The organism is Salinibacterium sp., assembly GCF_031364185.1.
Lineage (GTDB): Bacteria > Actinomycetota > Actinomycetes > Actinomycetales > Microbacteriaceae > Rhodoglobus.
In genome coordinates this window covers 1-40386 of record NZ_JANLVV010000001.1, presented here as the reverse complement: position 1 = coordinate 40386, position 40386 = coordinate 1, and the positions used below count along the sequence as shown (strand labels likewise).

The window sequence follows — 40386 nt, the reverse complement described above, 5'->3', positions numbered from 1 at the left end:
GGGCCGCTTCCGGCGGCGTCACCCTACGGGCGGCGCCGCTGCCAGACCCAGCCTGCGGCCCGGAATCGAAATCCCTCCCCGCCGTACGCTGGTGTTAGTACCCGCTCGTGAAGTAGACGCAGAGAAGCAGGGAAGCAGGGGCATTCATGGTCGACGCAGCTCGAGCCGCCAAGATGGCGGACCGTATCAAAGTCATTGTGGCCAAGACGCTCGAGCGTGGAATTAAAGATCCCCGCATGGGGTTCGTCACCATCACCGACGTGAAGGTCACGGGCGATCTTCAGCACGCCTCCGTGTTCTACACGGTGTACGGGACCGACGAGGAGCGCATCGACAGCGCGGCGGCCCTCAAATCGGCCACTGGGATGCTCCGTAGCGAGCTCGGCAAGAACCTGACGGCCCGACTCACTCCGAGCCTGGAGTTCATCGCAGATGGGATCCCCGAGAACGCTGCCCTCATTGAGTCACTTCTGACCGAGGCTGCGGCGCGTGATGCCGAGGTCGAGAACCTCAAGAAGACGGCCACATACGCCGGGGATGAAGATCCCTACGTCAAGCCGCGCGTCATCGCCGACGAGGACGACGACGTGGACGAGAGCCGCTGATCGTGTCACCCGCGGCGCTTCACCACGTCGAGCTGTGGGTGGCCGACCTTGGCGCGGCCAGATCCCAGTGGGGCTGGGGCTTTGTGGCAGGCTCGGCTAGGTCGTGAGGGAGCACTGGCCCGATGGCTCATTCTGGCGGCGGCTGGACCGCCCTGTGTCCCGATCGGTTTCCCCATGCCGGGGTGCCGCGCACTAGCTGCCTATCTTGAGAATGACGCAGGCCTCAAGGTGGAGGTCGTCGCTCGCTAACGATCAGTGTCACTTCAGCAATCGCGACAACACTCGGTCAGCGAGCGGCTTACCGTTGGTCTGGCAGGTCGCGCAGTACTCCAGGCTCGAGTCGGCGAAGCGCACCTGGCGCACCACATCACCGCAGACCGGGCATGTTTCGCCCGCCCGACCATGCACCTGCAGGTTCGACTTCTTTTCCCGCTTGAGCTCGGAGGCGGCCAGCCCATCCGCACGGGCGATGGCAGCGCGAAGCGTGGACTGCACGGCGGCGTAGAGACGCGAGACATCATCCGGGGTCATGGATGCCGGAGCATACGGTGACATCTTCGCCGCATGCAGGATCTCGTCGGAGTACGCGTTGCCGATCCCCGCGATCACGGCCTGGTTGCGCAACAGCCCCTTGATGTGGGAGCGGCCGGCGCGCGTGAGGATACCCGCGAGCACGCCCTCGGTGAAGTCGGGGTCGAGCGGATCCGGGCCGAGCGTTGCGACGCGGGGGACCTCGGCCGCATCCCGAACCAGGTGGATCGCCAACGACTTTTTGGTGCCTGCCTCGGTGATGTCACAGCCCGAGCCGTCGTCGAGCACGAGCCTGGCCGCGAGAGGGCCGCGCCCGGGAGCGCCCGACGGCTTCGGGGCGGCATCCCGCCAGCGGATCCACCCGGCGCGCGCCAGGTGTACGAGCAGGTGGAGGCGATCCTCTTCGCCCTCGCTGTCGGCATCGTCGAAGGCAAAGTCGAGATACTTGCCGTGACGAGTGATCGGGCCCACGATGCGCCCGCTCAGTTGTGTGAGCGGCGGGTCAAACGTCTTCAGCGCCGCAAACGAGATCAGGTCGAACCGGTCGACGCGCCGACCGGTTAGCCGCGCGCCGAGATCGGTGACGAGGGCGTGGACTTCGGGAAGTTCGGGCACGAACCCAGTGTGCGACGCACAGCCGTGATTCGTCCACCCCTGCGCCCTCGACGACGCTCCCTTTCGGAAATTCAGGAGATTGCAACTCAGGTGCTTCGAAAACTCAGGAAATGGTGACTCCGCGGCCGGTTTCCCGCCCCGAACGCCCCCGTTACGACCTGGTTTCCTGAATTTCCGAAGCATGCCGGGAGCGCGGGCTCGCGGGCGAGACCGCACGCCATCACGGCAGTGCGTAACCACCCGGCACGGCGACGGCCAGGCCGTCGTCCAGGAGTCCGGCCAGCGCGCGATCTCGTTGGGTCGCGTCCGGCCAGAGCGATTCGATCTCGGTGGCGGTCACCGGGATGTCGCTGGCCCGAAGCTCGGCCAGGACGAGGCCGCGCACCTGGCGGTCGGAACCCTCGTACTTCGCCTGCACCACGGCGCGGGGCCCGAGGTATGCGGGGTATCCGTCGGATCGCCAGGCGCAGTTCTCGGCAAGAGGGCATGCGCCGCACTGCGGTGAGCGGGCCGTGCAGACGAGTGCTCCGAGCTCCATCATGCCTGCGTTGAACAGTCTTGCCTCGGCGAGCTCCACCGGAAGCTGTGACTCCATGGCGGCCAAATCCCGGCGAGTGGACGGCGGGCCGGCCTCACCCTGGCCGAGAACGGCGCGGGCGATAACCCGGCGCACGTTAGTGTCGACGACCGGATGCCGCAGTCCGAACGCAAACGCAGCGACGGCCCGCGCGGTGTAGTCACCGATGCCGGGCAGCGCCAGCAACTGGTCGATATCGGAGGGCACGATACCGTCGTGGCGCTCGGTGATGGCGACGGCCGCGGCGTGAAGGCGGAGTGCTCGTCGCGGATAGCCCAGTCGCTCCCAGGCGCGCACGGCGTCTCCGACAGGAGAGGCGGCAAGTGCGGCAGGCGTGGGCCAGCGGTCGAGCCATTGCTCTAGCCGGGGAATCACGCGGGCCACCGGAGTTTGCTGCAGCATGATCTCGCTGACCAGGATGCCCCACGCGCCGAATCCCTTGCGTCTCCAGGGAAGATCGCGTTGGTTGGCGAGGAACCACTGATTCACGGCCGGGGCAATACTCACCCGGCAAACCTAGACTGGATGTCATGGCCGAGCCAACACCGCAGCCCCCAGCAGTATTACCGGCACTGTCGATCTTTGCGGCTGCTCCGATCATGGCCGATCCGTTCACCACCGCTCGCCGGGACCTGCTCGATTCCCTGTCTGATGAGTTCCTCCATAATTCCGGCAAGGGGCGCACCCTGCTGGCCATCGACGGTATCGACGGCGTGGGCAAGTCCACCTTCGCCGATGCGCTTGCGACGCGACTGGGCCGCGGTGGCCACTCGGTTTTTCGCGCATCCATCGACAATTTTCATCGCCCGCGCGAAGACCGTCACCTCCGCGGCGTGGACTCCGCCGAGGGTTTCTACCGTGATTCTTTTGACTACGCCCTTTTTCGGAGGGTTCTTATCGAGCCGTTCAAAATGGGCGGAAGCGCCGGGTTCGTGACCTCCGCGTTCGATGTCGAACGTGACACCCCGGTGTCAATGGAATGGGAGACCGGCCCGAGGGATGCGACGCTCATCGTTGACGGAATCTTCCTGAACAGGCCCGAACTGCGGGGCCTGTGGAACTTCTCGGTGTGGCTCGAGGTGAGCGGTCAGGCGGCGGATGCCCTCATCACGGCCCGCGCCAGGCGCACCGAAAACCAACGCTACGAGAGCGGCCAGAAACTGTATCTCGCCGAGTCCGGACCCCGAGCGCGCGCCTCGGCGATCGTGGATAACTCCACTCCACAACTGCCCCGGCGGGTGTTCGCCGATAGCTGCTAGCGCTGGCTCACGCGGGCGGTGACCTGCGCGGGGGTATAGAACTCACCGCTCGCCTCGACTTCATGCACGAGGGCGACGAGAGCCGCGTTCACGGCGGCAATGCGACCGAGAGCGGTTGCGGCATCCACGACGGCGCCGTTGAGGTGGACGATCTCGGTGAGTTGGCCTCGGCGCACACTCTGCAGGGTCGAGCCCGGATTCGGGGTTGCCCCGATGCGCGCACTCATCAGCAGGGGAAGAAGCTGCCCTATCCAAAGGGGTAACGCGGAGAAGAGTCGGAGCCCGCGCCGAGACAGCCCCTGCACCTTCTCGAAGCGGATTCCGCTCGCGAGCCCGATGCGCACATTTTCACGCATGCTTGCCGTCATGATCAGGCGCAGGCGACGATGGGCGATGACCTCCTGCACGCTGAGCCCGGTGATGGCGGGCAGCGCGTTCACCTGGTTGATGACGAGTTTGGTCCACTGGGCACCGACGAAGTTGGCGACGACCACGGTCGGCATCACACTGGCCAACAACTGGGCGGCATAGCGTGCGGGGACATCACTGTCACCGGACGCGACTCCGACGTAGAGGGGCCCGGCCGTGGTGACGGTGACCTCACCCGGCGATAGGAACGAGGCGGCGAAGATGGCAAGCCCGCCCACAATATCGGAGCGAGGCGATGCCACGGCGGCGGCAGACATCCCCTCCAGGCCGTTCTGGATCACGACGACAGGAATGCCTCGCATCATCGACGCATTCTCGACGACCGCGGCAGGAGCATCCCGCGCCTTCGTGGCGACGATGACCAACTCAGCACCGCGGGTGAGCTGTTCGCTTGCCAGCACCGCTGCGGTGTACTCACCCCACGCGCCAGTGAGGTGGATGCCGTTCTCCCGCATCGCGGTGAGGTGCGCACCGCGAGCGGTCACCTCGACCTCGTGGTCGGCTCGCACGAGCAGTGCTGCGATTGCGCCGCCGACAGCCCCGGCTCCGATGACGGCTATTCGCATGCTCAGATCCTAAGCGGGCCAATGGTCGGTACCCGGTAGCCTGAGGGGGTGATCTGTGTTGCGGTGGCCCGTTCGTGAAGCCGCCCAGCAACCCGAGAAGTGGCATCCTGCTTGTCGATAAACCCCAGGGCATCACGAGTCACGATGTTGTCGCCAGAGCGCGCAAGTCGATCGGCACTCGCAAGGTCGGCCATGCGGGCACTCTCGACCCGATGGCGACCGGTTTGCTCGTGCTGGGTGTCAACAACTCGACGAGGTTGCTGACCTGGATCGTCGGACTCGACAAGGAATACACCGCCACCATTCGCCTCGGTGCTGCGTCGAACACAGACGATGCCGACGGGGATCTGGGGCAGAGGGTGGATGCCGCGGCGCTGGCCGCCGTCAGCGCAGAGGCCATCGCGACCGAAGTCGCCGCCCTGACCGGACCTATCTCGCAACGCCCGAGTTCCGTGAGCGCCATCAAGGTCGACGGAACACGGGCGTACACCCTGGTGCGCGCCGGTGAGGAGATTGTGCTGGCCGAGCGCCCCGTGACCGTCCGCGCGTTTGACGTGCTCGACACGCGTCGTGCTGACTGGATCGACCTCGACGTTCGGGTGGAGTGCTCGACCGGCACGTACATCCGCGCCCTCGCCCGCGACCTCGGGGCTGCGCTCGGCGTTGGTGGGCATCTCACGGCCCTGCGGAGAACCCGCATCGGCCCCTTTACGGTGGATGCGGCATCCGGTCTCGACGCTGACCTTGCCCCGGCCATGCTGGAGCCCGCCGAGGTCGCGACCACACTGTTCGCGCAGGTGCGCCTCGACGCTCAGCACTCGGCCGACCTTGCCCACGGCAAGCGCATTCCGCTCAGCGTCGAGTCGGATCGGCCCATCGCCGCGATCGACCCCGACGGCAGACTCATCGGGCTGGTCGAGAACATCGCAGGGCGGGCACACGTGCTCGTCAACTTCCCGCCCGATACCCGGCACGAAGAGGGGACAGCATGATCGAGTGGTTTGAATACGTCCAGGTCGGTATTGCCGTCATCGCTGGCCTGCTGTGTCTGGTTCTGGGTCTCGCCGGCCGAACGCCCAACGACTACACCCTCGGGGCTACGGCCCTGGTCGAGGTGCTATTGATCGCCCAGCTGGTCGTTTCGCTTATTGCACCCGCAACCGGTAATGTCCCCACCGGAAGTGGGCTCGAGTTTTGGGTGTACCTCGTGTCGGCCGCGCTGATCCCGCCGGCGGCCATCGTGTGGGCGCTGGTCGAGCGAAACCGCTGGAGTACCGCCATTCTCGGGGTTGCCTGCCTTGCGGTGGCCGTGATGCTCTATCGGATGGGGCAGATCTGGTTCGTGCAGGTCGCCTAAAGTTGTGTCGACATGGCAAATAACAGATCTTCACGCGCCGTGGGCGTTGGGCGCCTTCTCATCGCGGTGTACGCAATTTTGGCACTGGCTGCAACCGCTCGATCTTTCGTGCAGATCGTAGGAAAGTTCGAGAACGCGCCGATCGCCTATCTGCTCAGCGGGTTGGCCGGTGTGGTCTACCTGCTGGCCACCGTTGCGCTGCTGCGACAGGGTAATACCTGGTATCGCATAGCCTGGATCACGATTATTTTTGAACTGGTGGGGGTTGTCACAGTGGGAACCCTGAGCCTGGTCGATCCGATCCTGTTCCCGGCCGACACGGTGTGGTCGGTCTACGGTCGCGGGTACCTGTTCATTCCCCTCGTGCTCCCGATCCTCGGGATGCTGTGGCTTTACCACCGGCGACCTCGTGCAATACCAACGGATGTGTCGATTTAGGATGCAGACCTTTTTCTCTCCGGCAGAGGTTCCGGCGGCGTTCGGTCCCAGCGCCGTGACGGTCGGTAAGTTCGACGGGATGCACACTGGCCATCGGGCCGTCGTCGCGCGATTGCTCGAGATCGCCCGTGAGCGCGGACTCTCGAGCGTGGTGATGACATTCGATCGCAACCCGCTCAGCCTGCTGAAGCCCGAACGGTGCCCGCCGGCTCTGGTCAGCAACGACCAGAAGCTCGAACTACTTGCATCGACCGGGCTGGATGCTGCGCTGATGGTGAGATTCGACGACGAATTCAGCGCGATTCCTCCGTCAGAATTCCTGCAGGGGATACTCGTGGACGCACTCCACGCGAGGGTGCTGATGGTGGGTGCAGACTTCCGGTTCGGCGCGGGCGGTGCCGGCACCGTCGAGACTCTCCGGACTTTTGGGCGATCCCACGGAATCGACGTGATCGTCCTCGATGATGTGCTGCAGGACAACTCTCAGCGGGTATCGTCCACGTCGGTTCGGACGTTGCTCGCCGCCGGCAGGGTGGCCGAGGCGACCGTTCTCCTCGGTGCGCCCCACACCATCCGGGGCGTCGTTGTTCACGGAGCCCGGCGTGGTCGCACCCTGGGCTACCCGACCGCGAACCTGTCCGCGCTGATCGAGGGACTGGTGCCCGCTGACGGTGTCTATGCCGGCTGGCTCACCACCGAGGGTGTGCGGTACCCCGCGGCCATATCGGTGGGTAATAATCCGACCTTCGCTGATGTGCCCGAGAAGCAGGTTGAGGCCCACGTGCTCGACCAGGACCTTGACCTGTACGACAGAACTGTAGAAGTGTCGTTCGTTGATTTCGTCCGGGGAATGGTCACATTCGACGATGTCGGGTCGCTCGTCCATCAGATGGCCGTCGACGAGCACCACGTCAGGACAGTGCTCGAAGCGGTACCGAAGCGCTGAGGATGGGCGCGACCTCGTCAGGCGACGAGGTCGGCCCGGTGAATCAGCGCGGCCGCCCCGATGAGCGGCCCGTCGCCGGATAGTCCCGAGGGGATCACGCGAACCTTTGTGACGAACGGGAACGGCCTGCGAAGGGCAATGGCCTCCCTGATGAACTCGAACAGGTCGGGCGTGACACGCGAGAACCCGCCGCCGATAGCGACGACATCGAGGTCGACGAGCGCGGTGGATGACGCGATGGCCTGGCCGATCGCACGCCCCGCCCGCGCTACCGCGGCGGTGGCGATCGGGTCGCCCGCAGCGTAGCTTGCCGCAAGCTCTTCACCAGAGGAGCCATCCCAGCCCTGTCGCCGCGCCCACGCCGTGGTCTTCGGCCCGGACGCCACGGCCTCGACGCAGCCCGTGCCGCCGCAGAGGCACGGGTCGTCGAAGCCGCCCACTTCAACGTGACCGATGTGACCGGCATTGCCCGAGGGCCCGGCGATAGCCCTGCCGCCGAGAATAAGTCCGCCCCCGATGCCGGTCGAGATCACCATTCCCATGAGGTTTGACTCACCCTGGCCGGCCCCTACCCAGTGTTCGGCAAGAGTGATGCACTCGCCGTCCAGGCGCAGTGACACCGGCAGGCCGGGCACGAGCGCGGCGATCTGATCGCGCAGCGGATATTCGCGCCAGTGGGGGAGGTTCAGGGGCGACACGAGACCCTCGGCCACGGTGATCGGCCCCGCACTGCCGATGCCGACGCCGACGATGGTGGCGTCATCCGGAAGCATGCCGACCGAGCGCAGCACCACCTCCGCGGCGCTCGCGGCTAGTTCCTCGCTCGTGGAGCTGCCGCCCGTGGGCGCACGGAAGCGGCTCGCGGGCAGCACAACTCCCCTCGAATCGACGAGGGCAGCCTCGACCTTGGTTCCACCGAGGTCGACTCCGAGCGCGAACCCCTGCGCGATCACGACGACACTCCCGCCGGTGCCACCATTCCAGCGACCCAGGCGGCCGCGTAGAAAGCGACAATGATCAGGATGACCGCGCCCAGCGGCCACCAGAATGTGAGCCGCTTGCGAATCACCGACACGATAACCATGCCGACAGCAAGGAAATAGCCGAGCACCGTCACCCCGATCAGCCCATACACGGCGATGGAGAGTGCAATCGAGCTGCATTCCAGACCATCGAAGGGGCCGGCCCCGCAGTCGGCGGTGACGGTGCCGAATTGTGCGGCATAGCCGACCACGGTCAGCGCCAACACCGCGCCGAACACCAAAAAAATTACCGAAGCAAGGATGTCGGCGACAACGATCACGACATGTCGTCGGGGGGCAGCGGGGGTGGCTTTCACGGTGACAGTGTAGGGGCTTCCGGACGCGCGGCGACCCGCTCGAGACGGCTCATCACAGGGCCTCACCCTCTGTCTGCAGTCCGACGTACAGTTAAGGCGTGATCACGCCGAGCCTACATTTCGAGAGGCAATACGAGTTTGGTTCCAGCATCGTCTGGGACGCGCTCGTGGATGCCGAACTCGTTTCGGGCTGGCTTGCTGAGGCGACGATAACTCCGGGCCTGGGCGGGCAATACTCACTGCGCTGGCTCAACCGCGATACCCAGCCCTGCAGTGATGGGCACATCACGCGATTCGATCCAGAGCAGGTGCTGGAGGTTGAGAGTGAGGTCAACGGTACGCTCGTGTTCACCCTGTCGGAGGTGGTGGGCGGCAGCCGAGGCATGAGCACGATACTGGCCGTCGACATTCTTGCCCCGATCGAGCCGGTATTTGCGGCGCGAGTGAAAGCCGACTGGCTGACCAACCTCGATCAGCTCGCCGATCTGCTGCGGGGTCATCCCGTCGATTGGGAAAATTGGGAACGAGACCGCGCGGAAGCATGGGCGGAGTACCTTTTCGAGATCGACAGCGACCCCGCCCGGCATCAACCCAGATAGTCGTCGCAGTTCCAGCGGAGCATCGCCGGGGATCGTGGGCATCGGCGCGGATAGACTGCATTGGTGAACGCGACACCGCACGTCCTTCCTCGCCAGGTGACTCAACCCCGAGCGTTGGCACCCGCGGAACGGGCGCTGAGCCTGATCGGCGGCGACCTCACCGAGAAGAGTCTGAAACTGCATCTCGACGGGCTCACCGGCGTCGACGCCGTGGGGCTTGAGCAACGGGCCGCCGCACTCGGTACCCGCTCCATCAAGACGACATCGAAAGCATGGGCACTCGACGCCATCATTTCCTTGATCGACCTGACCACCCTTGAGGGAGCCGACACCCCCGGCAAGGTGCGGTCCCTGGTGGCGAAGGCGGTGAATCCTGATCCCTCAGATTCGGCTACCCCGCGGGTTGCTGCCGTGTGCGTCTACGGCGATATGGTGCCCCACGCGATTGAGTCGCTCGGGGCATCCTGGTCGGCTGGCGAGGATAACGGTATCAACGTCGCCGCCGTGGCGACGGCGTTCCCCAGCGGTCGCGCATCACTCGCCGTGAAGATAGCCGACACGTCCGAGGCAGTGGTCGCGGGAGCAGACGAGATCGACATGGTCATTGACCGAGGGGCATTCCTCGCCGGATCTGTGGGAGTCGTTTTTGATCAGATCGTGGCCGTCAAAGAGGCGTGCCGGCGCACAAACGGCACCTACGCCCACCTCAAGGTGATCCTCGAGACCGGCGAGCTGAGTACCTACGACAACGTGCGCCGGGCATCCTGGCTCGCCATTCTTGCCGGGGGAGATTTTATTAAAACCTCAACAGGCAAGGTTTCTCCGGCGGCGACGCTCCCGGTGACGCTGCTCATGCTGGAGGTCGTGCGCGACTGGTACAGGTTGACCGGCGAACGGATCGGCGTGAAACCCGCCGGAGGCATCCGAACGGCGAAAGACGCGATCAAGTACCTCGTCACGGTCGCCGAAACCGCGGGTGAGGAGTGGCTGACCCCTCAGCTCTTCCGCTTTGGCGCGTCAAGCCTGCTCAATGACGTCTTGCTGCAGCGCCAAAAACTCACCACCGGCCGCTATTCGGGCCCCGACTACGTGACGATGGACTGATCATGACTGACGCTGTGAAGACCAACACTGTGACGACCGGCACCGGGAAGACCGTCGCAACTCGCTTCCTGGACTACGCGCCCGCCCCCGAGTCCACGAGCATCCTGCATCTGAAGCCCAGCTACGGACTCTTCATCAACGGCCAGTTCGTGGACGGGCACGGGCCATCGTTCCAGACCATTTCGCCGGCTACCGAGAAGACGATCGCCGAGATATCCAACGCAGATGCCTCCGACGTGGATGCCGCGGTCAGGGCCGCGCGAAAGGCATACACGAGCACCTGGAGCCGACTCTCGGGCTCAGACCGCGGCAAGTACCTGTTCCGCATCGCGCGACTCGTGCAGGAGCGTGCGCGGGAGTTGGCGGTCGCGGAAAGCCTCGATAACGGTAAGCCGATCAAGGAGTCTCGCGACGTCGACGTGCCTTTGGTCGCCGCGTGGTTCTTCTACTACGCAGGTTGGGCAGACAAGCTCGATTACGCCGGCCTTGGCCCGAATCCACGCTCGCTCGGAGTGGCTGCGCAGGTGATTCCGTGGAACTTCCCGCTGCTCATGCTGGCTTGGAAGGTGGCTCCGGCTCTCGCCGCGGGTAACACGGTGGTAATAAAGCCGGCCGAGACCACCCCGCTCTCCGCTTTGATCTTCGCGGAAATCCTGCAGCAGGCAGAGTTGCCCGATGGTGTCGTGAACATCATCACCGGTGCGGGCGATACCGGTGAGGCACTTGTCAATCACCCCGACGTCAATAAGGTAGCGTTCACCGGCTCAACCGCCGTCGGCCGCGCGATTGCCAAGTCCGTGGCGGGCACGGGCAAGAAGGTCACACTCGAGCTGGGTGGGAAGGCGGCGAACATCGTCTTCGACGATGCTCCCCTCGACCAGGCAATTGAGGGCATCGTCAACGGGATCTTTTTCAACCAGGGCCATGTGTGCTGTGCCGGGTCCCGCTTGCTCGTGCAGGAGAACATCCACGATGAGATAGTCGAGCGGCTGAAGTCGCGCCTGATGACGCTGCGCATGGGAGACCCACTCGATAAGAACACCGACATCGGCGCGATCAACTCGCGTGAGCAGCTCGATCGCGTGCGCGAGCTCAGCGATGTCGGCGAGGCGGAGGGCGCGGTTCGCTGGAACGCGCCGTGCGTCATCCCCGATAAGGGTTTCTGGTTCGCGCCCACGATCTTCACCAACGTGTCGACCTCGAGCCGCATTGCCCGCGACGAGATTTTCGGGCCGGTGCTCGCGGTGCTGACCTTCCGCACCCCCGCCGAGGCAATCGCCAAGGCGAATAACACCCAGTACGGGCTCTCCGCCGGAATCTGGAGCGATAAGGGCTCGAAGATCCTGGCCGTGGCCGATGGGCTTCGCGCCGGGGTGATCTGGGCCAATACGTTCAACCGGTTTGACCCCGCCAGCCCGTTCGGGGGTTATAAAGAGAGCGGCTACGGCCGTGAGGGGGGCAGGCACGGCCTGGCCGCCTACCTCGAGAGTGCGGGCTGGGGCACCCCTGCCGTGGCATCCCCACCCAGAAAGCAGGCCAGCTCATGACCCGGCTCGCCATTCCCAAGACCTACAAGCTCTACATCGGGGGCAAATTTCCCCGAAGCGAGAGTGGACGCACGTATGACGTGGCGTCGAAAAATGGCGCGTTTCTGGCCAATGCTTCGCTGGCAAGCCGCAAAGACGCTCGGGATGCCGTTGTCGCGGCCCGCGCAGCGTTCGCGAGCTGGTCGGCTGCCACTGGGTACAACCGCGGCCAGGTGCTCTACCGCGTGGCCGAACTTCTTGAGGGTCGTCGCGACCAGTTCGTGGACGAACTCATGGCGACCGAGGCCCTCACCAAGGCGGGGGCGAACGCACAGGTCGACAATGCCATCGACGCCTGGGTCTGGTACGCCGGGTGGGCAGATAAATATGTGCAGGTGGCAGGCAACGGCAACCCCGTCAGCGGACCGTACTTCAACCTCTCCACCCCTGAGCCAACCGGTGTGGTCGCCATTATTGCGCCCCAGTCAGGGCATTCCCTTCTCGGCTTGGCCTGTGTTATCGCCCCGGCAATCCTCACGGGCAACACCGTGGTGGTTGTGGCCAACGAGGTGGCCCCGCTCGCCGCGATTAGCCTGGCGGAAGTGCTGGCTACGAGTGACGTCCCCGGCGGTGTCGTGAACATCCTTACGGGCTCTCCGGCGGAGATCGCGCCGTGGCTGGCTGGCCACGCCGACGTCAACGCGATCGACCTGGCCGGGGCGGGACTCCTGGATTGGGTCGACCTGCAGGTGATGGCTGCCGATACCTTGAAGAGGGTGCAAAGCCCGGTGGAGGGATTCCCCATCCCGTCCCTTGAACGAATTGTGGCGTTGACGGAGACTAAAACGGTCTGGCACACCAAGTCGCTCGCGTGAGTCGGCCGTGCATCGGCAGTCGAATCAAGGCCACATGAAAACGCCAGCATCGCAGGTAAACTTGGGCGCATGCGAATCCTCGTTACCGGATCAACGGGTTACATTGGCGGCCGTCTCGCGCCACGACTAGCCGAGGCAGGGCACCACGTCCGCGTACTGGTTCGAGACCCCCTGAAGCTCAGGGATGCGCCGTGGGCCGACGATGTCGACGTCATGACAGGTGACCTGGCAGACGCCGCCGCGGTGGCCCGCGCTGTGGAGGGCATCGACGTCGTCTACTATCTCGTGCACGCGATGGGCGCTCGTGGTGACTTCGAGAACATGGAGCTCACGGTCGCCCATAACGTGGCAGATGCCGCGGCAGCCGCCGGTGTGAAGCGCATCGTCTACCTCGGTGGGTTGCATCCCGCTGTCCCCGTTGACGAACTCAGCCGCCATCTGCGCAGCAGGGCAAAAGTGGGGGAGGTTCTTCTGGGCTCCGGTGTGCCCACTATCGCATTCCAGGCCGGCGTAGTGATCGGGTCTGGTTCGGCATCATTCGAGATGATCAGGCACCTCACAGAGGTTCTTCCGTACATGCCGGCGCCGAAGTGGGTGCGTAACTTCATCCAACCGATCGCCGTTCGGGACGTGTTGTATTACCTCACGGCAGCCGCGTCGGTGCCACCGGAGGTCAGCCGCACGTTTGACATCGGCGGGCCAGACGTATTGCGGTACGGGCAGATGATGAACGGCTACGCAGTGGAAGCGGGCCTGCGACAGCGTCCCATCGCAAGCCTGCCGGTGCTGACACCGTGGCTGGCGTCGCAATGGGTGAACCTGGTTACCCCGATCCCGCGGGCGCTGGCGGTTCCCATTATCGAGTCGCTGCAGTTCGATTGTGTGGTGAGTGAGGATGACATCCGCGCACTCATCCCCGACCCCGAGGGTGGCCTGACCGGCTACCGGGCCGCGGTGAGGCTTGCCCTGGCGAGAATGAATGATGGCGAGGTCGAAACCAGTTGGCAGAATTCGACGGTAGCGGGAGCGCCGAGCAACCTGATTCCGAGCGACCCAGACTGGTCAGGGCACACCGTGTTTACCGATCTTCGCGAGCAGCACTCGTCTGCGCCGGTGGAGAAGCTGTGGGACGTCGTGGAAGGTATTGGCGGCGAGAACGGGTGGTACTCGTTCCCACTGGGCTGGGCGTTGCGCGGCTGGGCCGATAAACTCGTCGGTGGCGTGGGCTTGCGGCGTGGCCGCCGCAACGCGTCGAAGCTGGCGGTGGGAGAAGCGCTCGACTTCTGGCGGGTTGAGACGCTTGAACGTGGACGGTTCCTGCGACTGCGCGCCGAGATGAAGGTTCCCGGGTTGGCATGGTTAGAGATGACCACAACTTCAGATGGTGCCGGTGGCAGCCACTATCGACAGCGGGCGGTGTTTTTCCCCACGGGCCTCGGCGGCAGGCTGTACTGGTACGCGATTCTGCCCTTCCACGGAGTCATCTTCAGTGGAATGGCGAACCGGATCACCGCGGTCGCGGCCGTGAGGAGCATCATGGCACGCAATGATCAGGGTGCTGGCCCCGAGTCGCTGCAGTCGAAAGCCGACCAGGCCAGCTGAGCGCCGACGAAACGTCAACGACGCTGCCGTGGGCTCGAGGCCCCATCGCGCTATCGTGGGGCCGTGAGCGAAACCACCGTGTGCCCAAAGCCGCCGAAAGTGGTGGTTGTCGGGAGTGCGAACGTCGACCAGGTGTTCCGTGTGGTTTCCATTCCTGCGCCCGGCGAAACCGTGATGTCTATGGGTACAACCACGGCCAGGGGAGGGAAGGGCCAAAACCAGGCTGTCGCCGCGGCCAGAGCCGGGGCATCCACGACCCTCATCTGCGCGGTCGGCGACGATGAATTCGGCAGGCTCACTCGGGACGGGCTCAGCCGGGACGGAATCGACACTGCCCTGGTGCGAACAGTGGATGCCCCTACCGGCACGGCCCTGATTGCCGTCGATGATTCCGGTGAGAACACCATCATCGTCGACGCCGGAGCCAACGCGACTCTGATCGGGCTTACCAAAGCCGATACGACAGCGCTTCGCGCGGCCGATGTTCTCGTCATTCAGTTGGAGATTCCGCTTGATACGGTGTCGGCCGCCGCACGAATTGGTCGAGCGGGCAACACCACGGTCATCCTGAATGCCGCGCCGATTCAGGATCTGCCAGCGGGGCTTCTCGCAGATGTGGATATCCTCGTCGTCAATGAACACGAAGCTGCCCACCTTTCGCGCGGCAGTAGCGGACGCTTAGATGATTCTGACGGCGCCGCAGGAAACGTCGACGCGCTGGCCCCGGTCGTGATTGTGACCCAGGGAAAGCAGGGCGCGGTGCTGCACGAGAGGGGCTCGAATAGCATCCAGGTGGCAGCGCCTCGGGTGACATCGGCAGATGCGACCGGGGCAGGCGACACTTTTTGTGGGGCACTCGCGGCCGCGCTGGCCGAGGGAATGAGGGTCGAAACGGCGGTACGGTTCGCCGTTGTCGCGGCGTCACTCTCCGTTCAGCGCGCGGGTGCGGTGCCGTCGATCCCACAGAGAGTCACTATCGACGAAGCTCTCTCAACTGGAAACCTCGGGCCAGACAGCGCATGATTGAGGCGGGGCGCACGATCACGCCCCTGATCGGAAAGCATCTCATGACCGAGGAGACGTCGATGGAATCCCGCCCCAGTATTGCCTTCGTGGGTGACAGCATCACCGAGGGTGGACAGTGGGCCGCGTGGTTTCCCGACCGCATCACGCACAACCTCGGCATCGGCGGCAATACTACCGACGACCTCGTCGCGCGCCTCGAAACCGTGATCGAACTCAAGCCGGAGGCGGTAGCCCTGCTGATCGGAACGAACGACCTCGGTGTGCGCAAATCGGTCGAACACCTCGTGCGCAATATCGAATTTGCGCTCGTCACACTGCGTCGAAGCCTTCCCGGCACCCGGATGCTGGTGCAGTCCATCATGCCGAGAGGTCGAGAGTTCGCGGCCCAGATCCACGATGCCAACCGTCACCTCCGACAGTTTGCCCCCACGGTCAATGCGCAGTACCTCGACCTGTGGCCAGCCTTTGGCGCAGAGGATGGTGAGCTAAACGAGGAGCTCTCTGACGATCGACTTCACCTCACCGAAGCCGGATACGAGTGTTGGCTCAGTGAATTGCGGCCCGCGCTCGAGCGCCTGGACGACTCGCCTCCGATGAGTCGCCCGATCACGATCATCCGCGACTAGCCGTTGGGGCAGAGCACCCGAAAGCACGGCTCAGAGCGATGCGATCATCGCTTTGTAAAAGTCGATTCCGCGCAGGTAGGTCGCGACGTGGATCCGCTCGTTCTTCGCGTGCAGTGTCTCTCGCTCCTCGGTGGTGAGTTCGAATGGTGAAAATCGGTACACTCCGCGGCTGATCCCCGTGAAATGTCTGCTGTCTGTGGCGCCATTTTGCACGTAGGGCGTGACAATCGTGCCCGGGTACACCTTCTCGATGGTGGTACGAACGAGTTCCCACGAGATTCCGGACACCAGCGACACCGGTGACGGCTCCCCGGCGTGGGTCACCTCGACTCGCACCTTCTCATCGGCGATCGCCTTCGTGACGTGCCTGACAGCGTCCTTGGTTGTGGACCCAACCGCCACGCGCACATTAACGGTTGCCGTCGCTCGCTCCGCGAGGGCGTTAACGGCCTGGCCGGCCTCCAACATGGTGACCGCCTGGGTCGTGCGGATCATGGCGTTCAGCTCGTCACCACGCCTACCGAAGATCGGCAGCAGGAGTAACCGCGTGAACCCCACATTTCTGAACAGGACGCCAATCAGGCCCGTGGCGTGGACACCCAACGTACGCACCATCTCAAGCGTCACCGGGTTGAACGATGCAGGAAACGGGCGATCATTGAGTCTCACTATGGCCCTGGCGAGCCTGGCGGTGGCGCTTAGCCTCGGGGGAGTGGACGCGTGACCGCCCTGTTGGTCCACCACCAGACGCAGTATCGTGCTGCCCTTCTCGGTGACTCCAACCACAGCGACAGGTGCCGCGACACCGGGGAACGCCCCCTCCACAATGGCGCCCCCCTCATCAAGCACGAGTGCCGGCCGGATTCCCCGATGTTCGAAAAGATCGGCGATTGCTTTGGCCCCGGTTCCGCTGGTTTCCTCATCATGGCCAAAGCACAGGTAGATATCCTGAGCAGGCTGCAACCCGGACTCGAGTTGGTACTCCACCGCCTCAAGAATCGCGACGACAGCTCCCTTATCGTCCAGGGTTCCGCGACCCCAGAGGAGTTGCTCATCAGCCTTCCCGCTCAACTCTGCAGCGAAGGGTGGATGCTTCCATCCCACGTCCGTCGCCGCGACAACGTCGTAGTGACCCATGAGCACGCTCGGCTCGGCCGAGGATCGGCCAGGCCAACGAAAGAGCAACGAATACCCCGAAATGACCTCGCGATCCAGCCTGCGGTGCACGAGCGGAAATAACTCCTGCAATTGGCTGAGGAAAAGGTCAAACTGCTCCCACTCCACCTCGCTTTCATCCTGCCGGGAGATCGTCGGAATGCGCAGTAGGGCCTGGAACCGAGCTAGCGCCGCATCAGTGGACATGCTCCGACTCTAGCCAGCGGAAAGTGCGAACCGTTACGAACCACTCGACATGACCATGTAGCCGACGAACAGCACCACAGTCATGAGGATCGCGCCGAGAAACGGTCCACGCCAACTGGCGTGACCCGTCGCGACACGCACCAGGTAGACCAGCAGGGTGATCACCGCGATGATCGCGGAGCCGAACAGGGCAATCGCGAAACCGACCGAAACCGAGTCCGAGCTGGACGGGTTAGACGCGACCTCGGCGGAACCCGCGACAAAAAGTGCCGAGACCGCCAGGAATCCAATCAAAATCTGTGACACCAGGATGACCAGTCCGATGAGAGCATCCAACCCCCGGTCTGACCCGGTCAGCTTCTCTCGCCCGGTGAGCACGACTGCGCCAGCGAAGTTCGTGTTGAGGGTCATGGGGTCAGCTTACGGTGCGGCAGGATGACCGGAGCGGGGATCGTTAGAATCGTCAGGTGAGCGCCACCTACCCGTCACCATCGCGTCGCTCTGCGCTCGCCCCGGCACTGCTGGCGACGGTCGCACTGCTCATCGGGAGTGCGCTGATTACGAGTGACACCTTCACGGTCATCCGGTTCGTTGTCAGTATTTTCGCGCTGATCGTCGCAGTATTTGCCTGGCAGTCCGGGCAGTGGTGGTGGATTATCGGCCTCGCACCGATCGCGGTGCTGTGGAACCCAGTGTTGCCTATCGATCTCGAGCCGCCCGAGCTCTGGCTGGCTGTGCAGTTCATTGCGGCGGGTGTCTTCATCGGTGCGGGTGTCAGGATCACGGTTTCCGACAAATCAGCATAGAATGTGACTAACGCTCGCCGGAGCCACCAATCGCATCGCGAATGGGTCTGGATCACCTGGTAGGCGCCGTCGCCGGATCGGACGGTCCGTGGCACCACACGTAGTCAGCTTTCACGCAGTCAGATTCATGCAGTCAGCACCAACCAAGTCAGTATCCAGACCCGGGGATACCCACCCCGGGCATGGCCTGCACAGGAGAAGAATTGACACCTTCGGGACAGTCCGAGCCGAGCCAGCGCCAGAAGCGCCAGCGACCCGCGAAGCAGGGCTCCGGCCAGCGCCAGCCGGGCGGGCAACAGCGCCGCCGGGTGCGACCGGGAGACGACATCGGTGTCATCCCGGTACTTGCTCGGGCAGCACGCGAGGTCGAGACCGCTGTGCAGAAAGGTCCACTAAAGCCGGCAAATCGCGCGCGGTTCCAGGTTGCGACGCTGTTGCTGAGGGAGGAGCGAGCCAGGGTCAAGGTTGATAGGTCGCTGACTGACTCCGAGCGCGCCAACGAGCAAAAGCGGCTCGACGGCCTCGCTGGAATACTCGCGAAGACCGCGGCGCGCGACACAAGTCTGATCGTGATGCTGGGCGATGACGCCCCCGTCACCTCAGCCGCCAAGGCGCTTCGACGTGACCTCCTCATTGCGGCCGGGGTTGAACTGAGCGCCGACGAACTGGTCATCGCGACAGAGCCGAAGCCCGTGGATAAACAGGTTGAAAAGCAGGTTGTGCCGGCATCCGTGCGCCAGATGCAGATGTCAAACCCCTTCCTCGCACCCGATTTCAGTAACATGAGCGCTGCACCGGAACGAGTCAACCGGCTGGGCAACTGGGAACTCATCGAACCGTTGTTCCGCTCATTCGAATACGGGGCGGGCGGTGGGGCGGCCACGATGGACCTACCCGAAGCCACATCGCTTCGCACCCGCGGCAACCTCGAGATGATGCGTCACCAGGCGCGGTTCATCGAAGAGGTCAAAACCGGCCACCGCACCTTCCTGCTGGCGGATGAACCGGGACTGGGCAAGACGGCGGAGGCTTTGCTCGCAGCAGAGGCATCACTGTCGTACCCTCTCCTGGTCGTGGTGCCGAATGTCGTCAAGACGAACTGGGCACGCGAGGTCGAACTGTGGACGCCGGGCCGAACGGCCACGGTCGTGCACGGCGATGGCAAAGATGTCGATGCTTTCAGTGACGTGGTCATCGTCAACTACGAGATTCTCGACCGCCACGTGGGCTGGCTGGGTCGTTTCGGCTTCAAGGGCATGGTCGTCGACGAGGCGCACTTCATCAAGAACCTCAAGTCAGAGCGCTCAAAGCATGTTCTCGCCCTGTCGAAGAACATCAGGGCGAGCTTCCCGAAGGCGTTGCTGATGGCGCTCACGGGTACCCCCTTGATCAATTCGATCGAGGATTTCCGGGCGATCTGGCAGTTCCTCGGCTGGATTGATGAGAAGAAGCCGCTCGCCAGGCTCATGGACAAACTCGAAGACACGGGCTTGACGCCGGCAGATCTGGGATTCTTTTCCGAAGCGCGCCACGCCGTGGTCGAGATGGGTATCGTGCGTCGCAAGAAGGTGGATGTCGCGGCCGACATCCCTGCGCGCCGCATCGCCGACATTCCGGTCGAGCTCGATGACGACCTTGGTCGCTCGATCCGTGCGGCCGAGGCGGCCCTGACGGCGCGACTCGTGGAACGTTTCCGGCGGGTGCGCGGCCTGAAGCCGGACGCGACTGACGCTGACCTCATCCGGGTCGTGGCCCATGCGGAGCTCGACGAGTCCAAAGGCGCCAGTACCGGCGAGAACGTCTTTACGATGGTGCGGCGCATCGGCCAGGCGAAGGCCACTCTTGCCGCCGACTACACGGCCCAGCTGGCCAGGTCCGTCGGTAAGGTGGTGTTCTTCGCGAAGCACATCGATGTGATGGATACTGCAGAGGCGCACTTTGCGAAGGTTGGACTCACGTCGGTGTCGATTCGCGGGGACCAGAGCCCGAAGGCGCGCCAAGCCGCTATTGACTCCTTCGCCGATGATCCGGGCGTCTCGGTGGTGGTTGCCTCGCTGACCGCCGCCGGTGTGGGGCTCAACCTGCAGGCGGCGTCGAACGTCGTGCTCGCTGAGCTCAGCTGGACCAGCGCGGAGCAGACCCAGGCGATTGATCGGGTGCATCGGATTGGCCAGGATCTTCCGGTGACAGCGTGGCGCATCATCGCCGCGCACACCATCGACGCCAGGATCGCAGAACTCATCGACAGCAAGGCCGGCCTTGCCGCTCGCGCCCTCGACGGATCAGACGACGAGGTCACCGCCGAGTCCAATATCCAACTCGAAGCGCTGTCCAGCCTACTTCGAGATGCCATCAGCGCTGGCGCCGCATCCACTCCACAGCGCCGCGTGCGCCCTACTGTCGACGTCAGCACGTGAAGACCCCGCTGAGCGTCATCGGGTCCGCGACGCACTCACGTCTCCTCGGTCGGGAAGACGTGGTTTTTCGGAAGGGTCGCTTCACGCTGCTCAATGAGTCGCTTTCGCCGCGGGATGCCACGGCGGCGGACCTCGTCGCCATTCACGATGCGCTCGATGAGGCCGGCATCCAGCACCTCCTCGTCCGTCGGGATGACGACCGCGCGGTAATTGCCGTCGACAAGGCCAGGAGCGCCGAGACCGCAGCGGCTCTGGCCACGGCATTCGCGGCCGAACCGTTCTACGCTCGTGTCGGGTCAGACCCGGCGTCCCTCGTGGGCGAGGGAGTGCTCTCCCGTGCCAGCGAACCCACCGTGATCAGGCTGTACCGCCCCAGGATGAGCAGCAGGGGTCGACTGCGCTACGGGGCGTCGACCGGGGTCAGGCTGGAGTTCTGGGAGTTCGCACCGGACGTCATTCACGCGCCGGCAGAAAACGCCCTGATGCGTCGCAGCCTGCCGCGCAGTGAGGCGATCGACGCAACCGTCGAATTGCACGATCGAACCTGGTCAACCCTCGGGGGCATGTTCGACATGCTGGCCAGCGACGTCACCTTCGACATTGACATGGTGTTCTCCTGGGTCGATGGCTCTTCGTCCGAGTTTCAACGGGCTCGGGCCCAGCGCATGGAGGCATATGTCGTCGGTGATGGAGACGATTCGGATGCCCGTTTTCGCCAGATTGACGAACTCAGGTTCGCCCTGCGCAGCGTCTATCTCTACGCGCCGTGGGTTCGTCGGATCTTCATCGCGACCGACTCTCCGACTCCGGCCTGGCTGGCAGACCACCCTCGCGTCACGATCGTGCGCAGCGAAGAATTCTTTACGGACCTTGATGCGCTGCCGACTCACAATTCGCATGCCGTCGAAAGCCAATTGCATCGGATTGAGGGGTTGAGCGAACATTTCCTGTATTCCAATGACGACATGTTTTTCGGGCGCCCGGTTCGGCCCGATATGTTTTTCTCGCCGGGAGGGATCACTAGATTCATCGAGGCGACCACCCGAATTGGACTGGGCGAACCCAATCCCGAGCGAAGCGGGTTCGAGAACGCGGCGCGCGTGAACAGGGCGTTGCTGCAGCGTAGGTTCGGTCGCATCACGACACGACACCTCGAGCATGCTGCGACGCCCCTGCGACGGAGTGTCATGGCGGAGCTTGAGCGCGAGTTTCCGGAGGATTTCGCGCGCACGGCGGCGAGCGCCTTCCGCTCGAGCTCAGACATCTCGGTCACGAATTCTCTGTACCACTACTACGCCCTGATGACGGGTCGAGCGGTGGTGCAGACCGAGGCACACGTTCGCTACATCGAGACCACTCTCGCCACCGCGGCCTCGGAAATGGACGACATTCTCAAACATCGCGATTACGACTTCTTCTGCCTTAATGACGGCAGTAAGCCCGAGATCTCGGTGGCGAAACGCACCAGGAACGTGCGTGTGTTCCTCGAGCGATACTTCAGCATTCCCGCCGTGTGGGAGAAGCCGACCGAGCCGACCCCCGCGCGCGCTAGACCTGTACGCGGATCGGCATCGTCATCGGTGGCTCGGGAGCTACCGGCGGGTTGAGCCGGTGTGAGATGTGGATGCCGGATGCCTCGAGCCGGCGTGTCGACTCCGCGGCGTCGATGTACTCGAGCGCGGCGTGCTCGCCGACCGGCACCACGGAGTGCAGGACGGTGTTCTCGTACACATGCACGAGGTTGAAAGCACGAGCGCCGTCCCGACCGCGAGTGCCACCGACGGGCACGCTGAGATCCTGGGTGTAACAGGTTGCCGATGCCACCGAGACGGGAATGCCTGCGAAGGTGCCGGTCGAGCTGTAATGAAGGTGGCCGGCCAGGATGGCGCGGACGTCGGAACCGAACAGCACCTCTGCGAGCCCGGCCTGGTCGCGTAATTCGACCGCGACCGCCAGGTCGAGCACACTCGGCAGGGGCGGGTGGTGCATGGCCAATATTGTGCCGTGGGCGGCCGAGGTCGAAAGTTCTTCGGCAAGCCAGTCGAGCTGTGCGCCCGTCACCTCGCCGTGATGGTGGCCGGGAACGCTGGAGTCGAGAGTGATGATCCGTAGGCCATTGACGTCATACACGCGATCGACGGGGCGGGTGCTGGGTGGCTCGGCGAACAGCCGCTCACGGAATGAGGTGCGATCGTCGTGGTTTCCCATCACCCAGATGACCTGGGCACCCAGTCTCGCCGCGACGGGCTCGACCAGTGCTCGCAGCCGGTCGTAGGCATCCGGTTCGCCCTTATCGGCAAGGTCGCCGGTGAAGATGATCGCCTCGGGACGACCCCCGGACGCTTCGAGCTGGTCGAGGAGCTGGCGCAGGTGGAGTTCGCTATTGACGGTGCCGTAGAGGCTGTTTCCCCCTCCCAGCAGATGGGTGTCGCTGAGATGGAGCAGGAAATGGTCCGGCCGAGGATACTCGGAAGTTCGGATGATCACGGTGCATCCATTCGGGTCACGGTGCGTTCGGCGCGAGCGCACTTGCTGTACTGAAGTGCATCAGCACACCGTTAGTTCGGAGCGGACGTCACCGGCGATTCCCAGAATTGTTCATCTCGCGTTCAGTTCTCTACGCCGAGGTGCTCAGAAGGTCCCGGTTCACAACCTCCGTCATCAGCGGGCGACCCTCGTGCACAGCCGTTCAATGGCGTCGACCGGTATCGACAGCCATCCAGGCCGGTTTCGTGCCTCGTACACCGTTTCATACAGCGCCTTATCGAGCTCGAACGCATCAATAAGAGCCCGGTGGTGCCGGATGTCGCAGCCTGATGCGGCGCCGTAACCCTCCTCGAAAGCTGCCCTCGCTGTCGTGCTCCACTCGGGTGCCGGCGCGGCACCGCCCACGGCCAGCGAACCACACACGTAGTCAAAGGATCGCAGCATGCTTGCGATGTCACGCATCGGGCTGTCAAGCCTGCTGCGCTCGCGCATCGGGCGCATCGGTTCACCCTCGAAGTCAATAATGACCCAGCCGTGGTGCGGTACCGCCAACACCTGCCCGAGGTGGAAGTCGCCATGAATGCGCTGCAAAACGGGCCATGAGACGCTGGCGGCCTGCGCAAAGACCTGACGGATGGCAGGGCCGAAGCGTTCAAGCTCGGGGACCTCGGCGATGGCGGCAGCCAGGCGACCGTTCATGCTCTCAATCACCGCCTCGACATCGGCCGGCGTGACCTCGCTGGTAGGCATACTCGCCGCGAGCGTGGCGTGCACCCCGGCAGTGGCAATTCCGAGCGATCTCGCCTCGACTGAGAAGCCAGTCCCTTCGGCCGCTGCGGCCAGGGCGACGCGCCACGCATCCTGCACCCCCGGCAGGAACTCCTGGGCAAACGCGAGATGACCCGTGGCACGCCCGCTACTCTCGCCGCGATCACTCCATTCCGCCACGATGTGACCGACGGGTTGCGGAACCGTCGGCGAGCCGGCCTGGGCAAGGGCGGTCTGCAACACCACATCCGGATTATCTCCATCGTGGAGCGACCGAAACACTTTGCAGATCACGGGAGTTTCGCCCTCATGCTCGAAAATGATCGAAGTGTTGGATTGCTCTCCCGTCAGTACCCGAGAAACCAGGCCGCGGCCGACCCGGGGAGCCGTGCGCTTTCCCAGTGCCCACATTTGGTCGCCGGTTGACTCGGAACCGAGCGAAATGAAGTCAAGCAGTCCGGTCGTATAGGCAGGGTCGAACGGTCCGTCGTATACCGAGAATCCGTCGAACTCGCCGATCAGGGCGGTCGGGTTGGCGAGCGGTACCGATCGGTAGGTGAGGGGCACCTGGTACAGCGCCGGCGTGCCGACGGTGTGGTCGAGAAGCAGATGGGTGGTGACCCGGATGCCGGGCTCTGACTGTTCGAGATCCCAGGTGCCTATCTGCTCAAGAGCGGGCGCGGCACCCCGATTGGCGAACCAGCGCTGCCGGGTCATCCATGGGGCGAGAAATGCCAGGAAGGGGGCCGGATCGGGTGTGATCGCCGGGGTCGAAGTCATATTCCAGACTAGCCACGCGAACGTCGAGATGGTCAAGGGCTTGTAGCGTTAGGTCGGTCGTGGCACGACCATAGTCACGACACTCAGGAGCCGGCGGACGGGCCACAAACCGCGATTCACGCCGGCCAGCGCCCCGTAGACTTACGGGATCGCCAGTCAAGGGAGATTAGTCGATGGATCACACGCCACAAGCGTCAATACCCACACGTGCAGAACCCACACGTACAGAACCCACACGTACAGTACCCACACGCACAGCAGCATCAGCCGATCACAACCAGGGTAATCACAGCCAGAGTTATCACGGCCAGAGCTACCACAGCCAGCACGATCGCAGCACGGATTCGGCACAGAGCATCGCCGGGGATGAGAACTCTCCCCGCAGGGCATATGAGACCGCACTCGAGCTGACAGACGGAACCCGCGACGAGAGCGACTCTCTCGGGAGCATGGCGATTCCGTCTTCGGCCTATTGGGGCATCCACACCGCCCGCGCCCTGGAAAACTTCCCGATCACGCGGCGCGCCATCTACAACTATCCCGACCTGATCAGAGCGCTGGCGAGGGTGAAGCAGGCCGCGGCCAGGGCGAACGCCGAAATCGGCGTGCTGGATGCGCGCAAGGCCGGCGTCATCGACCAGGTCTGCCAGGAGATCATCGATGGCGAACTTCACGCGGAATTCAGGGTTGGGGTGATCCAGGGGGGTGCGGGAACATCCACGAACATGAATGCGAACGAGGTCATAGCCAACCGCGGACTCGAGTTGATGGGGTTTGAGAAGGGTGATTACGCGCAACTCAGCCCGATCGACGACGTCAACCGCAGCCAGAGCACCAACGACGTATATCCGACTGCGATAAAGCTGGCAATGGTCTTCGGGCTGCAACGACTTCTCGCCGAGCATAAGTTGCTCACCGGCGCATTCGCGGCAAAGGGCCGCGAATTTAACCAGATTCTCAAAATCGGTCGAACGCAGCTTCAGGATGCAGTGCCGATGACGCTCGGCCAGGAGTTCACGGGCTTCTCGCATACCCTCGCGGAGGACTACGACCGCCTCAGTGAGACTATTCCGTGGCTCAACGAGATCAACATGGGTGCCACCGCGATCGGCACCGGAATCACGGCAGACTCGCGCTATGCGGCCGCCGTGTGCCGTCACCTGATCGAGGTCACGGGAATCCATATGGAGACGGCGCCTGACCTCATTGAGGCGACCAGCGACGCGGGCATTTTCATGACCGTCAGCGGGGTGTTGAAGCGCGCCGCGGTCAAATTGTCGAAGATCTGCAACGACCTTAGGCTGTTGTCGAGCGGGCCGCAGGCAGGCATTGGTGAGATCAACCTTCCCCCACGCCAGGCCGGTTCGTCGATCATGCCCGGCAAGGTGAACCCCGTGATTCCCGAGGTGGTCAACCAGGTCGCCTTCAGCGTCATCGGAGCGGACGCGACGGTCACGGCCGCGGCGGAGGGGGGCCAACTGCAACTGAATGCCTTCGAGCCCGTGATTGCGCACAGCATCCTGCAATCACTGTCATGGATGACGAACGCCTGCTACACCCTGCGCGTCAACTGTGTTGATGGAATCACCGCCAATATTGAGCGGCTCGCGATGCAGGTCGAGACGAGTGTCGGCGTCGTGACCGCTCTGACGCCCTACATCGGATACGCCGCAGCGGCAACGCTCGCCCACAGCGCGCTCACCACTCAGGCATCGATCGCAGATCTCGTGGTCTCGTCCGGGCTGATGACCGCCGAGAAGGTTGCGCAGGTGCTGTCTCCAGAACGACTCAGCGGGATGGTGCCGATCACCGCCGCGATTACGCTACCGGTGTTGCCACACCAGGATTAGACCTTCGGGTCGTCATCCTCGTCGTCGACGATGTCGAGTGCTTTCTCGCGAATTTCACCCGCGCTGGCAACGGCATTGTCTACGGCGGCCTCCCCGCGTACGCGAAGATCTGCGGCAACCTTGCCAGCCTGGTCGCGTACATCGCTAGCAACGTCGGTGACCCTGTCCGCCACATCTCTGGCGGTCGTGGTGGTTCTGGCGGCGACATCCCGCGCGGTGTCTACGACCCTGTCCCTGACATCCTTCGCGACTCCGGGCGCTGCCTTCGCCGCGGCGTCGGCGCGCTCTCGGATCAGCGGAGTCTGCTGCCTCGCGTAGGCCTCGACATCATGGCGGGTTTTCGAGACGCGCGGGTTTTCCCATAGCGCGATGACCCGTGCCTTGATCTGGTCATAGCGCTCCCGCCCTGCGTGCGACCCGAACAGGTAGCCCACCGCTATCCCGGCACCGACAATGAAAAGTTTGCGTTTCATACCTCCACCATAAGTGTGGGCGGTGACAGTAGTGCACATCACTCAGGGCACATCACTCAGTGCACATCCCGCGAGGCCGCCGCCGACTGCTCGCGGATGGCCCTGCCATCGGAGACGTCCTGTGCGCGTTGCCTCGCCAACATGAGATTGCGCGTCGTATCACGCATCGGTAGTTGGACCACCTCTTCGGCGGCGATGCCCGCCCCGAGTTGGCGCAGGCGCATCACCTCGGCATCCACCTCCGCTCCGAGCACGAGCACGACGTTGGTGATGTAGAGCCACACGAGCAGTGCGAGACCGCCGCCGAGCCATCCATATATTCGATCGTAGGTGCCCACGTTGGTCACATACAGGCCGAACAGGGTCGTTGCCAGCGCCCAGGCGACGATCGCAAACAGGGCCCCGAAGCTCACCCAGCGCAGTCTCTCGTGCCGCACATTGGGAGTGACGTAGTAGAGCACGCCCATCACCAGGGCGACCAGGATCACGAGAATTGGCCATCGCCCGATCGACCAGATCGTGATCCAGGGAGCGCCGACACCGACCGCACCCCCGATGGCGGCGGCCACACTCGGGGTGATGATCAGCAGCGCCACGATCGCGCCAAATATCACCAGCAGAAACAGTGCCAGAACGAGCATCAGGCCACGAAACTTCCAGATCTGCCGGCCTTCCTGCACTTCATAAACGCTGTTCACCGCGCGACCGAACGCGGTAGAGAAGCTCGAGAGTGACCACAGCGACAGAATGAGCCCGATGGCGAGCGCGAGCGCCGGGTTCGCGATGGTGAAAAGCTGGATGATGGGTTGCCGAAGGGTTTCTACTGTCGACGCCTGCGCGACCTCATCGACGATGCCGAGGATGACCGTGGCAGCATCGCGTGTGCCTTCGGACAACGCGAACACGGAGACGACCGTCAGTGCACCGGGGAACAGCGCGAGTGCGGAGAAGAAGGTGAGTGCCGCCGCAGAATCGAGCCCACGATGGCGCACGAATCCGTGCCATGTTCTGCGGGCGGCGTATCTCCACGCTGAGGCTGGTAACCCCTGTGTGGTTTGCGCTGCACCTCGACGTTCGCTGCTCATCCCTTGATGGTAGGAGTCTGCGGCGGTGCGCCAGGCCCCGTGCGCTTCGACAGCACAGGTGGCCGGGCTCGCCACAGGTGCAGGCCCGCGTAGGTGCGCCACGGCGCCCAACGGGCGCTGTAGGCGTCGAGCGCCCTCATCGTCGAAGGCATCCCCAGGTTCGCGGCACTCTGCTGCATGACCAGGTCGCTGGACAGCATGATGTCGGGATTACCCAGCACCCTCATTGCCACGTAGCCGGCCGTCCATGGCCCGATCCCCGGCATCGCGACCAGCTTGGCAACGAGCTCGTCCGATGGCATCCCCAGGTCGAGTACGAGCTCGCCCGAGGCGATGGCCTCGGCCGCTCCCACTATCGTCGCCACTCGCGACGCCGGGCCACGGAGCACCTCTCGACCGTTCTCGGCCAGCCGCAATGCCGTGGGAAACAGGCCGTCAGAGCCAAGCTGCCTGGTGATGTTGCCCAGCACTGTTCGGGCGGCAGCCACCGAGATTTGCTGCCCGACAAGGGTGCGGAATAGGGCTTCGTCCGCGTCCACCACGCCGGGCAGGCGCAGGCCCGGCAGCCCGGAGACGAGCGGCCTGAGCTTCGGGTCGGTGGCCAGCGCGGTATCGATGGCGACCGAATCCGCGTCGAGGTCACAGAGCCTGCGCACGCGTGAGACGAGGGCCGTGACATCCGAGACATCATTCAGTCTCGCTCGGCACAGGACGGCGTCGCCGTCGAGTGTCATGTCCACGTCGGCAACTCCCGTGGGCAGGCGAAGGCGGCGTGAGAAGGAATGGTCGTCTCCCACTTCGAGCCCGGCGACCGCATGGTCAGCGAAGAACCGCATCAGGCCCGCCCCGTCGAACGGTGCGCGGGCGGGCAGGCGCAGGGTGATGCTCGTCGACCCAGCGGCGAATCTGGGATCAAATCCTGGATCGGACCCTGGATCGGATCCTGGATCACTGCCGAGCGTCAGTCGACCTCCCTGACTGCCCTGACCTCGTCGCGCGAGTGCGCGGAGGGCGCTGGGGGTTGATTCATACACGGCCTGAATGGTGTCGTTGAACTGCCTGATACTCGAAAAGCCGGCGGCGAACGCCACATCGGCTACCGACAGGTTGGTTGACGCCAATAGATGCCGTGCGCTTTGGGCGCGATGCGCGCGCGCGAGCGACAGCGGGCCGGCGCCGAGTTCGCTCGTGAGCACCCTCGTGAGATGCCTGCTCGTATAGCCGAGCCTCGCCGCAAGGCCCTGCACGCCGTCGCGCTCGATGACGCCATCGGTGATCAACCGCATCGCGCGGGAGGCAAGGTCGTCGCTGAGGTTCCAGTCCGGGGAGCCGGGCACGGCGTCAGGCTGGCAACGCTTACAGGCCCGCAGGCCGGCTTCGTGTGCGGCCGCAGCAGTCCTGAAGAAACTGACATTCTTCGCGTGCGGTGTCATGGCAGCACAACTCGGTCTGCAGTAGATTCCGGTCGAATGCACTCCGGCGATAAATTGCCCGTCGAATCGTGAGTCGCGGGAGGCCAGCGCGCGATACCGCTCGGCGAATCGAGGGTCGGTGCTTCCGTGGGTGCTCATCACCTCAGAATCACATGGTCCACTGACATCCACTAGCGAAAATCAGACATGGCGAACTCATCACCCCGACTCGCCGCACGAGCGGGCTGTGCATTCACCGGACCGCTAGCCCATTCGGGGGACAAGGTCAAGCCCTGTCTCCCGGCGAGAGTGTCGGATTGACTGTGCAGGTGAGCGCAGAATTGACCAGTTCCCAAGCCGTCACCGGCCGCCCTCTGACCGCCGGACAACGGGCACGCATGCGCGCCAGGTTGGTGGATGACCTGCAGGAGGCTCGCAACCTCGAGACGCGACTTCGCCACGATGTCGCAGACGGGATCGCGTCACGTCGGGGTTCGACAAACGACGAGGTGGACGACCCGGAGGGCGCAAATACCGCCTTCGAAGGGGCACAGTCCAATGCGATGGTGCAGCACACCCGACGTCACATTGACGAGATCCTGGCGGCCCTGGTTCGATTGGATGTTGCGACCTATGGCGCGTGCGAGCGTTGCGGTGGTGCCATTTCTAAGCCGAGGCTGGACGCACGCCCGGCCGCGGCGTACTGCATCGCCTGCGCCGCCTGACCCCTTCCGGCCCCCGGTGTGGTCCGGCAAATGACACAATGGCCGAATGACCGCAATTTCGTCCCGTGTCGTGCGCACCGAAACGGTCGTCGCGCAGCTTTCTGATGCGCTCGGGGATGCTCTCTCGACGTCCGCCGCCGAAACAGAACGCACCCGCTCCGATAAGTCGGGGCACGTCTCCGCTTCAGCACCGCTCGCGGTCGTCACCGCACGCTCTGTTGACGATGTGCAGGCGGTCATGCGCATTGCCTCGGCCACGGGCACTCCCGTGGTCACCCGTGGCGCTGGCACCGGGCTTGCCGGGGGCGCGATCGGCGACGCCGGCGAAATAGTGCTGAGTACCCTCGCGATGAATTCTCTACTCGAGGTCTCGGTCGACGACGAACTCGCCGTCGTGCAGCCGGGCATCATCAACGCAGAGCTGAATCGACTTCTCGAGCCACACGGCCTCTGGTTCACCCCAGACCCTGCCAGCCGTGCCATCTCTACGGTCGGCGGCAACATCGCAACGAACGCCGGCGGCCTGCTGTGCGCGAAGTACGGCGTCACCCGCGAGTCGATCCTGGGAGTGAAGGTCGTGATGGCAGACGGTCGACTTCTCGAGTTCGGCCATCGCACGGTCAAAGGCGTCACCGGCCTCGACCTGACCGCTCTGATGATCGGGTCTGAAGGGACCCTCGGCGTGATCGTGGAAGCGACGCTTCGACTGCGCAGACTCGTCACCGGAACGGTGGCGACCATCAGCGCGAGATTCGACACGGTGGATGACGCGGCACGGGCCGCGGCGGTAATCACCTCGTCCGGCCTGAGGCCTGCCGTCATGGAACTGGTCGGCGAGAGCGCCATGGCCGCAATAGGCGCGTATCTGGGGATCGAGCATCCCGCAGGATCGCAGCTGATGATCCAGACCGACGGACCGGGTGCCGCGCAGGAGGCCGAGTCGATCTTCGCGATCGTCTCCTCCCTCGGCGGTGTTGGTGAACTGTCGCTCGACCCGGTTGCCGGCGAGAAGCTCTTTTCGATCCGTCGAGCATTTCATCCCGCCATGGCGGCGCTCGGCACCGTGTTGATAGAGGACGTCTGTGTGCCGCGCAGCGTACTGCCTGCCATGTTTGCCGCGATCGGTGAAATCGAGCACAGGTATGACATCACCATTCCCACGGTGGCGCATGCGGGCGATGGCAACCTGCATCCCAATTTCGTGTTCAATGACGAGAGCGGGGGCGGGGTGCCCGCGGCGATCTGGGCTGCCGCTGACGAGCTGTTCCTCGCGGCACTGAGGCTTGGAGGCACGCTCACGGGGGAGCACGGCATTGGCCTGCTGAAGCGGCGCTGGCTTCGTGACGAGCTCGGGGACGACCAGTTGGAGTTGCAACGGCAGATCAAGGCAGTCTTCGATCCTCTCGGAATCATGAATCCTGGGAAGGTCTTCTGAACTACCTGGGTGGAGGAATATCCGGAGCAGGGCTGCCGTTTTGCTGGGTATGAGTTCCTCTGGTGTAACTGCTCGCATGATTGCTCCTCGACTTCTCGCGGGCGAGGTCCGCGTTCGTGTGGGAGCCGTCGGAGTGAGTGCTCTCGGCACACAGGTAGCAGGCATCATCGACGGAGTGGGGCCAGACAGCGCCGGGTTTGCCAAGAACGACAGGGTCGCCTTCCGCTCACTTGCCCCCACGTCCGCGGCAATAATCACCGTCGCCGAGCGCGACCTCATCGGCATTCCGGCCGACGTCACGCTTGATGCGGCAGCCGCCCTGTTCCCCTGTGCCATGCTGGCCCGCTCGGTCGTGAAGCAGGTGCACGCGGTGGGGCGCGGCACTCGCGTCGCGCTCACAGATGTCTCGGTTGTGGCACCGTTCGTTGTGGCGTGGGCCCACCATCTTGGGGCGACAGTACTCAGTGACGCGATCGCGCAGCTGGAGGCCTCCGACGTCATCATCTCCGGCCGGAGCGTGCGCACCGCGCTGGGTATGCGCCCCGGCCACGGGTCGGTCCAGCAGGTCGCCTCAGATGTGTTCGCCGCCATGCGGTCGGGGGCGTTCGACGCCATCTCCACGAGTACGGCGGAACAGGCTCGTCAGGGTTCCCGATCTCCGGTGCTGCTGCATCCAGCCGAGGTATCGCTTGCCGCCTGATCTGGCGGCGGCCGTGATCAGGGCGACACTCACCCGGGCTTATTCGGTCATGCCGACGTGGAGAGACCTGACAGGGTAAGCGCGCGGCTAAGGTCTTGTCATGTCGTCTTTCGAGTTCATCAGTCTCGCCATCTGGGTGGGGGTCATTGCGCTCCAGCTGGCAGATCTGACCCTCACTGCGAGCCGGGTTCCACAACTTTCGGCGTTCAGCGTGCTGCGCGATGAGGTGCAGGATGCCGCGAGCGCTCGACTTGCGACCGAACAGCTCGACGACTTCCGTGACAGGCTCGCGGCTCTCGACGACCGCGAGGCGGCCAGATCCGTACCGTCGGCACGGGGAGCTAACGCGCAGCTCTGGAAGGGAATCCCGTGGCACCTGGTCGCTGTTGCGGCGTCGTTCCTCCCCGTAATTGCCTCCGCTTCACTGCCTAACGCGAACGTTGGCGCTGCCGTGATGGCCCTGCTGCTGCCGGTGATCAGCTATGTGCTCGCGTTGGCGGTGGCACGGGCATCCGTGGCCGCAGCCGGTGCACGATCGAGCCTGCACACGCACCAGCGCGCCGAAATTATTGTGTTGCTCGATGCGGCCGCCAGGACCTCGCGAAAGAAGGTTGTCGGGCTTGGCGACCGCGTCGCACGGGCGTTGCAGATCCTGCGTGAGCAACAGGCTCAGTGACGACGACCCGCTAGGGTGTCGGCATGACCAACCCCGCGGCTGACTCCACTGAGGCCACTCCGACAGCCCAGGCCAACCCGACATCGACCACGCCCGACCTGACCGCCTCGTCGGGGGCGTCGCGAATGGCACCGTCTGTCGCTCCCTCCGAGGTCTCGGCGCAGGTCTCCGGGGCAACGCAACCAGGGTTGACCGCCGTGATCAAACCCGGCAACACCGCACTGGTGCTCGGCATCGTTGGGGTGATCATCCTGTCGATTCTTGCGCTGGGTGTTGCGGGCTACCTCGTTCTTTCACTGGGTGGTGACGCCGTCGCGCTGGGCGGCCTGATGGCCTTCATCCCGCTGGCAATCGTGTTCCTGGGGGTGCGCTGGATCGATCGCTGGGAGCCGGAACCCAGGCTCGCTGTGCTCTTCGCCTTTCTGTGGGGCTCGGCCGTTGCGGTCATCATTGCCCTGGTGGTGGGAAGCGGCGTCGACCCGGTGATCACCCTCGTCTCCCAGGGTGACGACGTCATCTACGAGTTCATCGGGGCCGCGATCCAGGCGCCGCTGGTGGAAGAGTCCGCCAAGGGTCTGGGGCTTCTCTTGATATTCTTCGTTGCGCGCAAATATTTCGACGGCCCTGTCGACGGTGTCGTCTATGCGGCCTGGGTCGCCGGTGGATTTGCCTTCACCGAGAACATCCTCTACTTCGGCTCCCAGCTGCTCGACGCCGGTACCGCCTTCTCTCCCGACGTCGCCTACATTTTTTTCGTGCGCGGAGTGATGTCCCCCTTTGCCCACGTGATGTTCACGATGTTTACGGGCCTCGCCCTCGGGTTCGCCGCTCGACGTGGCCTCGGCGTTGTCGGTGCGATCGGATTCTTCCTTATCGGGCTCATTCCGGCGATGCTGTTGCATGCCCTCTGGAACGGTGCCCTGTTCTTCGTGAACGATTTTTTCGGATACTACGCGATCGTCCAGTTCCCGCTCTTCGTGCTCGCAATCCTTCTGGTGCGATTCCTGCGCAGGCAAGAATCCAAGCTCACCTTCGATCGCCTCAGCGAGTACGCCAGCGTGGGCTGGTTTGCCCAGGACGAGATTGCGGCGCTGGCGACTCCCCGAGGCCGCAGACAGGCGCTCGAGTGGGCTGGCCGTCACGGTCGGCGGCCAGCGATGAAGCGCTATATTCGGGATGCCACACAACTGGCTTTCACCCGCCAGCGCATCGTCACCGGACGTGGCGGCCTCGGGGCGACCCTCGACGAGGCCGCGATGCTGTCGGCTATCATCGAGTCGCGCTCGTTGCTCGTCGGGGCGGGAGCGTCGACTCCGCCTGCCGCCGGCAGGTAGTCTCAGCGGAACTCAGAGGCAAGAAGCCGCGTGTGAGGTCCGGTCTTGCCTATAAGCCCCGTAAAAACACTCATCGCCCAGCCGGTGCGGCAATGCCTGCGACTCAGACTGGGCGATAAGTTGATCTGCTGACAGCGTGGCACTATCGGAGCGCCAGCGCAAGACCCCCGATGCCATTCGAGGGTCACCTGACAATGACCTCGGCCGCGTAGACTGGACCGCTGGATTTCGGGCCGCGCTGACCAGCGTCTGGTCTGTGAAAGTTGCTGCTGCACGAGCCACATTCGTGCAAGCCCGGCTGCCAGAACAAGTGGAGTGGAAATCAGGGTCGTGAAGGGATTGTTGCATGCCGTCAAGCGAACTTGAGAGCGAACGACACTACGTCAGCACCCTCTACGCAAGGCTGGACGTGCTTCGAGTGGAGGCCCAGGCACAGCTTGAAGCCGTGCGCAGGAGCAATCCCGGCGGTACCCACCAGAACCGCTCGGAGCGAGACGCGTTTGCCCGCATCTATGAGGATCGCATCAGCCAGTTGCGCCAAATCGACGAGCGGCTGGCATTTGGACGCCTCGAGCTCGATTCGAAGGAGGGCGAGCCACCGGTGCATCGCTACATTGGCCGCATCGGGCTGCGCGATCACGACCTGGTTCCGCTGTTGCTCGATTGGCGGGTGCCGCAGGCCCGCGCGTTTTACCAGGCAACCGCCGCGACGCCGTTGGGAGCTCGAGCACGCCGGCACCTCCAAAGCCAGGGCCGCGATATCGTGCGCATCGACGATGAGATCTTCGATCAGGAGCTGCTGACCGGGGATGTGAGCACCCTGCAGGGCGAAGCGGCGCTGCTGGCGACGCTGACGGCGCAGCGCACCGGCCGCATGGGCGATATCGTTGCCACGATCCAGGCTGAGCAGGATGCCATCATCCGCTCCGAGTTGCGGGGCACGCTTGTGGTGCAGGGCGGCCCTGGCACCGGCAAGACCGCTGTGGCGCTGCATCGTGCTGCCTACCTGCTGTACTCATACCGGGAACGGCTAGCTTCATCCGGAGTCTTGATTGTCGGCCCCAGCCGGTCATTTCTGCAGTACATCGAGGCGGTGCTTCCGTCCCTTGGTGAAACCGGCGTGGTGCTATCCAGCGTGGGCCAGCTCTTTCCGGGGGTCGACACCTCCCGGGATGACACCGCCGACATTGCCGCGCTTAAGGGGTCACTCGAGATGTCGACGCTGATTGCCAGGGCGGTGCGTTCGAGGCAGGTGGTGCCGACAGAATCGATCGTCGTCGACATCAACGGGGAGTTGCTCACGGTTGGGCCGCACGTCATCCACAGCGCCATGCAGCGTGCGTGGGATACGAAGAAGCCGCACAACCTCGCGAGGGTCAGTTTCAATAAGGCCGCGCTATCGAGCCTGGCGCGGATGCTCGCCGAGCAGTTGCGGTCGCACGGAAACACCATCGAGGAGAGCGACCAGTCCTGGTTGCGAGAAGATATTCGCACCTCTGACGACGTGAAGGTTGCGCTGAACACCGCGTGGATTCCGCTGTCTCCCCAGCGACTGCTGCAAGACCTATTTGCCCGGCCGCAGTGGCTCGCTTCACTTACGGACCGGTGGACTCCCGAACAGCGCGCGCTGCTTCACCGCGATCGCGACTCGCCCTTCACGGTCAGCGATGTCCCGTTGCTGGATGAGGCCGCTGAGCTTCTGGGCGAGGTGGATGCGAGTGCCGATGTCGATAAGCGGGAGCGCAAGCAGCAGCGCAAGCGTGATATCGAGAACGCCCAGGCGGCCATCGAGAATATGCAGGTCGGGGGCATGGTCGACGCCGAGACGCTTGCTGAGGGCTTTCAGGCGACGGTCGAGCGCGGCACGACGGCCGAGTTGGCCGCATCCGATCGCACCTGGGCATATGGCCACGTCGTAGTGGATGAAGCGCAGGAACTCTCGCCCATGCAGTGGAGGCTGCTGATGCGTCGAAACCCGCTGAAATCGTTCACGGTTGTGGGCGACATCGCCCAGGCTTCGGCGGCGGCCGCCGCGACGAGTTGGGCCGAGGCGTTGGCACCACACGTCGGCGAAAACTGGCGGCTCGAAGAATTGACCGTCAACTACCGCACCCCTGCCCAGATCTCTGGAGTCGCGGAGGCCATGGCACTCGCACATAGTGTCAACATCACACGGTCGCGGGCGGTGAGGCAGAGCGAGTGGCCCGTCCATGTCGTCTCCGTAGAGCACAGCCTTGCCGATGAGGTGGTGACCGTCGTGCGTGGCGATCGTGACATCGACTCCGGCGGAACCACGGCGGTCATTATGAGCGAGAGCCTCGTCGCCGTGGTGTGGCCCGCCCTCGCCGAAGCATTCGGGTCGGAGGTCGGTCGGGGTGCGGCCGGGCTGGCGCGCGCCATCGCGGTGCTCACGCCGCAGGAGTCCAAGGGCCTTGAGTTCGACGCCGTGGTGATCGTGGAGCCACAGGTCATCGTGGAGGAGATAGCCCGAGGTGCCGCAGCCCTGTACGTGGCGATGACTCGACCTACTCAGCGATTGCATCTGGTGACCTCCGGCCCCATCCCTGCCGGTATCGAGCAGAATACCGGGCCCGCGGCACCCCTCACTTGGGTGTGACCCTCAGTGGGGGATTGCCGCCGGGCTCACCGCTGGCCAGTATTGCCTTACGAACAACCCTCGGGGGAGGGAAAGTTCGTCAGGTGCGATTCGTCGCAGCGAGTGGGGCCGGAGGCGGGGGAGTCTCCGGCCCAACGTAGTTAACCAGGTAGGCGGAGGAACGGATGGCACCGAGCCGCGTCCTGCGCGAACGAGTTGCTGGCCAGTCGGCGATGTTCGACGTCGTTACCGCGCAAACTCTCGCACACCGCCAGTCCAGGGTGGCCCGAATCTTCGGGGTCAGCCCGCTCACATTCCAGTCGCGAAGTTTCTATCGAGGAGCGCTCGCCGAGTTGCTCGTGGGCGACGTGCTCGAGAATCTTGGTCAACGCTGGGACGTGCTTCACGATGTCCCACTCCGCAGCGGATCGCTCGACCACCTTGTCATCGGGCCCGCCGGCGTATTCACGGTGCACACGGCGCACTGCAGCGGGGTGGATGTGATCATCGACGGTGATTCCCTCGTTGTCGTTGGGGAGACGCGCGACGACATCCTGGTCGCGAGGGCGGAAGCTGAGGAGGCGTCACAACTATTGGCCGTCGCTGTGGGCAAGCCGGTTGTGGTGTGTCCGTTGCTCGTGGTGGTCGACCCCAAGCGGCTGATCATCAAGGTTCTCGCCAGTGAAGTGCGCATTATCGCCTCCGCTGACATCGAGCGACTGCTGGGCTCGGCACCCCATACTTTGAGCGGCGATGACGTCGCTTTCATCTCCGATGTGGCCGACCTGGATGCCACCTGGCCTGCGGCGGGCACGACCGCGCTCGATACCCAACAACTTCACCGAGACTTTGGACTAATCCGCGCGCGGGTGCGAAGCGCCCTGGTGCGGCGCATCGCCTGGGCCGCCGTCGCCACGGGTGTGGTGTATCTCTCGGTCTGTACTGTGATCGCCGCCTTTGTGTCGATCATGATGACCAGCCCGTGATGCCATGGAGGCTTCTCCCGCGCTGGTGCGGCACGATAGAGGGATGTTCCTGCGGCACCCGATCCTGAGCTTCGTGACGTTGGCCTATCTGGCCCTCGTCGGCTGGCTCACGCTCACGCCGCTCTCCACCGGGCTGGAATCCGGTGCGCTGTGGCAACTCGCGGAACTTCTGGGGCGCTACCCGGCCACCGAGTGGTTCACCTTTCTGCGGCTTGAGTTCCTCGCAAACATCGCGATGTTCGTGCCATTCGGAATTTTTTTAGTCCTGCTGTTCGGCAGGAGGATGTGGTGGCTTGCCGTCGTGCTCGGGGTGCTGATGACGATCGGGATCGAGTTTGCCCAGCAGTTCGTGCCGAATCGGGTGTCCGACCCTCGTGACCTTCTGGCCAACTCACTCGGTGCCGTGATCGGGGCGGTGCTCGCCCTCGTGCTGACGGCATCGAAGGCGCGTCGCATCCGAGTGACCGGCTCTCCACGGCGCGCATCCCCCTAAACCGTCGCCCTGGCCTACCCTGAGGGCATGAGTTCGCGGCTCGGCACTGCCCAGTGGTGGGCGTTCGCGCCGTATGCAACGGTCGGCAGCCTGCACCTGGTCGCACTCGTTATCGGCGTCACCACGGTGTCGGCCGCCACCAAGGGTCTTTTGATGCCAGCCCTTCTGCTCGGGATGCTCGTGGCCCTGCCCGCCGTCCGGAGCGGCATTGCACTCTGGGGTGGCCTTGCCCTGCTCTTCTCCTGGGCCGGTGACCTGTTGCTCTCCACCCCCGGCAACTCAGGATTCGTTGCCGGCCTCGGTGCCTTCCTGATTGCTCACGTCGCCTACCTGGTGTTGTTCCTGCGCGAGTTTCGCGTGCGCAGGGTGCCGCGGGTGGCGTTCGCTTTGGTGTTCTGGTGGGCAGCGCTGCTGGTGGTACTCGGCCCCTACCTCGGCACGCTGCTGCTCCCGGTGGCGGTCTATGGGTTCGTGCTTGGCGGGTCGACGGCCGCGGCATTCGGCGCGACTCGCACAATCGCGATCGGAGGGCTGCTGTTTCTTGCGTCGGATACCCTGCTCGCCTTCAAGCTGTTCTGGCCCGACTTCGCACTCTGGCAGAAAGACTCTTTGGTCATGCTGGGCTACATCCTGGGCCAGGGGTTGATCATTCTCGGCACGGTACTGATCGCTCGCCGCCGAGGCCTCATCCGCACTGCTGCCAGCGACGCCACGCCCAGGGAGTTCACTCGGTAGCAGCAAGCCGGGCCTATTCGGTGATGCAGCTCCCGCTTGAGACGGCATCGGTGAGACCGGCAGCCTGGGAGGCGACCGGCCCCAGCTCCGCCATGGTCATGGCATATCCGACCTTCTCGTTATCAGCGTTGCGGGCAAAAACTACGCCGGAGACGCGCCCGTCAAGGGTCAGCAGTGGTCCGCCCGAGTTGCCTTCGCGCACCGTTGCTGCAAGCGTGTAGACCTCACGGTTATTCGAGTTTGACCCATAAATATCGGCCACCTTTGCGGTGCTCACCGAGATGACATCGGCCGCTCCGGAAATGAACGGTCCTCCGTACGGGTAGCCCTCCACCACGGCGTCGTCGCCTTCGTTCAGGGTCTCACTGGCACTGAGTGCCGCCGCAGATAGCCCGGGAGCAGCGATGACCGCGAGATCGTCGATGGGGTCGAAGTAGACGATCGAGCCCGTCACGACTTCACCGTTGGGGGCCTCGATCACGGGTTCGCTAACGCCAGCTACCACGTGGGCATTCGTGATGATGCGGTCGTCCGAAATCACGAATCCGGAACCAGACTGCGATCGGCCGCACGCATAAGCGTTGCCGGTGATTCGCACCACAGACTGCGCGGCCGTGTTGAGGGCCTCACTGCCGGTGTCGATCTGCGGGATGGTTGCGGTCTTCTCTCCGAGCGCATCGGTGATGATCGGGATTCCGCGGTCGACTACCGCGCCGCGCATTTGCGCGAGAAACGCCTGCACGGGTGCCGGGGTGACGGTCGTAATGGTGGTGAGAATCGTTGAGTCGGCGATGGCCTTCGAGAGAACCGGCACCCCGAGCTGGCTGGCGCTGAAGGAGACGACGGATGCTACGAGCGCGGCAGCCACGCCGGTAACGACAGCTCCGGCCACCCTGTCGAACCCACCCAGCGCGCTTTTCGCCACTCCGCGACGCACTCCGCGCCCAATCGCGCTGCCCAATGCGTGCCCGAACCCCACAAGACCAACGGCAACAAAAATGGTGACGGCCGGACGCAGCAATGACACGGGCACCCACGTCGCGGCAAGTGGCGCCAGAAAGAATGCCCCGACCACTCCGGCCACCACACCCGCAATCACAAAGACGCTTCGAGAGAATCCATTGCGGAAGCCGTACACGCTGTAGGCGATCAGCACGAGACCGAGCACGATGTCGAGAACCAGTGAGCCGCTCACTGGCGGCGCCTGGACGTCTGCTTGGTCATTCCATGACCCTAACCCGCATGA

General features: G+C 64.1%; 39 protein-coding genes. 26 read left to right on the top strand and 13 right to left on the bottom strand.

The features are described 5' to 3' along the window. Positions 1–146: 146 nt before the first annotated feature. The gene (gene rbfA, locus RMN95_RS00195; RefSeq protein WP_309614959.1) at positions 147–605 is read left to right on the top strand and encodes a 30S ribosome-binding factor RbfA; all 459 of its coding nucleotides are present in this window, start codon (positions 147–149) and stop codon (positions 603–605) included. Positions 606–863: 258 nt separating this feature from the next. Here rbfA and RMN95_RS00190 read toward each other — a convergent pair whose 3' ends face one another. Both RMN95_RS00190 and RMN95_RS00185 read right to left on the bottom strand, forming a co-directional pair. After that, positions 864–1751, bottom strand: coding sequence for a DNA-formamidopyrimidine glycosylase family protein (locus RMN95_RS00190; RefSeq protein WP_309614958.1), 888 nt, complete (start codon positions 1749–1751; stop codon positions 864–866). Between the two features lie 220 nt (positions 1752–1971). Beyond that, the gene (locus RMN95_RS00185) at positions 1972–2835 is read right to left on the bottom strand and encodes an A/G-specific adenine glycosylase (RefSeq protein ID WP_309614957.1); all 864 of its coding nucleotides are present in this window, start codon (positions 2833–2835) and stop codon (positions 1972–1974) included. Between the two features lie 23 nt (positions 2836–2858). Between RMN95_RS00185 and RMN95_RS00180 the strand changes: the two genes are divergently transcribed. Next, entirely contained in the window at positions 2859–3587 is a 729-nt protein-coding gene (locus RMN95_RS00180) for a uridine kinase (RefSeq protein WP_309614956.1), read from the top strand. Here the strand turns inward: RMN95_RS00180 and RMN95_RS00175 are convergent. Then, the gene (locus RMN95_RS00175; RefSeq protein WP_309614955.1) at positions 3584–4582 is read right to left on the bottom strand and encodes a 2-dehydropantoate 2-reductase; all 999 of its coding nucleotides are present in this window, start codon (positions 4580–4582) and stop codon (positions 3584–3586) included. The two genes, RMN95_RS00180 and RMN95_RS00175, sit on opposite strands and share 4 nt — an antisense overlap. Before the next feature lie 74 nt (positions 4583–4656). On the opposite strand from RMN95_RS00175, the gene truB reads away from it, so the two are divergent. From truB to RMN95_RS00155, 4 genes are read left to right on the top strand one after another with little or no spacing between them, the layout of a single operon-like run. Next, positions 4657–5574 (top strand): tRNA pseudouridine(55) synthase TruB, encoded by a 918-nt coding sequence (truB, locus tag RMN95_RS00170; RefSeq protein WP_309614954.1) that lies wholly within the window; start codon positions 4657–4659, stop codon positions 5572–5574. Further along, positions 5571–5939 (top strand): hypothetical protein, encoded by a 369-nt coding sequence (locus RMN95_RS00165; RefSeq protein WP_309614953.1) that lies wholly within the window; start codon positions 5571–5573, stop codon positions 5937–5939. Before truB ends, RMN95_RS00165 begins: the two co-directional genes overlap by 4 nt. Before the next feature lie 12 nt (positions 5940–5951). Further along, on the top strand, positions 5952–6377 hold the full coding sequence (locus RMN95_RS00160) for a hypothetical protein (RefSeq protein ID WP_309614952.1): 426 nt from the start codon (positions 5952–5954) through the stop codon (positions 6375–6377). Position 6378: 1 nt separating this feature from the next. Then, positions 6379–7323, top strand: a complete 945-nt coding sequence (locus RMN95_RS00155; RefSeq protein WP_309614951.1) for a bifunctional riboflavin kinase/FAD synthetase — start codon at positions 6379–6381, stop codon at positions 7321–7323. 17 nt (positions 7324–7340) lie between these two features. On the opposite strand, the gene RMN95_RS00150 is transcribed toward RMN95_RS00155, so the two are convergent. Together RMN95_RS00150 and RMN95_RS00145 are read right to left on the bottom strand one after the other, a co-directional pair. Then, positions 7341–8276: an ROK family protein gene (locus tag RMN95_RS00150; protein WP_309614950.1), complete on the bottom strand. Its 936-nt coding sequence runs from the start codon at positions 8274–8276 to the stop codon at positions 7341–7343. Further along, positions 8273–8728, bottom strand: a complete 456-nt coding sequence (locus tag RMN95_RS00145) for a DUF6264 family protein (protein WP_309614949.1) — start codon at positions 8726–8728, stop codon at positions 8273–8275. The genes RMN95_RS00150 and RMN95_RS00145 overlap by 4 nt, the downstream gene beginning before the upstream one ends. Before the next feature lie 32 nt (positions 8729–8760). Between RMN95_RS00145 and RMN95_RS00140 the strand changes: the two genes are divergently transcribed. The 7 genes from RMN95_RS00140 (at position 8761) to RMN95_RS00110 (ending at position 16020) form a co-directional block, all read left to right on the top strand. After that, positions 8761–9261, top strand: a complete 501-nt coding sequence (locus RMN95_RS00140) for an SRPBCC domain-containing protein (protein WP_309614948.1) — start codon at positions 8761–8763, stop codon at positions 9259–9261. Positions 9262–9396: 135 nt separating this feature from the next. Beyond that, positions 9397–10365, top strand: a complete 969-nt coding sequence (gene deoC, locus RMN95_RS00135) for a deoxyribose-phosphate aldolase (protein WP_309614962.1) — start codon at positions 9397–9399, stop codon at positions 10363–10365. A gap of 2 nt (positions 10366–10367) precedes the next feature. Beyond that, positions 10368–11912, top strand: coding sequence for an aldehyde dehydrogenase family protein (locus RMN95_RS00130; RefSeq protein WP_309614947.1), 1545 nt, complete (start codon positions 10368–10370; stop codon positions 11910–11912). After that, positions 11909–12766 (top strand): aldehyde dehydrogenase family protein, encoded by an 858-nt coding sequence (locus RMN95_RS00125; protein WP_309614946.1) that lies wholly within the window; start codon positions 11909–11911, stop codon positions 12764–12766. The genes RMN95_RS00130 and RMN95_RS00125 overlap by 4 nt, the downstream gene beginning before the upstream one ends. 69 nt (positions 12767–12835) lie before the next feature. After that, positions 12836–14368 (top strand): SDR family oxidoreductase, encoded by a 1533-nt coding sequence (locus tag RMN95_RS00120; RefSeq protein WP_309614945.1) that lies wholly within the window; start codon positions 12836–12838, stop codon positions 14366–14368. A 63-nt stretch (positions 14369–14431) separates the two neighbouring features. Next, complete coding sequence (locus RMN95_RS00115) at positions 14432–15391, top strand: ribokinase (protein ID WP_309614944.1); 960 nt, start codon at positions 14432–14434, stop codon at positions 15389–15391. Further along, positions 15388–16020: a GDSL-type esterase/lipase family protein gene (locus RMN95_RS00110; RefSeq protein WP_309614943.1), complete on the top strand. Its 633-nt coding sequence runs from the start codon at positions 15388–15390 to the stop codon at positions 16018–16020. Before RMN95_RS00115 ends, RMN95_RS00110 begins: the two co-directional genes overlap by 4 nt. Before the next feature lie 30 nt (positions 16021–16050). Here RMN95_RS00110 and RMN95_RS00105 read toward each other — a convergent pair whose 3' ends face one another. Both RMN95_RS00105 and RMN95_RS00100 read right to left on the bottom strand, forming a co-directional pair. Then, positions 16051–17382, bottom strand: coding sequence for a M20/M25/M40 family metallo-hydrolase (locus tag RMN95_RS00105; RefSeq protein WP_309614942.1), 1332 nt, complete (start codon positions 17380–17382; stop codon positions 16051–16053). Between the two features lie 33 nt (positions 17383–17415). Further along, positions 17416–17793, bottom strand: a complete 378-nt coding sequence (locus RMN95_RS00100; RefSeq protein WP_309614941.1) for a hypothetical protein — start codon at positions 17791–17793, stop codon at positions 17416–17418. A 56-nt stretch (positions 17794–17849) separates the two neighbouring features. On the opposite strand from RMN95_RS00100, the gene RMN95_RS00095 reads away from it, so the two are divergent. The 3 genes from RMN95_RS00095 to RMN95_RS00085 all read left to right on the top strand — a co-directional run bounded on the left by RMN95_RS00095 (position 17850) and on the right by RMN95_RS00085 (position 22212). After that, positions 17850–18188 (top strand): DUF6804 family protein, encoded by a 339-nt coding sequence (locus RMN95_RS00095; protein WP_309614940.1) that lies wholly within the window; start codon positions 17850–17852, stop codon positions 18186–18188. Between the two features lie 182 nt (positions 18189–18370). After that, on the top strand, positions 18371–20605 hold the full coding sequence (locus RMN95_RS00090) for a DEAD/DEAH box helicase (RefSeq protein ID WP_397545193.1): 2235 nt from the start codon (positions 18371–18373) through the stop codon (positions 20603–20605). After that, entirely contained in the window at positions 20602–22212 is a 1611-nt protein-coding gene (locus tag RMN95_RS00085) for a stealth family protein (protein WP_309614939.1), read from the top strand. Before RMN95_RS00090 ends, RMN95_RS00085 begins: the two co-directional genes overlap by 4 nt. Here RMN95_RS00085 and RMN95_RS00080 read toward each other — a convergent pair. After that, positions 22154–23092, bottom strand: a complete 939-nt coding sequence (locus tag RMN95_RS00080; protein WP_309614938.1) for a phosphodiesterase — start codon at positions 23090–23092, stop codon at positions 22154–22156. The two genes, RMN95_RS00085 and RMN95_RS00080, sit on opposite strands and share 59 nt — an antisense overlap. 174 nt (positions 23093–23266) lie before the next feature. After that, positions 23267–24640 carry a maltokinase N-terminal cap-like domain-containing protein gene (locus RMN95_RS00075; RefSeq protein WP_309614937.1) on the bottom strand — a complete coding sequence of 458 codons (1374 nt, stop codon included), beginning with the start codon at positions 24638–24640 and terminating at the stop codon, positions 23267–23269. Between the two features lie 407 nt (positions 24641–25047). Between RMN95_RS00075 and RMN95_RS00070 the strand changes: the two genes are divergently transcribed. Next, positions 25048–26490 carry an aspartate ammonia-lyase gene (locus RMN95_RS00070; RefSeq protein ID WP_309614960.1) on the top strand — a complete coding sequence of 481 codons (1443 nt, stop codon included), beginning with the start codon at positions 25048–25050 and terminating at the stop codon, positions 26488–26490. Here the strand turns inward: RMN95_RS00070 and RMN95_RS00065 are convergent. From RMN95_RS00065 to RMN95_RS00055, 3 genes are read right to left on the bottom strand one after another with little or no spacing between them, the layout of a single operon-like run. Next, a complete protein-coding gene (locus tag RMN95_RS00065; RefSeq protein ID WP_309614936.1) occupies positions 26487–26963 on the bottom strand; it encodes a protoporphyrinogen oxidase in 477 nt (158 codons plus the stop codon). The genes RMN95_RS00070 and RMN95_RS00065 overlap by 4 nt on opposite strands. Positions 26964–27019: 56 nt before the next feature. Further along, entirely contained in the window at positions 27020–28048 is a 1029-nt protein-coding gene (locus RMN95_RS00060; RefSeq protein ID WP_309614935.1) for a YihY/virulence factor BrkB family protein, read from the bottom strand. After that, positions 28045–29619 carry an AlkA N-terminal domain-containing protein gene (locus RMN95_RS00055; protein WP_309614934.1) on the bottom strand — a complete coding sequence of 525 codons (1575 nt, stop codon included), beginning with the start codon at positions 29617–29619 and terminating at the stop codon, positions 28045–28047. The genes RMN95_RS00060 and RMN95_RS00055 overlap by 4 nt, the downstream gene beginning before the upstream one ends. 170 nt (positions 29620–29789) lie before the next feature. Between RMN95_RS00055 and RMN95_RS00050 the strand changes: the two genes are divergently transcribed. The 9 genes from RMN95_RS00050 to RMN95_RS00010 all read left to right on the top strand — a co-directional run bounded on the left by RMN95_RS00050 (position 29790) and on the right by RMN95_RS00010 (position 39140). Beyond that, entirely contained in the window at positions 29790–30185 is a 396-nt protein-coding gene (locus RMN95_RS00050; RefSeq protein WP_309614933.1) for a TraR/DksA C4-type zinc finger protein, read from the top strand. A 46-nt stretch (positions 30186–30231) separates the two neighbouring features. Beyond that, entirely contained in the window at positions 30232–31620 is a 1389-nt protein-coding gene (locus tag RMN95_RS00045; RefSeq protein ID WP_309614932.1) for an FAD-binding oxidoreductase, read from the top strand. Between the two features lie 76 nt (positions 31621–31696). Then, a complete protein-coding gene (locus RMN95_RS00040; RefSeq protein ID WP_309614931.1) occupies positions 31697–32320 on the top strand; it encodes a hypothetical protein in 624 nt (207 codons plus the stop codon). Positions 32321–32420: 100 nt separating this feature from the next. Beyond that, positions 32421–32996, top strand: a complete 576-nt coding sequence (locus RMN95_RS00035) for a hypothetical protein (protein ID WP_309614930.1) — start codon at positions 32421–32423, stop codon at positions 32994–32996. Positions 32997–33019: 23 nt separating this feature from the next. Further along, positions 33020–34330 (top strand): PrsW family intramembrane metalloprotease, encoded by a 1311-nt coding sequence (locus RMN95_RS00030; RefSeq protein ID WP_309614929.1) that lies wholly within the window; start codon positions 33020–33022, stop codon positions 34328–34330. 346 nt (positions 34331–34676) lie between these two features. Further along, positions 34677–36947, top strand: coding sequence for a UvrD-helicase domain-containing protein (locus RMN95_RS00025; RefSeq protein WP_309614928.1), 2271 nt, complete (start codon positions 34677–34679; stop codon positions 36945–36947). A 164-nt stretch (positions 36948–37111) separates the two neighbouring features. After that, positions 37112–37912 carry a nuclease-related domain-containing protein gene (locus tag RMN95_RS00020; RefSeq protein WP_309614927.1) on the top strand — a complete coding sequence of 267 codons (801 nt, stop codon included), beginning with the start codon at positions 37112–37114 and terminating at the stop codon, positions 37910–37912. Between the two features lie 43 nt (positions 37913–37955). After that, the gene (locus RMN95_RS00015; RefSeq protein ID WP_309614926.1) at positions 37956–38405 is read left to right on the top strand and encodes a VanZ family protein; all 450 of its coding nucleotides are present in this window, start codon (positions 37956–37958) and stop codon (positions 38403–38405) included. A 27-nt stretch (positions 38406–38432) separates the two neighbouring features. Beyond that, the gene (locus RMN95_RS00010) at positions 38433–39140 is read left to right on the top strand and encodes a lysoplasmalogenase (protein WP_309614925.1); all 708 of its coding nucleotides are present in this window, start codon (positions 38433–38435) and stop codon (positions 39138–39140) included. A 13-nt stretch (positions 39141–39153) separates the two neighbouring features. Here the strand turns inward: RMN95_RS00010 and RMN95_RS00005 are convergent, their stop codons facing one another. After that, positions 39154–40335 (bottom strand): MarP family serine protease, encoded by a 1182-nt coding sequence (locus RMN95_RS00005; protein ID WP_309614924.1) that lies wholly within the window; start codon positions 40333–40335, stop codon positions 39154–39156. Positions 40336–40386: the final 51 nt, after the last annotated feature.

Coding starts and splice junctions, on each gene's coding strand:
- RMN95_RS00040 (WP_309614931.1), top strand. CDS start 31,697: ATGATTGCTCCTCGACTTCTCGCGGGCGAGGTCCGCGTTCGTGTGGGA.
- RMN95_RS00110 (WP_309614943.1), top strand. CDS start 15,388: ATGATTGAGGCGGGGCGCACGATCACGCCCCTGATCGGAAAGCATCTC.
- RMN95_RS00055 (WP_309614934.1), bottom strand. CDS start 29,619: ATGAGCACCCACGGAAGCACCGACCCTCGATTCGCCGAGCGGTATCGC.
- rbfA (WP_309614959.1), top strand. CDS start 147: ATGGTCGACGCAGCTCGAGCCGCCAAGATGGCGGACCGTATCAAAGTC.
- RMN95_RS00075 (WP_309614937.1), bottom strand. CDS start 24,640: ATGACTTCGACCCCGGCGATCACACCCGATCCGGCCCCCTTCCTGGCA.
- RMN95_RS00020 (WP_309614927.1), top strand. CDS start 37,112: ATGGCACCGAGCCGCGTCCTGCGCGAACGAGTTGCTGGCCAGTCGGCG.
- RMN95_RS00105 (WP_309614942.1), bottom strand. CDS start 17,382: ATGTCCACTGATGCGGCGCTAGCTCGGTTCCAGGCCCTACTGCGCATT.
- RMN95_RS00030 (WP_309614929.1), top strand. CDS start 33,020: ATGACCAACCCCGCGGCTGACTCCACTGAGGCCACTCCGACAGCCCAG.
- RMN95_RS00180 (WP_309614956.1), top strand. CDS start 2,859: ATGGCCGAGCCAACACCGCAGCCCCCAGCAGTATTACCGGCACTGTCG.
- RMN95_RS00100 (WP_309614941.1), bottom strand. CDS start 17,793: ATGACCCTCAACACGAACTTCGCTGGCGCAGTCGTGCTCACCGGGCGA.
- RMN95_RS00060 (WP_309614935.1), bottom strand. CDS start 28,048: ATGAGCAGCGAACGTCGAGGTGCAGCGCAAACCACACAGGGGTTACCA.
- RMN95_RS00015 (WP_309614926.1), top strand. CDS start 37,956: ATGTTCCTGCGGCACCCGATCCTGAGCTTCGTGACGTTGGCCTATCTG.
- RMN95_RS00010 (WP_309614925.1), top strand. CDS start 38,433: ATGAGTTCGCGGCTCGGCACTGCCCAGTGGTGGGCGTTCGCGCCGTAT.
- RMN95_RS00130 (WP_309614947.1), top strand. CDS start 10,368: ATGACTGACGCTGTGAAGACCAACACTGTGACGACCGGCACCGGGAAG.
- RMN95_RS00045 (WP_309614932.1), top strand. CDS start 30,232: ATGACCGCAATTTCGTCCCGTGTCGTGCGCACCGAAACGGTCGTCGCG.
- RMN95_RS00090 (WP_397545193.1), top strand. CDS start 18,371: ATGGCCTGCACAGGAGAAGAATTGACACCTTCGGGACAGTCCGAGCCG.
- RMN95_RS00065 (WP_309614936.1), bottom strand. CDS start 26,963: ATGAAACGCAAACTTTTCATTGTCGGTGCCGGGATAGCGGTGGGCTAC.
- RMN95_RS00155 (WP_309614951.1), top strand. CDS start 6,379: ATGCAGACCTTTTTCTCTCCGGCAGAGGTTCCGGCGGCGTTCGGTCCC.
- RMN95_RS00125 (WP_309614946.1), top strand. CDS start 11,909: ATGACCCGGCTCGCCATTCCCAAGACCTACAAGCTCTACATCGGGGGC.
- RMN95_RS00120 (WP_309614945.1), top strand. CDS start 12,836: ATGCGAATCCTCGTTACCGGATCAACGGGTTACATTGGCGGCCGTCTC.
- RMN95_RS00025 (WP_309614928.1), top strand. CDS start 34,677: ATGCCGTCAAGCGAACTTGAGAGCGAACGACACTACGTCAGCACCCTC.
- RMN95_RS00160 (WP_309614952.1), top strand. CDS start 5,952: ATGGCAAATAACAGATCTTCACGCGCCGTGGGCGTTGGGCGCCTTCTC.
- RMN95_RS00035 (WP_309614930.1), top strand. CDS start 32,421: ATGTCGTCTTTCGAGTTCATCAGTCTCGCCATCTGGGTGGGGGTCATT.
- RMN95_RS00165 (WP_309614953.1), top strand. CDS start 5,571: ATGATCGAGTGGTTTGAATACGTCCAGGTCGGTATTGCCGTCATCGCT.
- RMN95_RS00175 (WP_309614955.1), bottom strand. CDS start 4,582: ATGCGAATAGCCGTCATCGGAGCCGGGGCTGTCGGCGGCGCAATCGCA.